The sequence below is a fragment of the Paenibacillus sp. p3-SID867 genome (assembly GCF_025142895.1).
In the GTDB taxonomy this organism is placed as follows: Bacteria; Bacillota; Bacilli; order Paenibacillales; family Paenibacillaceae; genus Paenibacillus_AQ.
Map to the genome: position 1 here is coordinate 1 of NZ_JAMBDM010000016.1, position 57,671 is coordinate 57,671.

Annotated in this window: 52 protein-coding genes, 1 pseudogene and 1 riboswitch (1 of these 54 running past the window's edge); of the genes and pseudogenes, 11 read left to right on the top strand and 42 right to left on the bottom strand. The window is 50.3% G+C overall.

What is annotated here, in order from left to right:
* The 28 genes from M4D81_RS26365 to fni form a co-directional block, all read right to left on the bottom strand.
* Window positions 1–463: hypothetical protein (locus M4D81_RS26365; RefSeq protein ID WP_260068590.1), on the bottom strand; the 463-nt coding region annotated here is incomplete at its 3' end.
* A gap of 276 nt (window positions 464–739) precedes the next feature.
* Window positions 740–2,086, bottom strand: coding sequence for a UDP-N-acetylglucosamine 1-carboxyvinyltransferase (gene murA, locus M4D81_RS26370; protein ID WP_181469847.1), 1,347 nt, complete (start codon window positions 2,084–2,086; stop codon window positions 740–742).
* 498 nt (window positions 2,087–2,584) lie between these two features.
* Window positions 2,585–2,839 carry a DUF1146 family protein gene (locus M4D81_RS26375; protein ID WP_071218875.1) on the bottom strand — a complete coding sequence of 85 codons (255 nt, stop codon included), beginning with the start codon at window positions 2,837–2,839 and terminating at the stop codon, window positions 2,585–2,587.
* 588 nt (window positions 2,840–3,427) lie between these two features.
* The gene (locus tag M4D81_RS26380) at window positions 3,428–3,832 is read right to left on the bottom strand and encodes a F0F1 ATP synthase subunit epsilon (protein WP_100540954.1); all 405 of its coding nucleotides are present in this window, start codon (window positions 3,830–3,832) and stop codon (window positions 3,428–3,430) included.
* 99 nt (window positions 3,833–3,931) lie between these two features.
* The gene (atpD, locus tag M4D81_RS26385) at window positions 3,932–5,332 is read right to left on the bottom strand and encodes a F0F1 ATP synthase subunit beta (RefSeq protein WP_071218873.1); all 1,401 of its coding nucleotides are present in this window, start codon (window positions 5,330–5,332) and stop codon (window positions 3,932–3,934) included.
* A 119-nt stretch (window positions 5,333–5,451) separates the two neighbouring features.
* Window positions 5,452–6,312, bottom strand: coding sequence for an ATP synthase F1 subunit gamma (gene atpG / locus M4D81_RS26390; RefSeq protein WP_071218872.1), 861 nt, complete (start codon window positions 6,310–6,312; stop codon window positions 5,452–5,454).
* 228 nt (window positions 6,313–6,540) lie between these two features.
* Window positions 6,541–8,055, bottom strand: a complete 1,515-nt coding sequence (gene atpA / locus M4D81_RS26395; RefSeq protein ID WP_071218871.1) for a F0F1 ATP synthase subunit alpha — start codon at window positions 8,053–8,055, stop codon at window positions 6,541–6,543.
* A gap of 18 nt (window positions 8,056–8,073) precedes the next feature.
* Window positions 8,074–8,619, bottom strand: coding sequence for a F0F1 ATP synthase subunit delta (locus M4D81_RS26400; RefSeq protein ID WP_071218870.1), 546 nt, complete (start codon window positions 8,617–8,619; stop codon window positions 8,074–8,076).
* Window positions 8,616–9,104, bottom strand: a complete 489-nt coding sequence (atpF, locus tag M4D81_RS26405) for a F0F1 ATP synthase subunit B (RefSeq protein WP_071218869.1) — start codon at window positions 9,102–9,104, stop codon at window positions 8,616–8,618. Before atpF ends, M4D81_RS26400 begins: the two co-directional genes overlap by 4 nt.
* Before the next feature lie 98 nt (window positions 9,105–9,202).
* Window positions 9,203–9,415: a F0F1 ATP synthase subunit C gene (gene atpE, locus M4D81_RS26410; RefSeq protein WP_006213098.1), complete on the bottom strand. Its 213-nt coding sequence runs from the start codon at window positions 9,413–9,415 to the stop codon at window positions 9,203–9,205.
* Window positions 9,416–9,510: 95 nt separating this feature from the next.
* Window positions 9,511–10,278, bottom strand: coding sequence for a F0F1 ATP synthase subunit A (atpB, locus tag M4D81_RS26415; RefSeq protein WP_071218868.1), 768 nt, complete (start codon window positions 10,276–10,278; stop codon window positions 9,511–9,513).
* Between the two features lie 34 nt (window positions 10,279–10,312).
* Window positions 10,313–10,693, bottom strand: coding sequence for an ATP synthase subunit I (locus M4D81_RS26420; RefSeq protein WP_260068591.1), 381 nt, complete (start codon window positions 10,691–10,693; stop codon window positions 10,313–10,315).
* On the bottom strand, window positions 10,686–10,919 hold the full coding sequence (locus tag M4D81_RS26425; RefSeq protein ID WP_071218866.1) for an AtpZ/AtpI family protein: 234 nt from the start codon (window positions 10,917–10,919) through the stop codon (window positions 10,686–10,688). Before M4D81_RS26425 ends, M4D81_RS26420 begins: the two co-directional genes overlap by 8 nt.
* Before the next feature lie 175 nt (window positions 10,920–11,094).
* On the bottom strand, window positions 11,095–12,252 hold the full coding sequence (gene wecB, locus M4D81_RS26430; protein WP_260068592.1) for a non-hydrolyzing UDP-N-acetylglucosamine 2-epimerase: 1,158 nt from the start codon (window positions 12,250–12,252) through the stop codon (window positions 11,095–11,097).
* A gap of 64 nt (window positions 12,253–12,316) precedes the next feature.
* The gene (gene upp / locus M4D81_RS26435; RefSeq protein ID WP_006213103.1) at window positions 12,317–12,946 is read right to left on the bottom strand and encodes a uracil phosphoribosyltransferase; all 630 of its coding nucleotides are present in this window, start codon (window positions 12,944–12,946) and stop codon (window positions 12,317–12,319) included.
* Between the two features lie 343 nt (window positions 12,947–13,289).
* Window positions 13,290–14,540: a serine hydroxymethyltransferase gene (locus M4D81_RS26440; protein WP_071218864.1), complete on the bottom strand. Its 1,251-nt coding sequence runs from the start codon at window positions 14,538–14,540 to the stop codon at window positions 13,290–13,292.
* Window positions 14,541–14,631: 91 nt separating this feature from the next.
* Window positions 14,632–15,216 (bottom strand): TIGR01440 family protein, encoded by a 585-nt coding sequence (locus M4D81_RS26445; protein ID WP_260068593.1) that lies wholly within the window; start codon window positions 15,214–15,216, stop codon window positions 14,632–14,634.
* An 81-nt stretch (window positions 15,217–15,297) separates the two neighbouring features.
* Window positions 15,298–15,762 carry a ribose 5-phosphate isomerase B gene (gene rpiB / locus M4D81_RS26450; protein ID WP_260068594.1) on the bottom strand — a complete coding sequence of 155 codons (465 nt, stop codon included), beginning with the start codon at window positions 15,760–15,762 and terminating at the stop codon, window positions 15,298–15,300.
* Window positions 15,763–15,876: 114 nt separating this feature from the next.
* Window positions 15,877–15,958, bottom strand: a riboswitch (ZMP/ZTP riboswitch).
* Between the two features lie 91 nt (window positions 15,959–16,049).
* Window positions 16,050–16,637: a low molecular weight protein arginine phosphatase gene (locus M4D81_RS26455; protein WP_071218861.1), complete on the bottom strand. Its 588-nt coding sequence runs from the start codon at window positions 16,635–16,637 to the stop codon at window positions 16,050–16,052.
* Between the two features lie 53 nt (window positions 16,638–16,690).
* Window positions 16,691–17,254: a manganese efflux pump MntP gene (locus M4D81_RS26460; RefSeq protein ID WP_260068663.1), complete on the bottom strand. Its 564-nt coding sequence runs from the start codon at window positions 17,252–17,254 to the stop codon at window positions 16,691–16,693.
* Between the two features lie 82 nt (window positions 17,255–17,336).
* Window positions 17,337–18,503: an L-threonylcarbamoyladenylate synthase gene (locus M4D81_RS26465; protein WP_260068595.1), complete on the bottom strand. Its 1,167-nt coding sequence runs from the start codon at window positions 18,501–18,503 to the stop codon at window positions 17,337–17,339.
* A gap of 602 nt (window positions 18,504–19,105) precedes the next feature.
* Window positions 19,106–19,804, bottom strand: coding sequence for a stage II sporulation protein R (gene spoIIR / locus M4D81_RS26470; RefSeq protein WP_071218858.1), 699 nt, complete (start codon window positions 19,802–19,804; stop codon window positions 19,106–19,108).
* Window positions 19,805–20,022: 218 nt separating this feature from the next.
* Complete coding sequence (locus tag M4D81_RS26475) at window positions 20,023–21,201, bottom strand: FtsW/RodA/SpoVE family cell cycle protein (RefSeq protein WP_100540968.1); 1,179 nt, start codon at window positions 21,199–21,201, stop codon at window positions 20,023–20,025.
* A 289-nt stretch (window positions 21,202–21,490) separates the two neighbouring features.
* Entirely contained in the window at window positions 21,491–22,678 is a 1,188-nt protein-coding gene (locus M4D81_RS26480) for an FtsW/RodA/SpoVE family cell cycle protein (protein ID WP_071218856.1), read from the bottom strand.
* A 134-nt stretch (window positions 22,679–22,812) separates the two neighbouring features.
* Complete coding sequence (gene prmC, locus M4D81_RS26485) at window positions 22,813–23,700, bottom strand: peptide chain release factor N(5)-glutamine methyltransferase (protein ID WP_260068596.1); 888 nt, start codon at window positions 23,698–23,700, stop codon at window positions 22,813–22,815.
* A gap of 4 nt (window positions 23,701–23,704) precedes the next feature.
* A complete protein-coding gene (gene prfA, locus M4D81_RS26490) occupies window positions 23,705–24,772 on the bottom strand; it encodes a peptide chain release factor 1 (RefSeq protein WP_071218854.1) in 1,068 nt (355 codons plus the stop codon).
* A gap of 213 nt (window positions 24,773–24,985) precedes the next feature.
* Window positions 24,986–26,086: a redox-regulated ATPase YchF gene (gene ychF, locus M4D81_RS26495; protein WP_260068597.1), complete on the bottom strand. Its 1,101-nt coding sequence runs from the start codon at window positions 26,084–26,086 to the stop codon at window positions 24,986–24,988.
* A gap of 185 nt (window positions 26,087–26,271) precedes the next feature.
* Entirely contained in the window at window positions 26,272–27,387 is a 1,116-nt protein-coding gene (gene fni, locus M4D81_RS26500; protein WP_260068598.1) for a type 2 isopentenyl-diphosphate Delta-isomerase, read from the bottom strand.
* Between the two features lie 305 nt (window positions 27,388–27,692).
* On the opposite strand from fni, the gene M4D81_RS26505 reads away from it, so the two are divergent.
* Complete coding sequence (locus M4D81_RS26505; protein ID WP_260068599.1) at window positions 27,693–29,237, top strand: phospholipase D family protein; 1,545 nt, start codon at window positions 27,693–27,695, stop codon at window positions 29,235–29,237.
* A 73-nt stretch (window positions 29,238–29,310) separates the two neighbouring features.
* Here the strand turns inward: M4D81_RS26505 and cls are convergent, their stop codons facing one another.
* A complete protein-coding gene (cls, locus tag M4D81_RS26510) occupies window positions 29,311–30,813 on the bottom strand; it encodes a cardiolipin synthase (RefSeq protein WP_260068600.1) in 1,503 nt (500 codons plus the stop codon).
* Between the two features lie 202 nt (window positions 30,814–31,015).
* Here cls and M4D81_RS26515 point away from each other — a divergent pair, with 202 nt between their 5' ends.
* The 5 genes from M4D81_RS26515 (at window position 31,016) to M4D81_RS26535 (ending at window position 36,721) form a co-directional block, all read left to right on the top strand.
* Entirely contained in the window at window positions 31,016–31,612 is a 597-nt protein-coding gene (locus tag M4D81_RS26515) for a TetR/AcrR family transcriptional regulator (RefSeq protein WP_260068601.1), read from the top strand.
* A gap of 104 nt (window positions 31,613–31,716) precedes the next feature.
* Entirely contained in the window at window positions 31,717–32,058 is a 342-nt protein-coding gene (locus tag M4D81_RS26520; RefSeq protein ID WP_260068602.1) for a DMT family transporter, read from the top strand.
* Window positions 32,058–32,372, top strand: a complete 315-nt coding sequence (locus tag M4D81_RS26525; protein WP_260068603.1) for a DMT family transporter — start codon at window positions 32,058–32,060, stop codon at window positions 32,370–32,372. Before M4D81_RS26520 ends, M4D81_RS26525 begins: the two co-directional genes overlap by 1 nt.
* A 151-nt stretch (window positions 32,373–32,523) precedes the next feature.
* Window positions 32,524–33,459 carry a TetR/AcrR family transcriptional regulator gene (locus M4D81_RS26530; protein ID WP_071218848.1) on the top strand — a complete coding sequence of 312 codons (936 nt, stop codon included), beginning with the start codon at window positions 32,524–32,526 and terminating at the stop codon, window positions 33,457–33,459.
* Between the two features lie 46 nt (window positions 33,460–33,505).
* Window positions 33,506–36,721 carry an efflux RND transporter permease subunit gene (locus M4D81_RS26535; RefSeq protein ID WP_260068604.1) on the top strand — a complete coding sequence of 1,072 codons (3,216 nt, stop codon included), beginning with the start codon at window positions 33,506–33,508 and terminating at the stop codon, window positions 36,719–36,721.
* A gap of 78 nt (window positions 36,722–36,799) precedes the next feature.
* Here M4D81_RS26535 and M4D81_RS26540 read toward each other — a convergent pair whose 3' ends face one another.
* Window positions 36,800–37,477, bottom strand: coding sequence for a TorD/DmsD family molecular chaperone (locus tag M4D81_RS26540; protein WP_260068605.1), 678 nt, complete (start codon window positions 37,475–37,477; stop codon window positions 36,800–36,802).
* Between the two features lie 341 nt (window positions 37,478–37,818).
* On the opposite strand from M4D81_RS26540, the gene moaA reads away from it, so the two are divergent.
* Window positions 37,819–38,823, top strand: a complete 1,005-nt coding sequence (gene moaA / locus M4D81_RS26545) for a GTP 3',8-cyclase MoaA (protein WP_260068606.1) — start codon at window positions 37,819–37,821, stop codon at window positions 38,821–38,823.
* 146 nt (window positions 38,824–38,969) lie between these two features.
* On the opposite strand, the gene mobA is transcribed toward moaA, so the two are convergent.
* A complete protein-coding gene (gene mobA, locus M4D81_RS26550) occupies window positions 38,970–39,626 on the bottom strand; it encodes a molybdenum cofactor guanylyltransferase (RefSeq protein WP_260068607.1) in 657 nt (218 codons plus the stop codon).
* A gap of 145 nt (window positions 39,627–39,771) precedes the next feature.
* On the opposite strand from mobA, the gene M4D81_RS26555 reads away from it, so the two are divergent.
* Entirely contained in the window at window positions 39,772–41,052 is a 1,281-nt protein-coding gene (locus tag M4D81_RS26555) for an MFS transporter (RefSeq protein ID WP_260068608.1), read from the top strand.
* 148 nt (window positions 41,053–41,200) lie between these two features.
* On the opposite strand, the gene M4D81_RS26560 is transcribed toward M4D81_RS26555, so the two are convergent.
* Window positions 41,201–42,919 (bottom strand): glutamine--tRNA ligase/YqeY domain fusion protein, encoded by a 1,719-nt coding sequence (locus M4D81_RS26560; protein WP_260068609.1) that lies wholly within the window; start codon window positions 42,917–42,919, stop codon window positions 41,201–41,203.
* Between the two features lie 276 nt (window positions 42,920–43,195).
* On the opposite strand from M4D81_RS26560, the gene M4D81_RS26565 reads away from it, so the two are divergent.
* Entirely contained in the window at window positions 43,196–43,450 is a 255-nt protein-coding gene (locus M4D81_RS26565; RefSeq protein WP_071218900.1) for a DUF2164 domain-containing protein, read from the top strand.
* Between the two features lie 39 nt (window positions 43,451–43,489).
* Entirely contained in the window at window positions 43,490–44,038 is a 549-nt protein-coding gene (locus M4D81_RS26570) for a GNAT family N-acetyltransferase (protein ID WP_113059576.1), read from the top strand.
* 123 nt (window positions 44,039–44,161) lie between these two features.
* On the opposite strand, the gene M4D81_RS26575 is transcribed toward M4D81_RS26570, so the two are convergent.
* From M4D81_RS26575 to M4D81_RS26615, 9 genes are all read right to left on the bottom strand, one after another.
* Window positions 44,162–44,821, bottom strand: coding sequence for an MOSC domain-containing protein (locus M4D81_RS26575; RefSeq protein WP_260068610.1), 660 nt, complete (start codon window positions 44,819–44,821; stop codon window positions 44,162–44,164).
* A 229-nt stretch (window positions 44,822–45,050) separates the two neighbouring features.
* On the bottom strand, window positions 45,051–45,548 hold the full coding sequence (locus M4D81_RS26580) for a GNAT family N-acetyltransferase (RefSeq protein ID WP_071218898.1): 498 nt from the start codon (window positions 45,546–45,548) through the stop codon (window positions 45,051–45,053).
* Window positions 45,549–45,821: 273 nt separating this feature from the next.
* Window positions 45,822–47,075 (bottom strand): MFS transporter, encoded by a 1,254-nt coding sequence (locus tag M4D81_RS26585; protein ID WP_260068611.1) that lies wholly within the window; start codon window positions 47,073–47,075, stop codon window positions 45,822–45,824.
* 388 nt (window positions 47,076–47,463) lie between these two features.
* Window positions 47,464–49,299, bottom strand: coding sequence for a cache domain-containing sensor histidine kinase (locus tag M4D81_RS26590; RefSeq protein WP_260068612.1), 1,836 nt, complete (start codon window positions 49,297–49,299; stop codon window positions 47,464–47,466).
* Window positions 49,296–50,876, bottom strand: coding sequence for a response regulator (locus M4D81_RS26595; RefSeq protein WP_260068613.1), 1,581 nt, complete (start codon window positions 50,874–50,876; stop codon window positions 49,296–49,298). The genes M4D81_RS26590 and M4D81_RS26595 overlap by 4 nt, the downstream gene beginning before the upstream one ends.
* 93 nt (window positions 50,877–50,969) lie before the next feature.
* Window positions 50,970–52,649, bottom strand: a complete 1,680-nt coding sequence (locus M4D81_RS26600) for an extracellular solute-binding protein (protein ID WP_260068614.1) — start codon at window positions 52,647–52,649, stop codon at window positions 50,970–50,972.
* A gap of 67 nt (window positions 52,650–52,716) precedes the next feature.
* Window positions 52,717–53,616 (bottom strand): carbohydrate ABC transporter permease, encoded by a 900-nt coding sequence (locus M4D81_RS26605; RefSeq protein ID WP_194539970.1) that lies wholly within the window; start codon window positions 53,614–53,616, stop codon window positions 52,717–52,719.
* A 27-nt stretch (window positions 53,617–53,643) separates the two neighbouring features.
* Window positions 53,644–54,621 (bottom strand): ABC transporter permease, encoded by a 978-nt coding sequence (locus M4D81_RS26610; protein WP_071218835.1) that lies wholly within the window; start codon window positions 54,619–54,621, stop codon window positions 53,644–53,646.
* A 344-nt stretch (window positions 54,622–54,965) separates the two neighbouring features.
* Window positions 54,966–57,053, bottom strand: a complete 2,088-nt coding sequence (locus tag M4D81_RS26615; RefSeq protein ID WP_260068615.1) for a molybdopterin-containing oxidoreductase family protein — start codon at window positions 57,051–57,053, stop codon at window positions 54,966–54,968.
* A gap of 257 nt (window positions 57,054–57,310) precedes the next feature.
* Here M4D81_RS26615 and M4D81_RS34880 point away from each other — a divergent pair.
* Window positions 57,311–57,495, top strand: a pseudogene (locus M4D81_RS34880) (amino acid permease); the annotation flags it as partial.
* A 149-nt stretch (window positions 57,496–57,644) separates the two neighbouring features.
* On the opposite strand, the gene M4D81_RS26620 reads toward M4D81_RS34880, so the two are convergent.
* Window positions 57,645–57,671, bottom strand: partial view of a formate/nitrite transporter family protein gene (locus M4D81_RS26620; RefSeq protein ID WP_071218833.1) — the 3' portion only. 834 nt of this gene lie beyond the right edge of the window; only the last 27 of its 861 coding nucleotides appear in the window; the start codon falls outside the window, past its right edge; the stop codon is at window positions 57,645–57,647.

The window sequence follows — 57,671 nt, forward strand, 5'->3', positions numbered from 1 at the left end:
GCTGCGGCTCGGCCGCGGAATGCGGGCCCTGCGGCATCGCCGCCGGCCCGCCGGGGGCTGGCGCGGCGCCGTGCGCAGGCGCGACAGCGGGGCGTTCGGGCGGCGGCGTATGGGCCGCCCGCGGGCTGTGGCCGGACTCGCCGAAGGCGTCCGGCGCTCTCCCCGGGCCGCGGTGCCCGCGCGGCCCTTCCTGCATATCCTTTTTATCCGGATTGGAATCATGGCTATGTTCTTCAGTCGATCCGGCTTTCTTCTCAAGTTCTCCGGGAAAGTCCCACTTCAATACGGGAGCAGCCGATCCCTCGGATGGTACCTGGTATGATTGAGAATTTCCTTCCTTCAAATCGTCTTTTGAATCAATCGCTCGTTTTTTTCCTGCAGAACTCACATTCACCCGAACCTTTGAATCTTTCATTGCACTTCCCCCCTGTGCCTTTTTCCCCTGGTATATACTCTTGTACATGCTCCTGCACGCTCTACTTATACTTATGAGACACGGGCATTTGATAGAACTATTCTAAGAGAAAGGACAAAGTCACATGGATGAAGAACGGGGTCACTGACTGCAAGCAAGCTAGCAAAGAGTCTCCCAGTCAACCGGAATCTCAACATAAGAAAATGAATGATAGCCTATGGTGATGCATTATACAAAAAAGAAGGAGCTTCGCCCTTATCGGCAAAGCTCCTTCTCCTATACTCTATTGTGGTCTATCCTGAGTCGCCAGATCCATCCTGTTGTTTACACCCAGGTAGGTTGAACTTTGAAAACTTTTGCGTCTTCTGTTTCGCCTGCCACTTTTTTTGAAACCTTCTCCGAGCTCTGGTCCTCCGTTGAAATACGCCAGATATCCGCGCCAAGTCCAGACAGCTTTTCCGCTAAATGAACATAACCGCGATCGATATGCTGTACGCCGCCAACTTCGGTAGTCCCTTCCGAGACGAGCCCGGCTAATATCAAGGCAGCCCCTGCACGCAGATCCGTTGCGGTTACTTTGGCTCCTTTAAGCTTAGCTCCGCCCGTAACGATCGCAGAACGTCCCTCAACCTTGATCTCCGCATTCATCAGCTGGAATTCATCCACATGCATAAAGCGGTTCTCAAATACCGTTTCCGTAACAACACTTGTACCTTCGGAAACCAGCAAAAGCGCCATCATCTGGGACTGCATATCCGTTGGGAAGCCAGGATAAGGCAAGGTTTTCACATCAACCGACTTTAATGGTTTGTCAGCGATAACGCGAATCCCATTCTCGTCCGGTTCAATGGTAATCCCCATCTCTTCCATTTTGGAAATAACCGGTCCAAGGTGGTCCGCAATGGCTCCTTCCACATATACATCCCCGCCCGTGATCGCAGCCGCAGCCATGAAGGTGCCTGCTTCAATCCGGTCAGGAATCACGTTATGCTTGACGCCATGCATCTGCTCAACGCCCTCGATCCGAATCACACCCGTGCCCGCACCGCGAACTTTGGCACCCATCGCATTCAGGTAATTCGCTAAATCGACAATTTCCGGCTCTTTCGCCGCATTTTCGATTACCGTGATTCCTTCAGCCAATGTAGCAGCCATCATAATATTTTCAGTAGCACCTACGCTGGCTACGTCCAAATAGACCTTCGCCCCACGCAATCTGCCATTGCTTTTAGCTTCAATATATCCTTGTCCGAGGCTGATCTCTGCCCCGAGAGCTTCAAATCCCTTTAGGTGTTGGTCAATGGGTCTTGTGCCGATAGCACATCCTCCGGGAAGCGAAATCCGGGTTCGTCCACAACGTGCCAATAAAGGCCCCATGACCAGAAAAGACGCCCGCATCTTCCGCACCCATTCATAAGGCGCTTCACATGTCGTTATGTGCTCTGCATTCACACGTATCACTTCATCCTGATATGTAATGCCCGCACCAAGCGACTCCAATACTTTACTGATTGTAATTACATCGTCAAGAGGAGGCGCGTCAATAATAACACTTTCCCCAACTTCCCCTAGTAGAGAGGCAGCGATGATCGGAAGAACTGAATTTTTTGCTCCGCTGACTTTGACGCTTCCGGTCAGTCTTTTGCCACCGCGGACGATAAATTTGCTCATCATGGTTTCCCTCCGCGTCCATAATTTTCCTGATTGCGTGTGTTAGTAATTAGTTGTTGCTAATTCCCTAACTTTCATCTTAACATTAGAGATTTCCGCTAAACAAGCGATTTTCGAACTATTTATGACATCTGTTTCGGTGTCCACATCAGGTTTCAGAAATCCATGATGCCACCTTATGAAGCATCTGTTATCCGCAGTATGGACCTACGAAAGGTACCATGACCGACCAGCACTTGTCAATGCATAACAATTACCGGGTGAACATTATAGTCCGGAAGTCATACCGTCCGCCCGATCAATTTCTTATTTTAAGTGTTAACATAATAAAATGCGTTTATTCGACATCTTCTCTCCAAGCAACCTAACAGAGATATAACCATTCATGCCGCAATTAAAACAGACGAGTAAAATATCGCCAAACACATAACCAACATGCAACAAATGTTGATTACTAGCTGCAGCACCTCGTGTTATGTATGACGCTCATTCTCTGCGTTAAAATATATATCGGATCATTTGACTCCATGTAATATAGTCAATTAGGAATTCAGCCACGAATCGTCCAAGCACCACCGCCAGCAGCAAATGCAGCAGCTTTCCCTGCGGCCCTTTTGGATGACGGACAATCAAATCCAGCTTCAGTTGTTGTAATGCCCACCAAGCCAGTGCGATACAGATCAGCGAAATGACAATAGACAACAACCCGTTAACACCTACAGCACTGATTGAATTAGATAAATCCTGGTTCATACTCCCTCCTCCTTCATAAATTATCCTGCCCTGTTCAGGACCGACTCTTCTATAATACTTGGCTGGAGGCTAAGAATCCAGCACTTTCTATACGACATTTCCTCGGAAATAATTAAGTTTATCGACAACTTCCCAAAACGATCATGTATGCGCTATTAGAGGAAGCCTAATTTTCCATTTATTACACTTGAAAAATACATCCAGTAGCCAAAATCATAGTATAGTTTTATAATTCGAACTTCTATTTATACCGATGATATAACAAAAATATACCCAGTCTTTGAAAATAATAATGTTCACAGACCAGGTATAGCTGAAATAGGGTTACAAAAGGTGAATATTTATGCATTAAATAAATCTATGCCTCAGGTCCTTTCTATAAGTAATCGATGGCTGTGGACCCAGTCACGCCACCAATCAAAGGTGTATACCATCGGCCCCATTGTCCCAATAGAAATATCCACCCTATATGTGATTTGGGAGAATCGAGTACTTTCATAACAAATATGGGATTTCAACTCCCAGTAATAGAGCACAAAAAAGACAGCTTGGCTGTATCATTACAGCAAGCTGTCCTCGTTCACCTTATTAGTTCCGCGTCACTTTAATCCGGTTCATCGCTCTTTGCAGAGCCATTTCCGCGCGACGATGGTCAACTTCATCTTGTCTTCCCTTCGCATTCAGGCGGGTCTCCGCTCTTTCCTTCGCGGCTTCCGCACGCTCCAGATCGATTTCTTCCGCTTTCTCTGCGCTTTCCGCCAGGATGACAATCTTATCTTTGCGGACTTCGACGAAACCGCCTTGTACCGCAAACGGGGTTCTCTGGTTACCGATCTTCACATAAACTGGCGCTATCTGAAGCGGCGTAACAAAGGAAATATGACCAGGTAAAATGCCCAGTTCTCCCTCGACCCCACGCACCGTAACACTATTCACCTGCTCTGAGTAGACCAGGCGGTCCGGCGTTACGATTTCCAACAAAATGGTGCTCACTTCCATCCCTCCTCACCGTTTTCCGCAGAAAACTCGCGCAGCAGACCTCACAGACTCGCAAGAAGTACTGTTCCGGTCTGCCGATCACGGAGCGTCAGCTTACAATGTTTTAGCTTTTTCAACTGCCTCTTCAATCGTACCTACGAACAGGAAAGCCGCTTCCGGAAGGTGGTCATACTTGCCTTCCAGGATCTCTTTAAAGCTGCGTACAGTTTCTTTAACCGGTACATATTTACCCGGGATGCCGTTGAACTGCTCGGCAACGTGGAAAGCTTGGGAAAGGAAGCGTTGAACACGACGAGCACGTCCAACAATCGCTTTATCTTCCTCGCTCAGCTCATCCATACCGAGGATCGCAATGATATCTTGAAGCTCATTATAACGAGCCAAAATTTTCTTAACGCCTTGAGCGACGTTATAGTGCTCTTCACCAACAATTTCCGGAGCCAAGATACGGGAACTGGATGCAAGCGGATCTACCGCAGGATAGATACCCATCTCGGAAATTTTACGCTCCAGGTTCGTCGTTGCATCCAAGTGAGCAAACGTTGTAGCTGGAGCCGGATCCGTATAGTCATCCGCCGGTACATAGATAGCCTGGATGGATGTAACGGAACCTTTTTTGGTAGAGGTAATCCGCTCTTGCAAGCGTCCCATTTCGGATGCCAGCGTTGGCTGGTAACCTACCGCGGAAGGCATACGACCGAGAAGGGCGGATACTTCGGAGCCCGCTTGAGTAAAGCGGAAGATGTTGTCGATAAAGAGAAGTACGTCTTTACCTTCTTGATCACGGAAATATTCCGCCATTGTCAAACCGGTCAACGCTACGCGAAGACGGGCACCCGGAGGCTCGTTCATTTGACCGAATACCATCGCGGTTTTGCTGATAACGCCGGAATCGCTCATCTCGTGGTAAAGGTCGTTCCCTTCACGAGTACGCTCCCCTACGCCGGCGAATACGGAAATACCGCCGTGTTCTTGAGCGATGTTATTGATCAATTCCTGGATCGCAACGGTTTTACCTACGCCGGCACCACCAAACAGACCGATCTTACCGCCTTTTTGGTATGGAGCAAGCAAGTCGATTACCTTAATACCCGTTTCAAGCATTTCCGCTTGCGTGGAGAGCTCATCATAAGCAGGAGCTTCACGGTGGATCGGGTTATTAATTTCGGATACGACGGCACCTGCATTATCGATCGGCTCACCCAATACGTTAAATACACGGCCAAGTGTAGCCGAACCTACAGGAACCGTAATCGGTCTGCCCAAATCCACGGCTTCGATACCGCGAACGAGACCATCCGTGGATGACATCGCGATACAACGAACCAGATTATCACCCAAATGATTGGATACTTCCAAAGTCAAATCAACCGAGCGGCCGCCTTCCAGCGTTGCTTCAATCTTGACAGCATTAAAAATCTCGGGAAGATGACCGCGCTCAAATTCAATGTCAACTACAGCACCTGTAATGCTGACAACGCGTCCTTTTTTCATTGATTCGTTTTCCCTCCTACCCGCTCACCTCTAGCGGTGAACGATGATCGTAAAAGCGGCTTATTCATGACATGGCCGCATATCCGTAAAGTACTAAATTAAGAATTCAGAGCCGTGCATTATTGCTGAGCGTTTGCTCCGCCCACAATCTCGGAAATTTCCTGCGTAATGGCAGCCTGACGAGCACGGTTGTAAGTGAGGTTCAACTCGTTGATGATCTTGCTTGCATTCTTCGTTGCAGCTCCCATAGCAGTCATCTTCGCACCCAGCTCACTTGCCTTCGCATTCAGCATCGCACTGAAAATCAGTGTTTCCGCATATTTCGGAAGCAGCACCTCAAGCACGCCTTCAGGAGACGGTTCATACTCATAACCCGTCAGGTTCTCAGCGCTGCCAATGTTCTCCATCGGCAGAAGCTTGGAGATCTCCTGGAGCTGAGTCAAAGCATTCACGAATTGGTTATAGCACACGTATAACTCATCGATCTGACCCAGCTCATATTGATGAACCGCCGCATTAGCGATGGTCTTAATATCTGCATAGGTCGGACTATCGGATAAATCGGTGAGTTCCTCAACAACCGGAAGTTCACGACGGCGGAAATAATCCCGTCCTTTACGTCCGATTACAAACAGGCAATACTCATCCTTGGACTGATGGCGTTCTGCGATGAAGTTCGATACTTTTCGCAAAATGTTGGAGTTTGATGCACCAGCAAGACCGCGGTCGGAAGTGATCACCAGATAACCGGTTTTCTTCACTTCACGCTTTTCCAGCATCGGATGGCTGATTCCCTTGGTTCCAGCAGCAATGCTGCCAACCACTTCTTTCAGCTTCTCGGAGTATGGAAGTGCGGAGGTTGCCTTCTCTTGAGCTCTTCTCAGCTTGGCGGCAGCAACCATTTCCATCGCCTTGGTGATCTGCCTTGTGTTCTGAACACTCTTGATCTGCCGCTTAATATCACGTAATCCTCTTGCCATGTTTTCACCACCTTAAAGCTTTGGCGAAGCCAAAGCTAAACTTCGTAAGCAATCACCTAGCTTTGGCGAAGCCAAAGCTAACTTCGTACGCGTAGACTAAGCTTTGGCTAGGACCAAAGCCGTACCTTTTGTAAAAATCACTTTGGTCACAGCCAAAGCTACATTCCATATGATGAAAGAGGATGCCGGGCTTACCCCGGCTCCCCTCCTATTACTTACCTGAGGAGCTTAGACCGAAGCGGCAAAGCCCTTCTTAAATTGATCGATTGCCGCTTTCAATGCGTTTTCGTTATCGGACGTCAGATCCTTCGTATCCGTAATGGATTGAAGAATTTCCGGTTTATTGCTTCCAATAAAAGCAAGGAATTCGCTCTCGAAACGACGAACATCAGCAACCTCGATATCATCGATATATCCTTTAACGGCTGCGTATAAGCTAACCACCTGTTGTTCTACGGATAACGGCTGGTTTACACCCTGTTTCAGGATTTCCATCAATCTTGCACCACGGTTCAAACGAGCCAAGGTTGATTTATCCAGATCGGATCCGAACTGGGAGAACGCCTGGAGCTCACGATATTGCGCAAGATCCAGCTTCATGCCGCCTGCAACCTTTTTCATCGCTTTGATCTGCGCGGAACCACCGACACGGGATACCGAAATACCGACGTTAATCGCTGGACGCTGACCGGAGTAGAACAACTCAGACTCCAGGAAGATCTGTCCATCCGTAATCGAAATTACGTTGGTTGGAATGTATGCAGATACGTCAGAAGCCTGTGTTTCAATAAATGGCAGCGCGGTTAATGAACCACCACCAAGCTCATCGTTGAGCTTCGCTGCACGTTCCAGCAAACGGGAGTGTAGGTAGAAAACGTCACCCGGATAAGCTTCCCGACCCGGAGGACGACGGAGGAGCAAGGACAACTCACGGTATGCTGCTGCTTGTTTCGACAAGTCATCATAGATGATAAGTGCATGCTCGCCCTTGTACATGAAGTACTCACCCATTGCGCAGCCTGCGTATGGAGCGATGTACTGCAGTGGAGCCGGCTCAGAAGCCGAAGCCGTAACAACAATCGTGTACTCCAGTGCGCCATGACGGCGAAGCGTTTCAACCACCTGTGCTACAGTGGATTGTTTTTGCCCAATGGCTACATAGATACATTTAACACCGCTACCTTTTTGGTTCAGGATCGTATCGATTGCAACGGTGGTTTTACCCGTTTGGCGGTCACCGATGATCAGCTCGCGCTGTCCGCGGCCGATAGGTACCATCGCGTCGATCGCTTTAATACCTGTCTGCATAGGCTCATGTACGGATTTACGGTCGATAACGCCTGGTGCGCTGCTCTCAACTGGACGGTAGGCAGCCGCTTCGATCGGGCCTTTGCCGTCAAGCGGTTGACCCAGCGGATTGACAACGCGTCCTAGCAGAGCTTCACCTACAGGAACCTCCATAATACGTCCTGTGCGCTTAACCTGATCGCCTTCCTTGATTTCAGAGTAAGGTCCCAGGATAACGACACCGACATTGCTCTCTTCAAGGTTCAGCGCCAGACCGAACACGCCGTTCTGGAACTCCAAAAGTTCCCCGGACATCGCGTTCTCCAGGCCGTACACGCGAGCAATACCGTCACTTACTTGAATTACCGTACCTACTTCAGAGACAGTGATATCGGATTTATATTCTTCAATTTGACTTTTGATTAAAGTACTGATTTCTTCAGGTCTGATACTCAACGTTTTCACCCCTATCTACTATGCTCGTCTATTAAAAGACTTTTCAAGACGTTCCAGCTTCCCGGCAAGGCTTCCGTCATAAAGCTTATCACCAATGACAACTTTCAGGCCGCCGAGCAAACTCTCGTCCACAACATTGGTCACCCGGATATTCTGATGTGCTAACTGCCCGAATTCCGAAGCTACCTGTTCTTTTTCCTGATCGCTAAGCGGGTAGGTGGAGTACACAGTGGCGTCCGCCAATCCTAAGCTCGCACCTTGTATCTTCACATAACTGTTCAGCAGTTCAGCGAACATTTCTGTACGCCCTCTGTCGAGAAGCAATTCGATCGTGTTCAATACAGGCTGCGATACCTTCCCTGCCAACGCCTGGCTGATTACGTTCATCTTCACGGACTGGGGAATATTCGGCGTGGAGATGAATTTCTGAATGTCGGCATCGCCTTCAATGGCATGCACAACAGCGCGCAATTCCTCTTCCACTTCCAGACCCTTCTGCTGCTGAGCCGCCACTTCGAACAGCGCCCGCGCATACCGCTTGGCTGCTACTGTATTTTGGCTCATGGTCTGCCTCCTACCTCTTTAAGGTATTGATCCACCAGTTCTTCTTGAGCTTTGTCATTCTTCACTTCCCGTTCAATCAGCTTGGTAGCGATTTTCACGGAAACACTGCCGATTTCACTGCGAAGCTCGTCGACGGCTTTCGTCTTCTCACTCTCGATTTCACGTATGGCATCCACTTTGATGCGATCCGCTTCCTCTTTTGCCAGTTCCAGAATCTGTTCAGCCTGCTTGCTGCTCGTTTGCTTGGAACGTTCGATGATCTCGTGAGCTTCTTGACGCGCTTGGTTCAGTGCTTGCTTTTGCTCTTCAACATAGACATGTGCCTGCTCGCGAGTCTTGGAAGCTTCGTCGATCTGGCTCACGACCAATTCCCGACGCTGCTCCATGATTGCAAACAATTTACCGAAAGCATATTTATGAAGCAGAACATACAGAATAGCAAATGCAAGAATTGAGATTACAATATTCTCCCAAAGTACTTCCATGGATGAAGTCACTCCTTTCCGTTAATGCGAATTGCAGTTCTTAACAAAACGAAGGCGCGGATGGCATCGGCCCTCCCCGCCAAACCGTTGTATTCTTATTAAGAAAACATAATCAAGAAAGCAATAACGGTAGCAGCGAGTGGAACTACCTCGACGATACCAACACCGATAAACATTGTCGTTTGCAACGGACCACGAGCTTCCGGTTGACGAGCGATAGATTCTACTGTTCTACTTACGATCATACCGTTACCCAGACCTGCGCCCAATGCGCCCAAACCTACTGCAATAGCTGCTGCTAAAAATTCCATTGATAAATATCCTCCTTAAATTTGGTTCAAATTTGGTTAATATAATATATCTCTTTCGAAAGTGCCGATATGCCGGCATATTTCGGCCGAGCTTATTAATGCGCTTCTTCTTCGTGAACCGTGGTTTGTGCAATATAAACCATGGTCAAGATTGTAAAGATGAAAGCCTGCAATGCTCCGATAAATATACTGAACCCTTGCCATACAGCCAGGAACGGTATTCCGAGGAATCCCATCTTCAGGATTACCGTGATGAGCACCTCACCTGCGAAGATGTTGGCAAACAAACGGATTGCCAGTGCGACCGGCTTGGCCAAGTTCTCAATGATATTCAGCGGTAAAAACACCGGGAACGGTTCAATATAGTGTTTCAGGTAATGCTTGCGGTTCAGCTTCAGACCCAAATAGTTCATAAGGAAGAATACGACGATCGCCAGACCCGCAGTAATGGATATGTCTGCTGTCGGCGATTTCCACCAGAGAACGTGAGCCATATGACCATCATGAAGATCTTTCGTCGCTTCGATCGTCTGCCCAAACACTTGAAAGTTAGCAGGCAAGTCTGTGATGATAGCAAACGGCAATCCAAGCACGTTGGCTACGAAGATGAATATAATCAAGGTCAGGCCCAACGAAATGTAAGGCTTCCCTTTTTTCAAATCCATAGCGCTAGCTACGATGCCTTGCACAAATTCTACGACCCACTCCATGAAGTTTTGCATTTTGGAAGGGTTTTCGACAGACAGATTACGAACGGCCAGCCGTGCCATTACAAAGACAATAATACAAGTTACTAGCAACATAATGACGGCTGATAGATCAAGTCGAAATCCACCTAAATCAATAATCGGTGAATCATGCATAAGATTGTTTTCACCCCTTTCCAATTAGCGCTTATCAATTCTTCATTCTCAAACCAACAATAATGCTGACAGGAATCATCAACAGTTGGGGAATAAACAGGCCAATGATCGTCGCGCCGAGCGATACTTGTTCGAGCTTGGCTGCCATCATCACGATTAGAAACGCGATGCAAAGTCTTGTGACGAATCCAAAGCTGAACCGTCTGCGCTCCTGGCTCACGGCCAAGTCCACAAGCTGCCTCACTTTAATGGAAAGAAAGCGAACGTTGAACAAGCCGCCAACAATACCCAGTATCAGGCCTGATACCTCAGGTCGATAATCCGGATATAATGCCCATCCCAGAAATAAAGCAGATAATAAGAGTATCGATACTCTAGTCACACCGTTCACAATGGATGTTGTCAAATCATTCACTTTGCGCCCCCAAATACTTCTTAATGAGAAGAGCGATATTCAAAATCCCTACAAAGAGCCCCGAAAGCGTACCAATGGCAAGCCACACTCTGGGCCCGTCCAAATGATTCATGAGCCATCGCCCGGTAAAAAAACCGATGAGAATGTAAGCGGCAAGCAAACCGCCTGCCCCGCTAATGTATAGCGCTATCAACCAAGGGTTATCTTGACTTTTCGGATTTTTCATATGAACCTCTAATCCCAACTCATTTTACTGAATATAACAAGAGTTTGTCAATGAATCGATTTGATGGATTTACCGTGTAAAATCGGCGTTTTGAGCAGTCTAAATTGCGCAAAACGCCGCGGTAACCGTACAGTTCAACTGTATGCTGTCCCCTTGCTCATCAGAATACGGTAAACTATACCTTTGTGAACATTCTGTGAAATTCTTCTGGACGCTCTTTTCGGATGCCGAAATGGTGCAAAATCGCATTGACAATCCGCTGTGAAGCTTGTCCATCGCCATACGGATTAGCAGCTTTGCTCATCTTTTCGTAGAGCTCTTGATCCGTCAGGAGAACCTTGATCCGGTCATACACATTCTCTTCTTGTGTACCCACCAGCTCCAAGGTACCTGCTTCGATGCCTTCTGGACGTTCAGTCGTATCCCGAAGCACCAGCGTCGGCACGCCGAATGACGGAGCTTCCTCCTGCATGCCGCCGGAATCCGTAATGATGAAATGCGTATGGGTGTAAATATTGTTCATATCCACGACATCCAGCGGATCAATCAGCTTGATGCGCGGGTGATCTCCCAGAATGCGATGAGCTGGCTCTTTAACAGCTGGACTCGGATGTACAGGATATACGATGGCAATATCCTCAAATTCATCGGCAATGCGCTTTACCGCTTCAAATATTTGACGATGCGGCTCCCCTTGGGATTCGCGGCGGTGTGCCGTCATCAGGATCAAGCGTTTGCCCTTCGCCCAGTCCAGAACCGGATGGGTATAACCTTCGCGCACCGTGTACTGGAATATATCCGTAGCCGTGTTACCCGTTACATAAATGCGGGAATCCGGTTTGTTCTCCTTGCGGAGATTCTCAGCGGACCAGTCCGTCGGCGCAAAGTGAAGATCAGCAAGCACGCCGGTCAGCTGACGGTTCATCTCTTCCGGATAAGGATTCAGCTTGTTCCATGTGCGCAGACCCGCCTCCACATGGCCGACCTGAATCTGCTGCAGAAAGGCTGCATAGCTGGCCAGGAACGTTGTCAGCGTATCGCCGTGCACCAATACAATATCCGGCTTGGCTTCACGCAGAACAGGCTCAAGACCCTCCAGGACGCGCACGGTGATCTCGTTGAGCGTCTGACGGTCCTTCATGACATCCAAATCATAATCCGGAACAATCTTGAACACATCCAGCACCTGATCCAGCATTTGCCGATGCTGCGCAGTAACACAAACGACCGATTCGATATGCTCAGGGTGACGTTGAAGCTCTAGAATTAGCGGCGCCATCTTGATGGCTTCGGGGCGGACCCCAAATATCGTCATCACTTTCACTTTTGACATGTTTGAAAATACCCCTCTTTGCTTGTTTTCAAATATCAAGACGTACGAGTGACTGGCTTGACTCTTATTTCGTGCCGTACAGCCGATCCCCTGCATCACCAAGGCCCGGTACGATGTAACCATGGTCGTTAAGACCCTCATCGAGAGCAGCAACATAAATGTCCACGTCCGGGTGAGCATCATGGACAGCCTTCACACCTTCCGGTGCAGCCACGAGGTTCATCATCTTGATCTGGGTGCAGCCGCGTTTCTTCAGCACGTCGATAGCAGCGATAGCGGATCCGCCCGTCGCGAGCATCGGATCAATGACGATCAATTCCCGTTCCGTCACATCGGTTGGAAGCTTCGTATAATATTCAACAGGCTGAAGCGTTTCGGGGTCACGGAACAATCCGACATGCCCTACCTTTGCCGCTGGAAGCAGCTTGACAACGCCGTCCAGCATGCCCAGACCGGCGCGCAGGATCGGAACCAAGCCGAGCATGCGGCCGGAAATGACTTTCCCTTGGGTTTCAGCTACCGGCGTCTGCACGGATATCGATTCAAGAGGAACCTCCCGCGTAATTTCATAAGCCATCAAAGTCGCGACTTCGTCTACCAATTCGCGAAAGTCTTTTGTGTTAGTCCGCATATCGCGGATGAATGTAAGTTTGTGTTGAATCAACGGGTGATCACAAATCACCAATTTTCCCATGTCTGGTCCCTCCGGTTTGAGTACAAATGTTATTTCAATATGGGCGTAAATATTTGTGAGCTCCATAAATCCTGTCTATTATATCATTCCCTATAGTCAATTGACACCTGCACGGGTCATGTTTTATTCCATGAGTTTTTGACCTTATAACGGAATCGGATCTTCTTCTGCCCTAGACCTAGGTTTTCCATTCTCGCCTATATTGATGCTAACCGCGAAAGGGCCTGACTGGGAAAATGAGAGCATAGCAATCTGGCCAGAATGTTCATAGCTCCTAAGAGGACCCCACCTGCATCAGGCGGGGTCCTCTTATCATAGGCTTCTTATGCGAAGGAAACTGTGATTAATATTTCATTTCAGCATAGAGAGGGTATTGATCTGTAAGCTCAGCCACCAAACGGCCTGCTTTTTCAAGCGTTGCCTCGTCTTTCGGCTGCTTCAAAGTCATGGCAATAATTTTCGCGATGGTAACCATCGCTTGCTCATCCATACCGCGGGAAGTAACCGCAGGGGTACCAATACGGATACCGCTCGTTACGAACGGGCTGGTCGGATCAAACGGGATGGCATTCTTGTTCACGGTAATCCCGATGGAGTCCAGAACTTTCTCCGCGTCTTTGCCGGTGATGTCCAGATTACGGGTATCCACCAGCATCAGGTGGTTATCGGTTCCGCCGGAAACAATGTTCAGGCCTTCCTCGATCAGGGTATCGGCCAGCACTTTCGCATTCTTCACGACATTCTCTGCATACGTCTTGAAAGACGGATCCAAGGCTTCGCCAAGCGCAACGGCTTTGGAAGCAATCACATGCATGAGCGGGCCGCCTTGGGAGCCGGGGAATACCGCTTTATCAATCGCTTGCGCCCAAGCTTTTTTGCACAGAATCATACCGCCGCGAGGCCCGCGAAGCGTCTTATGCGTCGTTGTCGTTACAAAATGGGCATGCGGAACCGGATTCGGATGAAGACCTGCTGCAACGAGTCCTGCAATATGAGCCATGTCGACCATGAACAACGCGCCTACGTCATTGGCGATGGCAGCAAGCTTTTCAAAATCAATAATGCGAGGATAGGCACTTGCACCCGCCACGATCAGACGAGGGCGATGCTTGAATGCCGCTTTGCGGACTTCGTCGTAATCGATAAGGAACGTGTCTTCTTGCACGCCGTAGGCAACGAAATTGTACAGAAGACCAGAAGCGTTAACCGGGCTTCCGTGAGTCAAATGGCCGCCATGGGCCAGGTTCATGCCGAGCACGGTATCTCCGGGCTTCAGGGCTGCCAAATATACCGCCATGTTCGCTTGGGCACCGGAGTGCGGCTGAACGTTGGCATGCTCGGCTCCGAACAATTCTTTGGCGCGGTCACGGGCGATATCTTCCACGATATCCACACGCTCACAGCCACCGTAATAGCGTTTGCCAGGGTAGCCTTCCGCATATTTATTCGTCAGCACCGTCCCCATTGCTTCCATAACCGCTTCGCTGACAATATTCTCAGAGGCAATCAGCTCAATGTTGCTACGTTGACGCTTCAGCTCCAAATCCATCGCTTCCAATACAGCCGGGTCACTCTTCCGCAAATGTTCCATCATGTTCATATCCTCCCATAATCCATCGTTATTTTTTCTTGCAAATTTAAAAACTACAAGTAGTCATCATTGAAAAAGCGAGTTCTCATTCGAATCAATCGCACAGCGTGGAATCATCACTCTGCTCGAGTCGGTACACCGCACGTTCTCCGCCGATCAGCTTGGGCCGGGTATAAGCCGCAGTTACGCGCGCCTCCCCGATATAACGCTCGGTTGGCCGGAACGGAACCGCCACTCTCCGCAAATGCATGCCGATCAGCGTCTCGCCGATATCGACACCCGCATGGGCTTCAATCGATTCCGCAAGGCAGGGCTCCTTCATGCTGCGGTAAGCTGCGGAAGCCATCGACCCGCCCGCACCCGGAATGGGAACTGCCGCCACTTCCGTCAAGCCCAGTCGCTCGAGCAGCTCGCGTTCCATGACAAGCGCACGGTTCAGATGCTCACAGCATTGATAGGCCACCGCAAAACCGAATTCCGTTTGAGCCTCGGCAATGCCCTGAAGGAGTTGCTGCGCCGTTTCAAGAGCGCCGCCCGTACCGATTCGGCGCCCAACTACTTCACTGGTGCTGGCTCCGATGACCAGCACTTTACCCGGGCCTAAAACGGCCACTTTGGCCAGTTCGCGGACAATACGCGCTGTCTGTTCGTTCAAGGAAACCTTGGAGATATCCGTCATGTCACAGTCCTCCCGATGATTTTTTCACAGAAGATGCTTCAATCCCATATCACGATAGCCGCAGCTGCATTACGCGTTCACTTATCGCGATTCATTCTTCAGGTAACGCTCCTCGATGGCCTTGATCTTGTTCACGCGGCCGACATGGCGCTCGCCATGACTGAAATCCGTCGTCAGCCATGCGCTGACGATTTCGGCAGCAAGTCCGGGACCGACGACACGCTCACCCAGCGCAATCACGTTGCTGTCGTTATGCTCGCGCGTCGCTTTAGCTGAGAACACATCATGTGTCAGCGCGCAGCGAATGCCAGGCACCTTGTTGGCCGCTATGCTCATGCCGATCCCCGTACCGCAGATCAGAATGCCGCGGTCCGCTTCACCCGAGACGACCTTCTCGCACACCGGAAGGGCATAATCGGGATAATCCACGGAATCGGAACAGCCGCAGCCCAGATCCTCCACCTCGTGGCCAAGACCCCGAATGACTTCCATGATCTCCTCTTTCAGACGAATGCCGGCATGATCCGTACCCAATGCAATTTTCATCTATGAAAAACCCCCTCGTATGTTCGCTTTTGCGTTTTAGCTTGTTTCATTATAACCCAAATCGGGCGCAAAAGACGAAAAAAGAGCAGTCGGCGCACGTATTGTGCTCCAAATGCTCTTTGCCCAGGCGACCGGCCGTATATTCCGATGCTCCATCGTGGTTTCATCCACTTCGTCGCCAGTTACACCGGATCATTTGTTTTTCAACTTCATCTTAAAGCAATACCATGCGAAAGGCAAGTGGCTTTTCAGCCCAATGCAAGGCTTCATATCTCTAAAAGCTAGGCTTAGTTATGCCGATCCGCTTCCAGCTTGTCCAAAAGACGGAACAACGCCGTCCGTATCTCTGCGGCCGTCGCTTCATATTCCTCCCGCGAGCCTCCGAAAGGGTCGGAGATATCGAAGCTCGGGATGCGCTGACGCAGCTCGATCAGACGCTCCCGGTCACGGTCGCTGACATCGTGGCCCAGAGATCTGGCCAGCTCAAGCGCTGCATACAGACTATCCTGCTCCCGCAGATCGTCCAGCACCCGGCGGTCATCCTCAACGAACTCTTTCAGCGTGTGCATCTTGTCTGCGGCGTGCGGAAACTGCCTTATAGCATACTGCTTATGCGACTGGGTCAGCGTCAGAATCAGGTCCGCCCATTCTACAAGGTTCGCGGTCAACGGCTTGGACACCAAGCGTTCCTGGATATCCTGGTCTCGCAGGATGGATTCCGCATGATGGGACACCGGCATTCCATCCACGGCCGAGACACCGGCGGACTTCGTTTCCAGCGGAATGCCCCGTTGTTTGGCAAGCTTGCGCAGCATGCCTTCCGCCATTGGACTGCGGCAGGTATTTCCCGTGCAGACAAACAATATATTTTTCACGGTCCGTTCCTCCCGTTCGTAGGTTCTTTGGGGTTATTGTAACAAATATTGCGTCAAAAAATAAACATGGTGCCAAAGATAACCAAAATCAGTCCGCCCAGCATTTCACCGTACTCCCCCAGCTTATTGCTTACCTGACGGCCAAGCAGCAAACCGAGAATGGACAGCAAACCGCCCACGACCCCGAAGGAAATTACGATTAACAGCACATCATCCACAAACATTCCGAGGGAAACGCCTACCGAGAAGGAGTCGATGCTGACGCTAAGCGAAAACAGCAGCATGCCTAAAAATGCGGTAGGATGTATTCGCTGTCCCTCTCCGCCCCGCAGGGCGTTATACATCATATGCCCGCCCAGTAAAAGCAGCAGCCCGCCGGCAGCAAGCCCTGTGACGTGGCCCAGTAACATGCCAACATAGCGGCCGGCAAATAAGCCCAGCAGCGGCATCAGCATGTGAAACAACGCGATCATGAAGCTGATGCCCAGCATATGGCCTAAGCGCATACCGCCTCTCATTCCAACTCCGATTCCAAGCGAAAATGCGTCTAGCCCGAGTGCAACCGCCATCAGCAGAATCGCCGCAAGCTGTCCCGATTGGACAGACGCCTCCAGCATGCCCATTCCCCCAAGTCCCATGGTCTTGTACACCATATGCGGACAAGGGGTAAATGATGCCAACAGCGTTCATGCGGCTGCTTTAATTCACGTCGATGATGTGGTGTCCCGCGGCCTTGAGCAGCCGGTTCATGACGGCTGCTCCGAGGCCCTGCTCCGGGCACGCTTCGGCCAGGATGAAGGTTGCGCCTTCATCATCGAACCGGCGCAGGCCGGCGTACAGCCGGCGGGCCGCTTCCTCCGGCGCGGCCAGGCTGCCGAGCGAGACGGCAACGTCCGCGCGGTAGTGACCGATGTGCTCGTCAAACGACAGCACGCCGGTCACCTCCCCGCGTCGGGCAGCCGCCTCAAGCTCGGCCGCGATGCGTGCCGACACCGCGTCGGCACGCGGGCCCTGCACCACGCACATCGCACCCTTCGGTGCGTAGTGCGTGTACTTCATGCCCGGCGAGCGCGGCGCCGGGCTCTCCGCCTCCCCGGCGGCGCGATGCAGCGCCGGGTCCATGCGCACGCTTGCCGCAACCGCGGCAAGCTGCTCGGCCGTGACGCCGCCCGGGCGGAGCACCGTGACGGCGCCGTCTTCGCCGACTTGCACCACCGTCGACTCGACGCCCACCCCGGCAGGGCCGCCGTCGAGGACGCCGTCGATCGCCCCGGCCAAATCCTCCAGGACATGGCTGGCCAGCGTCGGGCTTGGCCGACCGGAACGGTTCGCGCTCGGCGCAGCCAGCGGACGCCCGGCGGCGCTGATCAAGGCCAGCGCCACGTTGTGATTCGGCATCCGCACGGCAACGGTATCGAGCCCTGCCGTCACACGAGGGGATACGGCACCCGGTTTAACGGGCAGCACCAGCGATAGCGGCCCAGGCCAGAACCTTGCCATCAGCGCCCTTTCTGTCTCATTCACATGACGGACCAAACCGTCAAGCTGAGTTAGCTCTGAAATATGCACGATCAATGGATTGTCCGACGGCCGGCCCTTCGCGGCAAAGACACGCTCGACCGCTTCCGTATTACCGGCGTCTGCGCCAAGCCCGTAGACTGTTTCCGTCGGAAAGGCCACGGTTCCGCCCCGCTCGAGCATCTGCCCCGCTTCCTGCAGCGCCTGCTTCGCCTCCTTCTCCAAACTCAAGCTCTCCCTGGAAAGCGAGTTCGATACATGCCACACCTGGGTTGAATTTGCAGCAGCCTCGCGGAAGCCGTTATCCCGCAGCTGGCTAGGTTCCATGCCATTCCCGTTCTGTTCCATTCCTATCCCAAACTTTCTGTATATGAATTATATAAACTCCAACGCATGTGTTGCCTATGCCCCAAAATAAAAAGCGCTTTTCGTTCTTCAGTCCCGTGCCGGTTCCCATTCAAACCAGTCGCGCCAAAGAGAAAGCACTCTTCTAGAGGTTGTTCAAAAAGTCCGCTTTTGATAAGAAAACCAATCGAGGTCAATTCAGAGCTGAGCGACCGCGATTCGGAAGTAGGTTTTCTTGCGATATAGAATTCCATCAACTCCGTTGATAACTTATAAATCCTATATCTAACACGAAGCGAATCAGGAAGCAGCTCGGTATCGAATCTTGAATTCAGCCGGGCCTAAGTGGATGCTTACGAAGTCATGTTTCCTGCGGAAACATCTTAGGTGCTCACGTACCCAAAACAGCAGATGCTTTCGAAGGCGTTTTCTGAAAACGTGTAGCTCCGCTCCTCACTCCCTAGCTTCATCCAACTGAAGCGTTTTGGAAAAACGCACATCGGAAGCATAAGCTTCGGTGCTGAAAATCCGACTTTTTGAACTCGCACTTCTACTTCAAAGTTTATCATACCCGATCAGGATTGAAAATCAACTCGTTTATAATCCTAGAACAAGCTTACCACCCAGTTCCAAATGCCAAGGAACATATCCCACAAGAAGAAGCGGACCTCCGGTTCACTGTCGCCTGCATTCTTCGGTGTTTCCTCTTGGGAAGCCTCGTCGCCGGCCTCTGCTGAAACCGTTTGGATACCTGTGTCAACAGGCTGCGCCGCCGCATCCCCGCTGCCACCATCGATGAAACAAAGCGGCGGGAACAAGACGCACCACCAGTTCTGCCCTTGACCTTCACCTAACGTAATCCGCAGCGCATCGTAATCGCCGGCCGGATACACCGTCCCCCCGTATAACTTCGTCGGAAACGGCACAACGCCAAGCTCTACGGTGTAACTGTACGTAATCCCTCTTTTCTTCAACTCTTCACCCACCAATTGGCGGATTTCCGGAAGATGCTGCCGGGTTAATTCTTTGGCGTCTTCCAGGCTTTGCGGGTTCTCCAGCTGCAGGACCCAGAGCTGCATTTGCTCAACGACCGAATCACGAATCTCTCTTTTGACCAGTTGATCGGACGGGCTATCGGAATTCGCCAATATGCGAAGTCGTATCGATTCCTGAGGGATCGGACCGCCAACAACGGAAGCATCAATCTGCTGTCCTTCCCAAGCCATGATGACCATAAACATACAGGATAAGAGCACAACCATTTTTTTTACGATAATTCGGAGGGTTTCACTATAATTTTTCATCTCGGACAACCGCCTCTCTATGAACGAAACTCTATGATGCTATCAGTATGTCCGCAGGCAAAAGATATAAACGTTGAATCTAGCAATTTCGATAAAAATTCATAGATTGGTGCAGCATGAACCAAAAAAAGATGCGATCCCCAGTCGGAATCGCATCTTCGTTAAGATCGGTTATTCAGTTCGTCTCCGTGATTATGGAGCTTCCCGCATAGAATAGCTTACGCCTGCTTAGAAGCCGCCGGGCGATAGGCATGCGGATCCGGCATATCTTCCTCCACTTCCTGGCCATGCAGCTTGACGCTCATGGCGACCCCGAGGCTCGCCATACTGATCACAAGGGATGTCCCCCCGTAACTGATGAAGGGCAGCGTAATCCCCGTCAGCGGCATCAAACCGATAAACATGCCGATATTCTCGAAGATCTGATATAGGAACATGGCCACGATCCCTATAATGAGAAACGGCCCCGCACGCTCCCGGGATTCCAGGGAGATCAGGATCAGCCGATGGATCAGGATGAAATATAACAGAAGCAGAACGGATGATCCGATAAACCCGAATTCCTCGGCAATCTGCACAAATATGGAATCGGAGTACGCATAAGGCACTCTGCCCGACTGGATCGACGATCCCTGCATGTAGCCCTCGCCGCTCATGCCGCCCGAGGCGATGGCAAGCTTCGCATTCGTCGTATGATAGCTGGCCTTGGCGGTCGCCTTCTCCGGATAGAGCCACGGATCAATCCGTTCCACCCAGTGCGGCTTCAGTATTTTCGATTCCAGCAGCTCATCATGATAATGAATATAGGCCTGAGCGCCGCCGAAGGCCACGCCTGCCACAAGCGCAAGCCCAATGAGCGCATGGGAGAACTTGACGTTCCCGATCCAGAGCAGCCCCAGCAAAATGACGACATAACTGAGCGCGTTACCCAGATCATTCTGGGCCATGACGAGCACAAAAGGCACGAATGCCAAAAGTCCAATCGGAACAACGTCCTTCCAGAAGGACAGCAGCGGTTTGTTTTTGCGCACCAATACAAAAGAAAGGAAAATAATCAGGATCAGCTTGAACAATTCCGCCGGCTGTATACTTAAACTGCCAATGTAAATCCAGCCTTGGGCACCGTTGATATCCTTACCGATAAACATAACGAGGACCAGCACGGCCAAGCCGCCCAAGTAAATATATTTAGCATATTTAATCAACAACCGGTAATCCAGCAGACTTATTCCGAAAAAGGCAATGAAGCCGACAATATAAAAGGCAATCATGCGAAGATGAGAGCCTTCGAATTTGGTGTCAACGGTTGTGCTGTATATCGACGTAATGCTGATACCCATCATCAAAACCAGTACGAAAACAATAACGTAATCCATCTTCTTAAATTTTTGAAGCATGCTTTATGGTCCCCCTGTGCCCGAAGCTGTTAGCCCCGGTTTGCCTATACAGGCATATAACGATTATTCGAAAAAAAAGTTTGACACTGCTTATCGTTGATAGAGACGAAAGCCTAAAGGCAGCACTGCGATGGAGCGTTTCAAGGAGTATGCCAGCCCCTATGAAATATTCTAAAAGATTTCCTCCTCTAATACAATTCACGGGCCCTCCTGTAGTTACCAGCAAAAAATACAAAAGAGATGCTGCTCTCGATAGCATCTCTCTGAATCTAAATCCCAATAAACCGAATCAAGCCTGTTTGGGCGGAGCGGAACGGTACGTTTGAGGATTGGGCATATCCTCCTCCACTTCCTGTCCATGCAGCTTCACACTCATGACGACCCCGAGACACGCCATATTAATGATGAGTGAGGTTCCGCCATAACTGATGAAGGGCAGCGTAATCCCGGTCAAAGGCATCAATCCAATAAACATGCCGATATTCTCAAAGATTTGATACAGCAGCATGGCAACAATACCGATGATTAGAAACGGACCTGCTTTGTCCCGACTTTCCAATGATATCAAAATTATCCTGTGAATGAGTATGAAATATAACAACAACAGAACGGAAGAGCCGATGAAGCCATATTCCTCTGCAATTTGCACAAAAATCGAATCCGAATACGTATAAGGCACACGTGAGGATTGTACGGAGCTCCCCTGCAAGTACCCTTCCCCGCTCATACCGCCGGAAGCAATGGCCAGCTTGGCGTTGTTCGTATGATAACTCGCCTTCGCGGTAGCTTTTTCGGGTACCAGCCATGGATCGATCCGTTCCATCCAATGACCGCGGCTCTCCATGATTTTCGATTCTTTAATTTCATCATGATAGTGGATATAGGCCTGGGCTCCACCAAATGCAATCCCTGCTACAAGCAGCAATCCGATAAGAGCGTGCGAGAACTTCACATTACCGATCCATAACAGCCCAAGCAAGATGACAATATAACTTAGTCCATTACCCAAGTCATTCTGCACCATGACAACGGCAAACGGAATAAACGTCAATAGCCCAACCGGTACGATGTCCCGCCAAAAAGACAACTTCGCTCTGTTCTTACGGATAAGAATATAGGTGATAAATATGATCAGCACCAGCTTAAACAACTCTGCAGGTTGAAAATCAACGATACCGAGATTAATCCAGCCCGTGGCATTATTTTTGGTCTGGCCGATGAAGGAAGGCAGCAAAAGGGTTAATAACCCTCCGATGTATATGTGCAGTGCGTATTTATTCCATAAACGATAATCAATCAAGCTGAGTCCGAAAAAGGCTGCGAATCCGAGGATATAAAATATCGCCATCTTGATATGGTGTTTTTCGAATCCGATGGTGTCGAGCGTGGCACTATATATCGATGTAATACTGACAACCATTAGCATCAACAGTACAAAAACGATAACAAAATCAATCTTCTTGAATTTCTGAAGCATGCTTTGGTCCCCCTGTGCCCGGAGCTGTAAACACTGATTTGCCGATTGAGGCCATGTAACGATCTGAACGACAACACCCCATTTAATCGGCTCAGCCCATCATCTATTTTAAAAGATATTCTTCCAGAACACAATTAACGGGATATTCCCAAGACATGCCTGTCAATGCCCGCCAAATCCGGCACCGTGACGATTTCCTTCCAGTGCCCTGCACTCCGTAAAAGCTCTGCCACATCCCCGGCTTGGCCCATGCCCAGCTCAAAGGCAATCATCCGCGGCGGCGTTGACAGCAAGGGCAGCTGCTCCATCATGATCCGGTACGGATTCAATCCGTCCGGCCCCCCATCCAGTGCCGTTCGCGGTTCATAGTCTCGGACTTCCGGCTGCAGTCCCTCGATATCTTCCGCCGGAATGTAAGGCGGGTTGGAGACGAGGATGTCCGGCGCCATGCCGGCGAACGGTTCCAGCAAGTTCCCCTGCCTAAACTCTACATCGGCATTCAGATGCTTCGCATTACGCGCAGCAACCTCAAGCGCCTCAGGCGAAATATCGCTCGCCAGCAAATCCCACGCCGCCTCCTGCAATGCCAACGTAATGGCAATGGCACCGCTACCGGTGCCTATGTCTATGGCCTTTAGTTTTTTTGATCGCGGAGTGAGCTCCCGGCCATACTTCAGCACCGCTTCCACGAGCAGTTCCGTTTCCGGACGCGGAATGAGAACCGCCGACGTGACTTCAAACGGCCGGCCGTAAAATTCCTGCTCGCCGATAATATACTGCGCAGGGACGCCCTGCGCCTTGCGATTGATGACGTCCTCCAAGGCATAGCGCCGGTTCGCCGGAAACGGCTCCGCAAGCGCCATATAATATGAGGTTCCCGACAATCCCAGCACATGCTCCAGCAGCAGCTGCGCATTCCGCTGCGGCTCCATCACCCGCATGCCATCTAAAAAAGAAGAAGCCTCCACAAAGGCTTCTCTTATGCTGCGCTGCGGCGTTAATTCAAATCTCGTCCGCTTCAAAGCGTTATACTCCTTTTTCCATCGCTTCAGCCTGCTCCGCAAGGGTCAGCGCCGAAACGATCTCTTCAATCTCCCCGTTCATCACTTGATCCAGCTTGTGAACGGTAAGTCCGATTCGGTGGTCGGTTACACGGCTTTGCGGGAAGTTGTACGTACGAATCCGTTCACTGCGGTCACCTGTACCTACTTTGCTCTTCCGCTCACCGGCATATTTCGCTTCTTCCTCTTGGCGCATCATATCAAAGATACGGGCCCGGAGCACCTGCAGCGCCTTCTCCTTATTGGAGTTCTGCGATTTGCCGTCTTGGCACGTAGCCACGATCCCCGTCGGGATATGCGTTACGCGTACCGCCGATTTGGTGGTGTTAACGGATTGACCGCCTGCACCACTAGAGCAGAAGGTATCCACGCGGATGTCCTTGTCATGGATCTCGATGTCCACTTCTTCCGCCTCCGGCATGACCGCCACGGTGGAGGTGGAGGTATGGATACGACCGCCGGATTCCGTTGCCGGAATACGCTGAACACGGTGCGCGCCGCTCTCGAATTTCATTTTGCTGTATGCGCCGCGGCCATTGATCATGAAGATGACTTCCTTGAAGCCGCCCAGATCGTTCGTGTTCACGTCCATGAGCTCAACCTTCCAGCCTTGAGTATCCGCATAACGGGTATACATCCGGTACAGGTCGGAAGCAAACAGCGCCGCCTCGTCACCGCCGGCAGCGCCGCGAATCTCGATGATCACGTTCTTGTCATCGTTCGGGTCCTTCGGCAGCAGCAAAATCCGAATCTTCTCCGCCAGCTCTTGCTCGCGCTGGGTAAGCTCCTCGATCTCCATTTTCACCATTTCGCGCATTTCGTCATCCAACTTTTCGCCCTGCATGGTTTTGGCAGCTTCGAGCTCTTCAATTACATTTTTATATTCAACATAAGCCTCATAAGCAGGCTGTAAATCGGATTGTTCTTTGGAATAATCCCTGAGCTTCTTGGAGTCATTAGCGACATCGGGATCGCACAACAGCTCACTTAACTTCTCGTAACGGTCCGCAAGGGATTGTAATCGGTCCAACAAAGGAATTCACCTCTCTAAGATATATTCCTGAAGATATGCCTTTTTGCACTCCATTTCGCATCACAATGAAGTGTAAACGACTTTTTATTTTACCATGAAACGACGCATTTGACTAGCAGGCAGTTGACCGCACGGAATGGTTCTCCCCTTCAAAAAAACCACGGTCCCATGCACAAAGTGACATGGAGCCATGGCCTTTGAATCGTTCAATTCCTACACATTGAAACGGAAGTGCATCACATCGCCGTCATTCACAACGTACTCTTTGCCTTCCAGGCGAAGCTGTCCGCGTTCCTTCGCGCCGTTCATCGATCCGGCTGCAACGAGGTCATCGTAAGCTACAACCTCTGCACGAATGAAGCCGCGTTCGAAGTCGGTATGAATCACGCCTGCCGCTTGCGGAGCCTTCGTTCCTTTACGGATCGTCCAGGCACGTACTTCCTGCACGCCCGCCGTAAAGTAAGTGTACAATCCCAGCAGACTGTAAGCAGCCTTGATGAGACGGTTCAAACCGGATTCTTCCAGACCCAGCTCCTCAAGGAACATCGCTTTGTCCTCGCCCTCAAGCTCGGCAATCTCGGCTTCAACCTTCGCGCTGATCGGAACCACGAGTGCGTTCTCCGCAGCCGCGAAATCACGAACCTGCTGCACGAAAGGATTGCTGTCGGCTTCCGTAACACCGTCTTCGCTCAGGTTAGCCGCGTATAGCACCGGCTTCAATGTCAGCAGGTGCAAATCGCGAACAATCAGCTTCTCATCATCGCTCAGCTCCACGCTGCGTGCCGGTTGATCGTTGTAAAGAGCTTCCTTCAGACGCTCCAGCAGTTCTACTTCCTGAACATACTGCTTGTTGCCGCCCTTCATGTTCTTCTTCGCACGGTCAATCCGCTTCTCCACGCTGTCGAGGTCCGCAAGGATCAGCTCCAAATTAATCGTCTGGATATCGCTGACCGGGTTCACTTTACCGTCAACGTGGGTAATGTTCTCGTCTTCAAAGCAGCGAACAACATGAACGATGGCATCCACTTCACGGATATGGGCAAGAAACTTGTTCCCAAGACCTTCCCCTTTGCTCGCCCCGCGGACCAAGCCCGCGATGTCCACGAATTCAAAAGCGGTTGGTACCGTTTTGTTCGGTTGAACCAGCTCGGTCAGCTTGTCGAGGCGCTCATCCGGCACTTCCACAACACCGACGTTTGGATCAATCGTACAGAACGGATAGTTGGCCGATTCGGCGCCCGCTTGCGTGATCGCATTAAACAATGTTGATTTGCCGACGTTTGGCAAACCGACGATTCCTGCTTTTAAAGCCATTTATGTGACAACTCCTTATCAGGTTTACTTCTATATTTGTAAGTATTACACAGCTTCGGTTCTTACCGCCGAAGCTACTAATCGTAAGCTAAACAATCTTATTAATTATAGCAGATACCCGATAGACTTCAACACGAATATACTGCCATCGCTTTAAAGTAGATCCCGCCAATCACCCCGGCCATTCAAACGCGAATCAGCCGTTGGGTTGACTTCAGCGCATCGATATTCCCCGCGCCGATTCCGAACATCGCCGTCCGCAGCTCCAACTCCACCTGGGCAAGCCGCTGATCCAGCGCTTCCACCGATTCGACGGCCGATCCCAGGAGTCCACGCCCGAAGCCTGCCAGATCGGCGCCAAGCGCGAGCGCTTTAGCGGCATCGACACCGCTTTGCAGCCCGCCGCTGCCGATAAGCGCACAGGTTGGCGCAGCTTCACGCACCTCCACGATGCATTCCGCGGTAGGATTGCCCCACCCGGCGAAAGCTTCAGCCGCAGCGCGGCGAACCGGATCCGGGCTGCGGAATTTTTCAACCTGGCTCCATGAGGTACCGCCCGCACCAGCCACGTCGATGAAGGCCGCCCCGATATTGAGCAGGTTCCGCGCCGTTTCACCATCGATGCCCCATCCGACTTCTTTAATGCCGACCGGTACCGAAAGCGTACGGCACAGATCCTCAATTCGCTTAAGCAAACGACCAAACCGTGTATTCCCTTCCGGCTGAAACACCTCTTGAAGTCCGTTTAAATGAAGGACCAGCATGTCCGCCCCCGCAATATCCACCGCCCGCTGACAATCGTCAAGGCCAAAGCCATAGCTCAGCTGCACCGCTCCAAGGTTGGCGATAACCGGCACGCTCGGCGCACTCTCCCGGACACGGAAAGTGGGAGCAAGCTCCTCCTTCTCCACCGCTGCCCGCACGGAGCCTACCCCAAGTGCCCAGCCGCGCCGCTGCGCGGCTTCAGCCAGACGTCTATTGATCTCTCCCGTGGCCTTGCTTCCCCCAGTCATGGAGCTGATCAGAAATGGGGTTCGTACGGAAAAACCAAGAAATGCAGTGTCCAGCTTAATATCTTCAAAGTCGATTTCCGGCAGTGCGGAGTGACGGAAACGGTAACGTTCAAAACCGGTGGTTACCCCTACGGAGCCAACTTCTTCATTCAGGCATAAGCGTACATGCTCTATTTTTCGTTCGCCCGTAGGCACTTCCGGCACCAGCCTGCCCTCGGATCTTTCCAAACCTCTGCCTGAAATGGTTTCAGCTGGTTGACCCGCGGTCTCTTTATGTTCTGAATTCATCCCGTGCCTCCTTATCCACTTCGCTCATCCTTTAGATAAGCCATATATAAGCATATCATTGGCATCAGGTTATCCCGCCTGCATGATATGCACATCATCCATTAGCAAAAATATAAACGACTCGGTCTTGACCCATTCTACCGCATGTTTTGAAAAAACAAACCCGAATATCATTCTACCCCGGCTTCCTAGGATCAACTCCGTCTGTATCTCACACTTTCTGAATTGCAGAAACGAAGAGTGCGTCAGAACGGGACTTTCAAGTTAATTAACGGTATACAACAGCGATAGGAGGATGGGCTATCTTGGGTTTCCGCCATTTCATTCATAACCGCAATTCAGAAAATCTACCTACAACCGATCCAGGCAACCTGCTCGTGTCAAGGAAACCGAATACCAAAAGCTCCCGAACGCGAACAACGATTTTCATCTGCCTTGTCCTTCTTATACTATGGCTCATCGGCGTGATGATCTATCAGACTCATAAGCCACTGCCGAAAGGGATCTCCTATGAAAGCCCGCTGTACCAGAGCGACGTTAAAATGTGGACCGACCTGACCTACCCCGGACCGGATGGTCAACCGGTACATGATCACGAAATCGGACCCCGCATCGGTCAAATTATCGACGAATCCCGAAAATTCCTGGTGATCGATATGTTTCTGTTCAACGGCTACACCCATAAAGGTCAGGAATTCCCCGAAGTCAGCGAAGAGCTTGCCCATCGCCTTGTTGCCCATAAGAAGAAATATCCCGACATGGATATCTTCTTTATTTCCGATGAAGTGAATACCGGGTATGGCTCCTATTCGCTGCCGGAATTCGAGGTCATGAAGGCTGCCGGCATTCATGTAATCATGACCGATGTCGACCGGCTGCGAGACTCCACGCCCGCCTATTCTGCCGTATGGCGCACATTCTTCCAGTGGTTTGGCCAGTCGGGCACGGGGACACTTCCCAATCTGATGGCAAGCGAAGCACCCGATATTACGGTGCGCTCCTATCTGAAGCTGCTGAACGTGAAGGCCAATCACCGTAAAGTCGTCATCAGCGAGAACACCGCGCTGGTCACATCAGCCAACATCCATGACGCCAGCGCGTTCCACTCGAACATCGCCTTCGAAACGAGCGGGGACATCATCAGGGATATGCTTGCAGCCGAGCAAGCCGCCGTTAACCTTACAAGCCCGATCAAACTGCCGGAGTATGAGCCGGGCTCAAAGCCACCTCCGCTGCCTTCTGGTCAAGCTAACGATGTCGATGTTCGTTATTTGACGGAAGGGAAAATTTATAAATATGTTCTGGAGGCCATCGAGCAATCACAGCCCGGGGACACGCTCTGGATGGGGATGTTCTATCTGGCTGACAGCAAAGTCATGGACCAGCTTCTAAAAGCTTCGGACCGCGGCGTTGATATACGCCTCATCCTGGATCCGAACCAGAACGCCTTCGGCCGGGATAAGATCGGCATCCCCAACCGTCCTGCTGCGGCCGAGCTCATCAAGAAATCCAAAGGGAACATCTCCATTCGCTGGTACAACACCGGTACGGAGCAGTATCATACCAAGCTCATGTACATTGCCAAACCGACGGGGAAATCCGTCATTACCGGCGGTTCAACCAATTTTACCCAGCGGAATCTGGCCGATCTCAATCTGGAGAACAACTTGTGGATAGCCGCGCCTAAAGATCATCCGCTTACCCGGGATCTGGACCGTTACTTTCATCGAATATGGTTCAACGAAGGCGCGGCCTTTAGTCTCGAAGCCGAGGCTTACCAAGGTGAAACGACATGGATGAAGGACATCCTGTTTAAACTGCAAAAATGGCTGGGATTCACAACCTTTTAACAATTCCTTCAATAGTATGTATGTACGCGCATGAAGGGCCGGTCTAGGCCTGAATGGCCAACCTCCGCTTGGCCTACAGCAGAGGTGACATCAGTCGGGCGGCCGACTCCAGCAGGCGGGTCATGATTCTCTTTTTACGGGTATGATTGCGATCGTACAGGAGGGCGGACTCCAGGTCCTGCTCGAAATCGGACACCAGCCGGCCTACACTTTCCGTATGAACGAGTAAAGCGTTAACCTCAAAATTAAGGTGGAAGCTCCGCATGTCCATGTTAGCCGTGCCAATGGTTGCAACCTCCCCGTCAACGATCAGCAGCTTCGAATGCATGAACCCTTTTTCATATTCATATACCCTTACCCCGGCGTCCAGCAGATCCGGAAAATAGGAATGGGAAGCCAGAAAGGGCAGCCATTTGTCCGGCTTCGACGGAAACAAAATCCGTACATCAAGACCGGACAGGGCAGCAACCCTGAGCGCGGTGAATATGTCTTTATCCGGTATAAAATACGGCGTAGCCAGCCATACCGACTTGCGAGCCGACACAATCATGGAGAAGAAAATGTTCTTCAGGGCTCTTCGCTCATTGTCCGGTCCGCTTGCGATTATCTGAACGGCGCCGGCACGACTCTCCAGTAAATCCGGTGAATAATAGATCGGCTCACTCGGCTGCTCTCCCGTCATGTACTGCCAATCCTGCAGAAAGACAACCTGGAGCGTTCTGACAGCCTCTCCGCGAACAAGCATATGGGTATCACGCCAGAAACCGAATGCCTTGCTGCGGCTTAAATACTCATCCCCTACATTCAATCCGCCAACGAATCCGACACTCCCGTCAATCACAACGATTTTGCGATGATTGCGGTAATTTACACGGCTCGTGAAGAAAATCGTCTTTGGACTGCCGAATACGGCGACCTGTACACCAGCATCCCTCATCTCCTGCAAAAAGGAAGGCGGCAGCTGCAAGCTGCCAACGGCGTCTACCATAAACCGCACGGCAACCCCCTCTCTCGCCTTCCGAATTAATATTTCCTGGATCTGCGTCCCGATCGCATCCGGACGGTAAATGTAATATTCCATATGAATGTGATGCGCCGCTTGTTCCAGCTCCGCAATCAAGGCTGCAAATGTCTCTTCCCCGTCGGTCAGCACCTTGGTATCGCTCGAGAAGGAAATCGGCGTGCGTGCCAGGCGGGTAGACAGCTGAAGGAGCTGCTGCACTTCAGGCTTAAAGCAGGAGATGTCCGGGGTGTTCTTGCGGAGCACTTCGCTGGTGTATACCAGAACGTCCTTACGTGCCTTTTTGTCGTATTTTCTCCGCTTAAAATAGTTCTGTCCAAACAAAAAATAAAACACAAGCCCCACGATAGGGACTAACGCCAAGAGCAGAATCCAGGCCATCGTGCTGGTGGGATGACGGTTCTCCATAAAAATCATGAAACCGATGGATACTACGGTTAGCGTGGAGAATATCCCGATAATGGTCCCGGTCGTCTTCCCGAAATAATCCAGGCCAAAATAATAAAACGCGAACAAAAGCGCGGTAATCAATACAGCCTGTATTCCCTTTCTCATATCGTATACCCCTTGTTCTTCATCGTTAATGTCTCTCTGTATGTACGATGCTGGTCACACCATATTCTACATGATCTCCCTCAGGAACTAAAGACTGTTCTCCGCGAGCTGACAAGGGACCGATGCCCCAAAATAAAATATTGACAATGGTAACGCCATTTGTTAAAAATATAACTAACGACCGTTAGTTAGGAGGAATGTTATGAGTGCCGCCAATATTAAGCAATCCGCCCTTGCCCACTTTGCCAAAAACGGTTACGAAGGGGCATCGCTGAAACATATTGCAGACGACTGCGGGATCAAAAAACCGTCGATTTACGCCCATTTTTCGAGCAAGAAGGATTTGTTTCTGCAAGTGCTTCAGGACGTATTCCATCGTCAGGAGGAAATGATGGTAGCCTATTTCCTTAACCATGCCGATTGGCCGCTGGAGCAGCAGCTGCACGGATTCCTTGAAAGCCGTCTCCAAGCTTATCGTCTGGATGATGAAGTGCGGTTCTTCATGCGAATGGCCTTCTTTCCGCCAAGTACGCTGTATGACGAAGTGATGGCGATGGTGTATCCGCTCTTGGATCAACAGGAGTTGAACTTGTCGAGGATGCTTGCCGCGGGCTGTCCGGAGCATGGACGTATCATCCGTCATCCGCGCAATGCGGCGATTTCCTTTATGACCTTGGTGGATGGAATCCATCTGGAAACCGTGTACGGCGGGGAGGAACGGGCCATGAGACGTCTTGCCGCGGCTTGGCCTGTGTATTGGTTAGGGGTAACAAAGCAAAGATATAACCACAAGAGTTAATGTCTCCTAATTTACGCATAATAAAGAGGCTTAAGGAGAATAGGAACAGGAATCGGTAACCGTGAGGGGTTACTGTTGTTTTCATAAAAGGAGTGACAATCATAATGAATCGCAACTGGATTTTTGTGCTGCTTGGCGGATTGGTTGAAATCATATGGGTTATGGGATTGAAGCATTCCTCCAACATCTGGGAATGGATTGGAACCATAGCCGCCATTGCAGTCAGCTTCTATCTTATTATCGAGGCAGCCAAACGGCTGCCGGTCGGAACGGTGTATGCCGTATTCACGGGAATCGGCACAGCCGGAACGGTCGCGTCGGAGATGCTGTTCTTCGGGGAACCGTTTAAACTGATCAAGGTGCTTCTGATCTGCGTGCTGCTGGCAGGCGTGATCGGCCTTAAGCTGGTTACGGCGGATCATGCAGAACCGGAGGTGAGTAAGTAATGGCCTGGGTCGCTCTTGTATTTGCCGGATTATTCGAAATCGGCGGCGTCATCGGCATCAAAGGCGTGTCGGAGCGCAAGGGATGGCAATATGTACTGATTTTGGCCTTATCTTTTGCCGCCAGCTTCTCCCTCCTCTCCTACGCCATGACCGTACTGCCTATGGGTACCGCTTATGCCATCTGGACGGGAATCGGGACGGTGGGCGGCGCCATCACAGGGATGCTCCTGTTCGGTGAACCGAAGGAATGGCGGCGCGTGCTCTTTATCGCCATGATTCTGTGCTCGGCCGTCGGCCTGAAATTGATCAGTTAGTTACTTTTGTAAAATTTCATAAGTTTTCAGAACCTAACGTAAAGGACGACCGTAGTAAAGTTGAAACGGTCGTTCTTTTTCATATATAATAATTCTTGACCTTATGGTCAATCCAAGAACCGCAAAGTTCTAAAGTGAGGTGAGCTATTGATTGGCTGATAAAACGGCAGAAAAACGACAGCAAATTCTCATCACTGCGATGCAGCTGTTTTCCGCGAAGGGCTCTTCGGTTACCTCCATGCAGGAAATCGCCGAAGTATGCGGGATGTCGAAAGGCAGCCTCTATCTTCATTTCAAGTCCAAAGAGGAACTGGAAAAGAGCATTTACGAGCATATCGCAAGCCGGATTAAAGATGAGATTCTCCGGGTCGACCACGATCCGCTTCTCGCGCCCAAGGAGCAGCTGCGCAAGCAGACGGAAGTGCTTCTGATCCATTTTCTGGAGATCCGGGAATTTCTCCTGAAGCAGTTCCATGATCAGATGCCGGGGAAACCGCCTTTTGACAAAGAAGACATGCAACAAGAAATGCTGGCTGCATTGCAGTGGTTTAACAATAAGCTGAAATCCATTTATGGGCCCGAAGTAGAGCCATACACATTGGAAATCGGCATGTTTATGGGCAGTATGCTGGGTTCGTATATCCGCTTCCTGTTCATGCCCGGGTTCCATTTGAATGTGGGAATCACCGCTGATCACCAAATTCAGCTGCTCGATGATATTGTGGACAGTATTCTGCGCAGACGGCCCGAGCCCCTGATCCCGATGGAGGCGGTAGGGCAATTGGGCCAATTATGCCAAACCGACATTCGTACAACTCGTCACCCGCTCATCGTCATTAAGGCGATGAAGAATGAACTAAAGAAGATTCAGGTAGAGACGGATGTCCGGGAAGATGCGATGGAGTCGCTCAATATTATGGAGAAAGAACTGCTTGCCCTCCAGCCCAGCCGGGCCGTTCTGAAAGGAATGCTTGCTAACTTGGAGGGAATCGAGGAAATTGAAGCATTGTTTGCGGAGCTGAAGGGAACCATTGTTACCGTGCTCGAAAGCTATCTGACACCCGGTGGAATGATGCAGGGAAATTAGTCTAAGTTAGAGACATAGAGTTTTGGAGAGGAGAGAGAATCGCCTAATGAAAGGAATTATCAATTTCTCGCTTCGCAACAAGTTTGCGATCTGGCTGCTGACCATCATCGTCAGCTTCGGTGGGTTATACAGCGGACTGACGATGAAGCAGGAAACCATTCCGGATATTAACGTCCCGTTCTTAAGTGTCACCGCGATCTATCCGGGCGCAGCCCCTGAAGGTGTTGTGGAGGATGTCACCAAACCGCTCGAAACGAGACTCCGCAATATTGACGGCGTCAAAACCGTAACCTCCACATCCATGGAGAATGCAGCCAACGTCATGGTTGAGTTTGATTATGGTAGTGATCTGGACAACGCTACAGCTGCTGTTCGTGAAGCCATAAACGAGGTAAAGCTGCCCGATGACGCTCAGAAACCTACCATATCCAAATTCAGCATGAGCTCCATGCCGGTTGTCTCCCTAAGTATTGCGAACAAAGACAACATGGCATTGGATGAATTAACACGCATCACAGAGAACGATATCGTTCCGGAGCTGGAGGATTTGGACGGCGTTGCTTCCATCCAGGTAGCTGGCCAATTCGTGAACGAGGTACAGCTTAAGTTTAATCAGGACAAACTGAACGAGCTTGGCTTGACGGAGGATACCGTCAAAGGTATCGTGCAGGGTTCCGCGCTGTACGTTCCGCTCGGCATGTTCGAAATGGACAAATCCCAGAAGGCCGTTGCTATTGATGGCGGCATTATCGGCATTGACGATCTGAAAAATATCGCTATTCCGGTTATTCCGGGCGGCGGCGGTGCAGATGCAGCTGCCGGAGCCGGCGCTCCGAATGCCGGGGCAGGCCAACAACCATCGCAGCAGCCTTCCGGTGACGCAGCTGAGGCAGGCCAACAAGGTGCTCCTGGAACCGGTGCTGCTGCAGGCGGACCAAGCGGTGCTCCTGCCGTTCCAACCGGCATTCCAACCGTAAAACTCAGCGAGATAGCCAAAATTGAAGTTATTGGAACCTCGGAATCCATCTCCCGCACCAACGGGAAGGAATCAATCGGTATCCAAATCGTGAAAGCAAACGATGCCAATACGGTTGACGTTGTCAATCAGGTGAAAGACAAGGCAGAAGAATTGAGAGGCCTCTATCCTGGCATGGATCTGACGATCATGCTGGACCAAGGCAAGCCAATTGAAGACTCTGTTCATACGATGCTTTCCAAGGCATTATTCGGCGCATTGTTCGCCGTTCTGATCATAATGGTATTCCTGCGCAACATCCGTTCGACGATTATATCGATTATTTCGATCCCATTGTCCTTGCTGATTGCTGTGCTCTGTCTGAGACAAATGGATATCACCCTGAATATGATGTCGCTCGGTGCCATGACCGTTGCCATCGGCCGGGTTGTCGATGACTCGATCGTCGTTATCGAGAATATCTACCGGCGCATGTCCCTCTCGACCGAGAAATTAACGGGCCGGGAGCTCATCAGCGCCGCTACACGTGAAATGTTTGTGCCGATCATGTCCTCCACTATCGTAACCATCGCGGTATTCCTGCCGCTTACCCTGGTCAGCGGTATGGTCGGAGAGCTGTTCATGCCATTTGCATTGACGATGGTCTTCGCACTGCTCGCTTCCCTGGTCGTAGCGATCACGCTCGTGCCCGCTATGGCGCACAGCCTGTTCCGCAAAGGCTTGAAGAACAAACATGATCATGCGGAGAAACCGGGCGCAATGGCCCGCGGGTATCGTTCCATTCTGAAATGGACGCTGAATCACAAAGCCATTACATTCCTGGCAGCCATCGCGTTATTAGTAGGAAGCTTGTTCCTGACGAAGTACCTTGGCGTTAGCTTCATTCCGGAACAGGAAGACAAATATGCCATGGTGACTTATTCTCCTGAACCTGGCGTCATGCTGGAGGATGTGGAGGAACGCGCATTAAAAGCGGAGAAATTGATCCTGGATCAACCTGGAGTCGAAACGATGCAGTACTCCATCGGCGGAAGCAATCCGCTTGGTATGGGATCAGCGAATTCCGGATTGTTCTATATTATGTATGACCCGGACACGAAAAACTTCGAAGATGTCAAAAAAGCCCTTGTCGAAGATCTTGCCAAGGAAGTACCGGACGGTACTTGGTCCAATATGGACATGGCAGCCGGCGGCTTTGGCGGCAGCCAGTTAACGGTTAACGTCTTTGGCGATTCTCTGGAGCAGATCAAGCCGGTGGCTGATCAAATTGCTGAGCTTGCCAACAAGGATACAGCCACCTTCGAGAATGCAGAGACCAGCTTGTCCGAAGCGTTCGAGCAGTATACGCTGGTTGCTGACCAAGAGAAGCTGAGCTCCCTTGGCCTGACCGCAGGACAATTGGCAATGAAGCTGTCTCCCGTACGGGAACGTCCGGTCTTGACCGAAGTCAAAATTGAGGACAAGACTTACAATGTTTACATTGAGACGGACAGCAAAACCTATAAGAGCATCAAAGAAATCGAGAACGAAACCGTCACCTCTCCACTCGGTATCGAAGTGCCGATCAAGGATGTGGCCAAGGTGGAAAAAGGAACGACTCCTGACTCCATTATGCGCATCGACGGGAAAATGGTTGTAACCGTCACAGCCGATATCCTGTCCAGCGATGTTGGGTCGGCCTCCACCAACCTGGAGACTGAAGTGAACAAGCTTGAACTTCCAGACGGCGTATCCGTCCAGTTCGGAGGCGTTACCGAGCAAATCAACGAAACCTTCGGACAGCTTGGACTCGCCATGCTGGCAGCCATTGCGATTGTATACTTTGTGCTTGTGGTTACATTCGGTGGCGGTCTCGCGCCGTTCGCCATCCTGTTCTCGCTGCCGTTCATTGTCATCGGAGCCATTATCGGCTTGCTTGTTACAGGCGAGACACTGAACGTGTCTGCACTCATGGGCGTACTCATGCTGATCGGTATCGTCGTGACCAATGCGATTGTATTGATCGACCGCGTGATCCATATGGAACGCGAAGGCATGAGCACCCGCGAAGCCCTGCTTGAAGCCGGCGCTACCCGTCTTCGTCCAATTCTGATGACGGCACTCGCAACGATCGGCGCTCTCCTGCCACTCGTATTCGGTTGGGAGAACAGCGCAGGCATCATTTCGAAAGGACTCGGCATCACGGTTATCGGCGGTCTGATCAGTTCGACGCTGCTCACGCTCGTGGTGGTACCTATCGTGTACGAGTTCCTGATGAAGTTCAGCAAGAAAAGAATCGAAGATTAATTAGAACATCAAAGCCCCGGCTTCCTACATTAGGATGCTGGGGCTTTTTTTGGATGACTATGATATGGTCCTGGCTCGCTAATGTACCAGCACAGCTTCCCTGGAATGCTTCCACGTCTTCAGCATATTCAGATCCTGTGCGAGGAACTCCTCAAGCAAACTGAATACCGACTGATAAAGCGGGCTTTCCGTGGAGCCTTTTAGATCCTTGCAGAGGGATGGCACCCATGACAACAGATGCTCCTCCAGAAACTTCTCTTGAACCTCCATCAATTGCAGCATGCTATGTTCACAATACGTATTGTTCAGCATACGGTCATGAAGCAGTGTCATAAATTCCAGTTCAATGGCTATATGATCGTCCGCTTCCCCGTGCAGTTTATTAAAGGCAACACCGGCGGATGCATAACAATCGGCTAAATCCTGAGCGCATCCATCCTTCGTGTAATGAGACTTTGCCGCTTGACGCTGTTTGGACTGCTGAAGCAATCGGCGGTATTCCGCCCCCTCGTATTCGCAAATCCGAACCAATTCCTCAGGTGAGCGTCCACATAAATAGGTCATCAGGTCCGTACCGGCCTTCGAACACTCCGCAGCCTTGCTAATTCCGCTTCCGCGGCTCCATTCCGCAATCATAGACAAGCTGGGCCAATTGCCCAAAAAATCGATGAGCAGCTCGTAGACCGTACCCCGGTTTTCAAGCCATCTGTGACAGACGTCAGGCACCTCCAAAGTTTGAACAGGTGATATCGCCATATCGAACCTCCTATTGGTAACCTTTCTTGTTGGATGTGATATCCTTGACAGTATATCTTAGATGAACGTCTAATGAAAGCAGTTTGAAATGATTTCCGAAAATTTCGGAAAAATCAGGAAACTTTCGGAAATCTAGAATGTCACTACTCGCTTTCAAGGGGAGAAAGCTTTTGTCCACAGCTTCAATATACTGGATCCCGAAAGCGTTTTCTGTGATACTTCTCACAAATCCTTGAACTTATCCACGCAGCTTGTCCGGTTGACATGACCCTTACAATGCATTGACTCCCGTTCGGGGAATGGCTACAATGTGACCATGCATGCTATAAAGGGGGATTTCCATGATCGAACCGCTTAAAGATTCTTTCGGTCGGGTCCATGATTATATTCGTATCTCGGTGACAGATCGATGCAATCTTCGATGTGTCTATTGTATGCCGGAAGAAGGGATGGAATTCCAACCTCCCGATCAGATTATGAGTTATGAAGAGATCGCAGCGATCATGCGCGTACTTGCCCCGATGGGCGTCTCCAAAGTACGCCTTACCGGCGGCGAGCCGCTGGTACGCAAGGACCTGGAATCCTTGGTCCATATGATTGCTTCCATTGAAGGAATTCAAGATATATCCCTGACTACCAACGGGATCATGCTCCCCTCCAAAGCTCGCCTGCTTAAGGAAGCCGGACTTACCCGAATCAACATCAGTCTGGATTCGCTTCATGAGGATCGCTACGCGCGCATTACGCGCGGCGGTCAAGTGCGTAAAGTGCTGGAAGGCATTGAAGCCGCTTATGAAGCCGGCCTGGATCCCATCAAACTAAACATGGTGTTAATGAAGGGCTTCAACGAAGACGAAATTCGCGACTTTATCGCGCTGACGTTCGATCGTCCCCTACATGTCCGCTTTATTGAATACATGCCGATCGGGCAAGCGTCCGATGCCTGGCGAGATTCGTATCTGCCGCTCAGCCGGGTATCTGAAGTGTGCCAGGAGGCGGGTTGGACCATTCTGGAAGAGCAGGGGCCATCCGGCAACGGACCTTCACGAAATATGAAGGTGGTTGGAGCTACAGGAACCTTCGGTCTGATCCATCCGGTCAGCGATCATTTCTGCGATTCCTGCAACCGCCTCAGGCTGACGGCTGACGGCCACATCAAGGCTTGCCTGTACTGGTCCGACGAATTTAACGTGCGCCGCGTCGTCGATGATCCTTCCGCGGTGGCAAACCTGTTCCGCAAAGCGCTGGGTTCCAAACCGTTGAATCATGAAATGGCGCTCGCGCTCGAGAAAAAAATGCAAAGCCATACCCCAACCGTCCGGCGTATGTCACAGATCGGCGGGTAAACCGTCGGCTGTGCGTATAATAGCCGAAGGCAGTCATATGGTTGTAATTAAAATCCCCGCCAAGCATTTAGCTGGCGGGGTTATTTTTTAAAATAAATACCGTTTCGTCGTGCTTTTGCACACCTTTATTCAGCTATAGAAATCTACTATCTATCCTCAGGCAAGTCGGCATTCATCAGGCCGGCTGCTGCCTCGTATTCCCCAGGCGTGTTCATATTAAATAAAATTTTGCGCGGATCAAGGCCCGTAATTGCCTCTAATTGCTCCTCGTGCACGAAGACGGCATTCAGCTCCTGCACCCACTCCACCATGCGAAGTTGTCCCTTGATCAGCCTGCGTTCAAGGCCTTCTACGATTTCTTTGCGATATACCGCCAGCAGCGGATGCACCCTGCCTTCTACAACAGGAATTACAGCATCGGCTGTGAGCTGCTGATTCGCCAGATTCAGCAATCCCCGAAGGAAACGCTCATGGATATGGGGCATGTCGCACGCAGCGACCATATTCCATGTGCTTTGGGATGACTTGAGCGCGGCATGAAGTCCCGCCATCGGGCCTTGCCCGACATAAAGGTCGGGAACGCATTCCAACCCGAGAAATTGATAAGATTCGGGGGTATTGGTGGATAGGATGACGCGGCCGCTAACCTCGTCAAGCGCCTGGACCGTTCGCTCGATCAAACTCATTCCCTGCATGGGCAGGAGCGCCTTGTTTCTTCCCATTCTCCGGGAGGCTCCACCTGCAAGTACGATACCCGTCACCTGATCTGGCGAAAGGCCGACATCTACGGGTTGACAGCTCATATGTTCTACCAGCCTTTCTTACACGTTGTAAAAAACTCGATTCAGTTTATAGGTTAATAACCAGAATAATGGAAAATCATTTAAAAGATGGTTTGTATCCCTTTTCAATGCGTGATACATTGAAAGGGAAAGCGGCTTTTTTTCGATGCCGCGATTGTGGATTGTATTCGGTTTGAAAGGAATGACCTACTTGCGGAATATGGACAACGCCCAACCTTCGCTGATATCGCTCAAGCTGTTCAACTTCTTCATTTACGGAACCATGGTCATCTTCACCGGTTTCTTCCAGTTATATTTGCAAGACATCGGCATGAGCAAAATTGAAATCGGCAGCCTGATGGCGATCGCGCCATTTGTGTCCATCTTCGCCAATCCGTTCTGGGGATTCTGGGGTGATCGGGCGGCAAACATCAAGCGGGTGCTGCTGATCATGATGACCGGTACGCTGCTGCTGGTTCAGCTTGTATTTCAGGCGAATACCTATGCAATGATATACATGACAATGATTTTCTTTTATTTCTTCCAGACTCCGATGTTCTCGCAGACAAATTCGCTGATTCTAACCTATATTGAGGGGACGCAGCAAAAATTCGGCTCGTTCCGGCTATGGGGCTCGCTTGGATGGGCACTGACGGCCATCGCTGCAGGGCCTGTCATCGACCGGCTCGGGTCGGGGCGCATCGCCATCGTGTTCTCGATTATGCTGCTGGTGGCGGCCGTGTTCATGTTTACGCTGCCCTCCATCCAGAAGACGACAGCATCGGCATCGGTAAGCCTTAGAGGACTCAGCAGACTGTTCCTGAACTCCTATTTTGTCTGTTTTATCCTGTTAGGCATTATGGTATCCATCCCGAACACAGCCAATAACACTTTTATGTCCCTTTACATCCTGGAGCTTGGCGGTACCAAGCAGATGGTGGGCCTTGCGATCTTCTTCTCGTCGATATTTGAAGTGGTGATCTTCATTCTGTTTGATCGCTTCCTGAAACGGAAAATCAATGTCCTGGTCGGCTGCCTGACGATTGTCAGCCTGCTCTTCGCCCTCCGCTGGCTGCTGATGGCTGAAGCCAACAGCGCGCTGGAGGTGGCCATCATCCAGCTCCTGCACTGCGTAACCTTCGGCGGCTATTTCTATGTCGGCGTACAGCTGACGATGCTGTTTGTGCCGACGCCGTATCGCGCTTCCGGACAAGCGATCTATACCTTAAGCTGGAGCGGCATATCCGGCGTCATCGGCGGTCTTGCCGGCGGCTGGATGTTCCAGAACTTCGGAGCGCAGATCATGTACCGGACCGGCACGATGCTTGCCATTGTGGGTGCCATCGGCTTTGGCTGGATGTGGTACAACCTTCGCAAGCACGGGTATCAGCCGCTGCATCCGGACGATCTCGATAGCGACGAGATGGAGGAGTACGCTGCGAGTTAGATCGTGGTCCTGTACGCAAGCCATCAACAAGATGGTACCATCGTAAATATAACAAGACTCGAATGAATCCTGTAACGGAATCTTCGAGTCTTGTTTGCGTTATAGAGCACAGGAGACTTCTTGAACGCGCCTATGCCGTTATTTTGATTTAGTTCTTCGGAAGCTGGAATGAGCTCTTCAGGGAGACCACGCGGTTAAATACCGGACGGCCTGGCTGCGAATACTTCGAGTCGACGTTGAAATATCCATGCCGGAAGAACTGGAACTTGTCCTGCGGCGCAGCATCCTTCATATTCGGTTCCACGAATCCCTGCACGATTTGCAGCGAGTTCGGGTTGATGTCGTCCAGGAAGGACTTCTCGGCAGTTGCTTCTTCCGCTTCGCCTGCAACCTCCTGCACCAATTCGGCTTCTTCCTCTTCGTCCTTGAACAGCGGTTCAAACAGGCGGAATTCAGCAGGTACGGCCTGCGTGGCTTCCACCCAGTGAATCGTTCCCTTCACCTTGCGTCCGGTAAAGCCGCTGCCGCTCTTCGTCTCCGGATCATACGTGCAGTGGATCTCGATGACTTTGCCGTTCTCGTCTTTAATGACGTCATTGCACTTGATAAAATACGCATGCTTCAAACGGACCTCGTTGCCGGGGAACAAGCGGAAATATTTGCTCGGAGGATCCTCCATGAAATCTTCCTGCTCAATATAAATCTCGCGCGAGAACGGAATCTGGCGAATCCCCATCTCCGGATTCTCCGTGTTGTTCTCGGCGTCCAGCCATTCGATCTGACCTTCAGGGTAATTCGTAATGACCACCTTCAGCGGGTCCAGCACAGCCATCGTACGCGGCGCCTTCAGCTTCAGATCCTCACGGATAAAGTGTTCCATCACTTGGCGGTCCACCGTGCCGTACGCCTTCGAAATTCCCGTCTCAAACACGAAGTTGCGAATGGCTTCAGGCGTATACCCCAAGCGGCGAAGTCCGGAGATCGTCGGCATGCGCGGATCATCCCAGCCGTCCACCACATTCTCGTCGACGAGCTGCTTCAGTTTACGCTTGCTCGTAACCGTCTGCGCCACGTTCAGACGTCCGAATTCGTACTGATGCGGCGTGCTGTCCATCTCGCATTCGGCCACAACCCAATCATAGAACGGTCGTTGATCCTCAAACTCCAGGGAGCACAGGGAATGCGTAACCCCTTCAATGGCATCCTCCAGCGGATGGGCAAAAGCGTACATCGGATAAATGCACCACTTGTCGCCTGTATTATGATGATGCGCGTGAGAGATCCGGTAGATGACCGGATCCCGCAGATTAATATTCGGCGAAGCCATGTCGATCTTGGCGCGCAGCACGCGTTCGCCGTTGGCGAATTCCCCTTTGCGCATCCGCTCGAACAGATCCAGATTCTCTTCCACGCTGCGATCCCGGTATGGACTATTATGCCCTGGCTCGGTCAGGGTTCCGCGCGTTTCGCGGATTTGGTCAGCGGATTGGTCATCCACATAAGCTTTCCCTTTCTTAATCAGCAGCACGGCACGATTGTACATCTCTTCAAAATAATCGGACGCGTACCGCAGCTCTTCCCAATCGAATCCGAGCCACTTCACGTCCTCCTTAATGGAGTTAACATACTCAATGTCTTCCTTCACCGGGTTCGTATCATCGAACCGCAAGTGCGTCCGTCCGCCGAATTCATCGGCCAGTGTGAAATTGATCCATATGGCCTTGGCATGTCCAATATGCAAGTAGCCGTTCGGCTCCGGCGGAAAGCGGGTAACGATTTCCTTGACTTTACCGGACTTCAGGTCTTCGGTAATAACATTTTTTATGAAATTGGAGGGGGTTCCCCGATGGTTCTCCACGTTGATCAACCTTTCGTCCTGTAATTTCTGTCTATCTCCTGTATAAACGTGTTTCCCTTAAATATACCTGTAATGCCGCGATTGTTCAAGGAATTCGGCACCTCCGTGCCGCAAGGCGCCAGGTTGCGATGAGGATTCCGGCAAGCAGACTGCTCCCAGTATCTAACCCGCGCACAGAAGATTCTCCCGCAGCCGAAAATGCCGGCGAAAATCGTTTTGACGGGGGCTGGTCAATAGGGTAGCATGAAGAGAAAAACAGCTATGAAGGAGGCCTGCAATCATCTTATGAAACCTACCAAATTCCCTAAAGAACAACGCGAACAGCTGATTGGACTGGTTCAGGAATACTTTGAAACCGAGCGCGGCGAAACCCTCGGCCATCTAGCCGCAGAGGGTGTTCTTGATTTTTTCACGGAGACCTTAGGGCCTCATCTATACAATCAAGCGCTCAGCGACTGCAGAACGGTTGTCAGTCAGCGTATGATTTCCCTTGAAGAAGATATTTACGCATTGGAGCAAAAAGTGAAGCGGACTCGTTAAAGCTACATACACTTCACGAGTGAACAAAGGAGATACCTTATGTTTGGATACACATTAGATGACCATGTTGAATTGCGCCCGCTTGCCATAGAGCATGCACGGGCGATGTTCGAGATTACCGATCGTTCCCGGGACCGCCTGCGCAAGTGGCTTCCGTGGGTGGATGCCGTCACCGAAGTCAACGATACCGTCAATTATATCAAAGGCGCCATGAAGCAAGCGGCCGAGAACGGCGGCTTCTCGGCCGGCATCTGGGTCCGGGAGGAGTTGGCAGGCACCATCTCGTTTCATGAGATCGATTGGAACAACCGCTCGGTCAGTATCGGATACTGGCTGGATCAGCATTTCACGGGGCAAGGCCTGATGACAAGCGCATGCCGCGCGTTCACGGATCACGCGCTGATGCGCATGGGCCTGAACCGGGTGGAGATCCGCTGTGCAACGGCTAACCATCGCAGCCGGGCCATTCCGGAACGGCTGGGGTTTGTGCTGGAGGGAGTCATAAGGGAAGCCGAGAAGCTGCCCCAAGGCTATGTTAACCACGCGGTCTACGGCATGATTCAGAGCGAATGGAAGCGGATGAGGTAATCTCTATATCCGGAACAAAACCGGCTTGAATCCTACGATAAGGACGCAAGCCGGTTTTGTTGTCTGTATGTGTTCTAGAATATAGGCTGACCTTGGCTTAGAAGCCTGGCAAGAACCATCGTCTCACTCCTGATTCTCCCGCAGGGTCTCCAGCCATTTGCCGAATTGCGACTTCAGGCTGGCTGACAGCACATCGATCTCCAGCATGCGGGACAATCCGCGTTCATCCTTCCGTCCATCCTTCATCATGCGAAGCACGTCCTGCACCGTTATGCCGGAAGCATGGGACTCAAGCTGAGTGACCGCTGAATCGGCACGGACATCCCCTTCCTCCAGGACTCGAAAGTAAAACCCGCTGTAGCCCGTATTCAATACTCTTGCCGGCATATCTTTTACGCCATGCTTTTGCGACAGCTTAAAGCAAGGATATCGGGGCTGGCTGACCTGTACCACCGCGCCGCCTATCTGGTATACATCCCCGATGCAGACCCGATCCTCCAGCATCCCCCGCAGCGTCAGGTTTTCGCCAAAGGCAGCATACGCCATCTGTTTGCCCAAGGAGTGTTCCCAATAAGGATAATGCTCGAAGGGGTACGCGCACACCGCCTTATCCACGCCGCCGTGATTGACGAGATCGGCCTGACCATCCCCCTCGAAATTCAATGAACTTAGGAACAAGGGACCCTCCACAGGCTGCTTATAGATTCCCGTGGACAGGTCCTTTCCCTGGTAATCAACCGTTACAGGCTTTCCCACATTCAGCGATACAATGCCCATAGTCATGGAAAATAACCTCCGCCTTCTTTTCTTTTCATCTACTATATGCAATAGCGTATGCCCTTGTCCAGAAGCCGTTTTAAGTGGCGGGCCAAATAACATAAGGCCAACCAGAAAACCCTGGTTGGCCTTAACATACGAAACAGCCCGGCAAGCTGCCGGACTGTTCAACCCTATGACCTTCATCTCTCTGCCGCTCGGTAACCGGCCTAGAGGGATACCATAATGTGATCAATCATGATAAGAAGCAGCACATTAAGATATCATCGACGTAACGTCCATCCACATAAAACTCCTGAATCAGCCTGCCCTCTTCCTGAAACCCGCAGTTCCTGTAAAAAGCAAATGCGCCAGGATTGCTGGACAACACCCGCAGCCTCAGCTTCAAAATGCCCTCTGCGCGCGCCATATCCTTCACAGCATCGATCAGCCGCTGCCCGATGCCCTGCCGTTGATAAGCAGGGTGAACCGCGATGTTCAGCTCCAGCACATGACGATTACTGTGAAGGCTTGTGGGCGACCGGAATCCGATGTAACCGCACAGTTCCCCCTCATGCAAGGCCACGAGCTGTGTGCCTGGCGGACAATGCAGAAGATAATGATCTCTTGAGTTCCACTCCAATGGGGCAGGGGCCGTATTGCGATCCCATACCAGTTCATCGAGTTCCATGAGTGCAGCTGCATCCTTCATCTCGGAGAACCGGATGGTCAATGTCTCTTGACCGGTCTTCATCGCCATCCCTCGCTTTGATAACCATTCCCTCTATTATACCAGACCGGTTTGCTTCTTGCAGACGAGTTTCACGGGTCAAGAATTATTGTTCATGAATAGAGGCATAAATATCCACGACAATCGGTGCCGCCCTCTCCGGCCAATCGCTTGAAATCCGCGCCTAACATATCGGCTCCCTTCACGCTAAACCTTAGACAAAAAAAGCAGCAAGCCCCGAAGAAGGCCTGCTGCTTAATCTCTATCCTGAAATTATATCAACTATTAGAACTTGGGCTATGCGTTAAGGTGACCTGCATTCTTGTCATGAGCGTCTTGATGCAGCGGGATGTCCTTACTAATCCGGGCATGCACGGCAAATGACAGGAATGACAACACGGCAACACCTACAGCCAACCATGCCACCGGCGTCAACCCGCCGCCGTCATACATCGTTCCCATCGCATAAGGCCCAATCACCCGGCCTGCGGCACCCATGCCGCCTGTCACGCCGATATAGAACGGAGCCGCTTGTCCTGCACGTTCCGAGATAAAAGCCGGGATCGCAGGCGAAATCAGCATTTCCCCCAATGTGGCCAACACCATCGCCAGGATCATGCCCGGATAACTGTGCACCGTCACAATGACGACATAAGCTGCCAGATAGAACAAAGCGCTTGCCGTCATCTGACTGCTCTCCGTACGGGCCGCCCAACGCTTGATGGCATTCGTGAGCGGCTGCGCGGCAAAAATGAGGATCCCGTTCAGCGTCCATAAATAACCGTAGGCCGTCTTGGACATCCCCTCCGAGATGATGAACGGAGACACCCCTGTATTCCAGATGGAATTACCGAACCACAGAAACAGAGAACCCAATCCCATAAAGAGATAGATTCGGGTGTTCCCGAGCAATGCCCAAGCGCCGGGGCCCGCCGGCAGCGGACTCTTGGGCTGGGGATGATGGGACCCTTGCGATACGCCTGTTCCGCCCAGCTTCGTCAGATAGGACAGGAAGAAAATCGCAAATCCGAAGGACGTGACGCCATTTAAGACAAAGCTTAAATGATACGATATCTCCGCCAGGAAACCGCTCATGGCCGTTCCCAAGGCTACGCCGATATTATTCGCAACATAAATGACATTAAACAATTCGCCCCGCCGATCGGCAAACCGGAAGCCGATAAATGCCTGTATGGCTGGCATCGATATCGCGTTACAGAATCCGATGAAACCCATCATCGCGATGAACAAGCCCCATAGTCCATTAATGAACGGAAGGGTGAACAGTCCGAGGGCATTCAGCAGCAGCGAGCCCACAATGAGCTTTTTCACCCCAACCCGGTGGTACAGCGCACCGCCAAGGAGTTGACCGGCAATTCCCCCCATGGACTGAATCAGTATGACAAAACCCGCATCCTTCATGCTGCGTCCCAGTTCATCGAATACATACATCGTTGTCAGCGGCCACATCAGGGACCCGCCTGCAGAGGCAACGAGACTTGCAACAAGAAAACCTTTTACTTCCTTAGGGTACTGCTCCAACCATTTCATGTTTATTATCTCCCAGCAGCCTCGCAGCAGTAAATTTACGCATATAACCTAAAATAGCCCCACAAAGTGGAGCCTATGCTCCGATGCTTATTCCAAATACTTTGCGGGGACCCCAAAAAACTTTATAAATTCTAATATGTTAAAAAAAAAGCCCATGCGGGCTTTTTCTAATTATTCTTCAAAAAAGAGGCGAACGCCGTCTTTTTGCTGTCCTATAATCCTGTAAGAATGAACATTGCTTGTCACTTCTTATCGCCCAAATCCTAGTATCGCTTGAGAGATCCATTTTTAGCAAGCACATTCATTGACGCTTTACCATAACAGCGAACAGGACGCTAAACAGCGGATCCTCAATTGTTGAAGAATCCCTTGGTTCAGAGCTCCCCGTCTACCCCGCCGCCTTCTTATCGGGGTTTGAATTTCTGGATCTTGCAGGTATGCGTATTTGAACCGAAGTCCCGATTCCGACTTTGCTGAAGATGGACACGCCGTATTCGCTCCCATAATGCAGCTTCACCCGCTGGTCAATGTTTCGAATCCCGCAGCCCGTGTGACTATGATCCTGGGGATCCAATATCTCTTGGATTCGTTCCTGCTTCATACCCAGGCCATCATCTATGATTCTGTACAGGATATCATCGCCTTCCTTTTGGACTGAAACCCGAATATGAATACGATCTCCACTCCAAGCATGCTTCAGCACATTTTCAATGAAGGGCTGTAAAATCAGTTTTATAGTCTCGTAAGGCCATATATTCGTGTCGATATCAAAAGTGACTTCCATGCGCTGACCATATTTTACTTTTTGAATATCCAGATACGCATTGGCCTGCTCAATCTCTAAAGCGATGGGTATCAATATTCTGCCTGAATTTAAGGTAAGCCGATAAAATTGTGCCAGCTGCACCACCATATCCTGAAGTTTCTCCGTCTCCCCGAATTTCGCAAGCTGATTAATGGAGGATAGCGTATTGTATAAGAAATGAGGATTAATCTGCGTTTGCAGCATTTCAAGCTCTGCTTCCTTCTTTTGTAGCTGGGTTAAATACACTTTTTTTATTAACGCTTCGATATCCTCGCCCATCGCATTCAAGGCATTCGCAATTTGAGGGAACTCCCCCTTGCCCCGATAAGCGATCCGTTTATGCAGATCCCCTTCCCGAAATGCATTGAGTACCCCTACAATCTTCAGAATTCGCTTAGAGAAAGATCGGGAAATAACATACCCCGTATATGTAAATAACACTACGCAGATGATACAAATGACTATCAAAACGGTTCGTACTCTCTTCGCTTCCTGTTCAATAATATTAAGCGGAACTTGCGCAACGATCTTCCAGTTCTTCTGTGGCAAATCTTCTTCGATGATCAAATAATGCTTCTGATCGTGTGCTGTTAACCCCGTAGGTTCATTTACTTTGACGAGGGTTTCGTTATTATCTTCAACAGATGGGCCAGAGGTAAACACCACATTCCCGAAGGGATCCAGTACCGATAACATACTTCCGTCCCCAAGTTTCGCGTAATCTACACTATCGAACAGCTGCGACAAGCGAACACTGAACCGCATGATTCCCACTTCTTTAATTTGCAGCGGATTGTTCATATCCACCATTCGTCGAATCATCGAGATCCGTCCATCCCGCTCATCCTCTTCCACCTGCCTCCAGATCATGGTTGCATTGTATTTCTCCCCCGGCAGTGTGAAATACCAAAACTCATTGGAAACCCGAGTCATATGGTAAATATCATAGGTTTGTTCGTTGAAATCTTGGTTGATTTCGAGATTCCAATTTTTATACTTCTCGTACACCGTTTGATTATGAAAATAGACGGATAGCCTTAAATTAAGGCCAACCGCCTTTGCAGCGCTCTCTAGCTTTGGGAGAATCACATTGTTCATGCGGACATGATTATCAGCACCCGATAAATCCCGGCGGATGCTCTGAATGAATGCAGGATCATCATACAATGTCGCCGATGTCTGGACGATATCATCCACCTTATAGGCAACGTTATCCCGAATCTGCTGAAGCGTCCCCTGGATGTTGACGCGGGTCTGTTCGCGCATAGTCTCATCATACATCGAATGCGAAATATAAAAGTTTACAGAAACCAATAGCAAAGTAAAGACCGTAAAGGTCAGCATGAGCTTATAACCGACGGGTATATACCCCAGCTTCTTGCCGTCTGTTCCGGATGATGGAATCCAGTGATTGTTCATCCCAATTCTCTCTTTCGGTATTCCATGGGTGTCATGGCGAATTTTTCTTTGAATTGTCGGCTGAAATAAGGAAGATAGCGGTATCCTACCTGATCGGCGATTTCATAAACTTTAAGGCCAGGCTGTTTTAGCAATTCACACGCTTTTTCCATGCGCAGTTGTACAAGTAGTTCATTAAACGTATTTCCTGACCTCTCTTTAATCAAAAATCCGATATGACTCGGCGAAAAAGAAAAATGCTGGGCAATATCCTTTATCGTTATATTCTCACTCATTCGTTCTTTCATCGTTTGGATGACACTGCGGATGAATTTACTATCCTTGGAATTGGATTTCTCATATAATCTTTCGGAAATTTCGAATATACGCTGGATGAACCATGAACGAATATCGCTGACGGTTTCGAACTGCATCAAGATATCCAGATGATGAATATCCATGCCTAACAGGTCAAACAAGTCTTCATTGCGACTGCTTAAATATTGTTCGAGCTTCCATATAATATAATTCGACATATTATGCACGGTAAAACGGGAGCGCAGACTCCTTATAGAGCCGAATAATTTTTCCAGTTCATCACAGATTTGAACCAGCTCGTATTCCTCCATTGCCTTTAAGAGGACGTTCATGCGTTCATCAAGCATCCTTGCATCCAGCATTCCCGGCTCGGCACTGACGTCTTCGTACTTGATAATACTTCCCTTGCCCAGAAACATCTTGCCTTCCACCGCTTCAACAGCCTGCCTATACGACAGGTGAAGTTGATCCAAGGTGCGTACGGGTTCACCAATGCCCGTTGTCATGGATGTCATCAAATGCTGCTGAACGCTATCCATCAGTGTGCTTATCGTTGGAGTAGCGTTACTGTCCTCCAGCAGTATCGCTACTCGTTGCGAAGACAGCTTACAGTAAGGAAGCATGCTGCTCCCACTATCCGTAATCGCCTCTTGAATACGTTGCAGGAATATTCTCGCCAATTCCCTCTGTGAGGAAAGGCTCCCCGCCTGACGCCATGAAACATTATCGAGCTCCATGACTGCGACGCGAACCGGCCATTTCAACTGGTCGAATTCATAAGAGATACTCATCTTTGTCAGTAATTCTTCTGATTCTTCCCGCTCAAGCAGACGTATAAGAAAATCGCTTTTGACAATGGGGATCATCTCCTGATAAGCCATCTCCACCTCGCGCTGCTTGTTTTCTTCATCTAGATCCCGCTTTACCTTGATTAAGGAAGCAACAAGCTCCCTATCGTTCATCGGCTTGAGAACATAACTGTAAGCCTTCAATAAGAGTGCTTGCTGTACATAGCTGAATTCCTGATATCCGCTGACGAATATGATTCGCATGTTAGGTTTATGTTCAAGCGCAATCCGTGCCAGCTCGAGTCCAGACATATAAGGCATATTGACATCACTGACTAAAATATCAACATCTTCGCTCTTGATAATTTCACATGCCGACAATGCATTATTGACACTCCCCACTAACTCCATATGCAGATCGGACCAAGGAATGAATCTTCTCATGCCTTCGAGATCTAGTTCTTCATCATCCACAAGCAGCACCTTGTACATAGAACCCCCTCCAGACAATTATGTTCGCAAAACAGAGATATCCCAAAGAACCTTATGGATTCTTTGGGAAGTCCCCCTGACATTACTGTGTTATTATTTTCCGTTCAATTTAGCTAAATTCTCCTGCCATTTGATCGTCCGCCATTCCAGAAGCTGACCATAGCCCAAATCCATCAAATCCTTGTTTCCTTGATCGAGAATTTTATCAACCTCTTCGTCGCTCTTCGCCATGACGGACTTAGCATAGATTTCGAGGAAAAGTTCATCGACAGATGCTTTGATAATGCCTTCATCCGAATCTGGAGCCGGATTGAGGTTAACAAATTCTGTAACGTTTAATTGAGTTGGCCAAGTAATCGTTTGTTGGTAACGTGTTCTCCAGTCCTGCTCTTCGAAGGGGAGATTCTCCATGTATTTATATTTGGCAGGGTCAATATAACTCGTATTACCTACGAACATAACAGGCTCATTCTTAGATTGAATTTCTGCTACTTCTGCCGGATCATAATTCTCGGTGAAATTCGGCTTACCATCTTCATCGAATCCGTCCCAGTTCTTTCCTTCTGGACCGAAGAATTGGACGTTCATCCCTTCCGGACCTGTGTACCAGTCGAGGAATGCGAAAATCCCTTCAGGGTCCTCAGCAGCCGTTGTAATATAGGCAGCATTCCATCCAAAGCTTGTGTAGGTGCCTGGATAAATCTTATTCTTATCCAGACCTGGCTTATGAATAGGCCAAATCATGAAATACCCGCCATCCGGATCTTGTTTGATCAATTCAGGGTGCGCTTCGCCTGCCATCGTTGTGGGACTTGCTCCTGCAAATACTGCCACTCTGCCTGTCATGACTTTCTCCAAAATCTGATCTTCCGTTTGGTTAAAGGCATCTTGAGAGATGAGCTTCTCTCTGTACAGTTTAGCAATATATTTCTGAGCCTCTCGGAATACCGGATCTGTAAGTACTGACGTCAGTTTTCCGTCTTTTGGAACCGCAAGCAAGCTAGCATTCAGATTCGTGTAACTTGCTCCCTCTCCGAAGGCCGTGTATAACACGCCAAGTCCCTGTCTTTCCTGTGCACGGTGCGGCTCGAACGGAATGATGCTGCTGCCGTACTTATCTTTAACTTTCACCAGATAATCATATAGATCGTCCGTTGTTTCGAGCGGAGGCTCGCCCAGCTCTTTATAGATTTTCTTGTTAACTACGTAACCGGCGTTACCGTAAGGATTGGATGAATACCAGTTAGGGAACATATACAGTTTGCCATCATCTGAACGTAACATGTTCAGATCGCCCATCCATGTCTTCAGGTTGGGATACTTATCCAAATAATCATCATAGGCTACCAGTTTTCCTTCTTTGCGGAGTCTCTCCAAGTCTGGATGGTTCTTGTCTGTCCAGATCATATCCGGCAGGTCGTCTGAAGCCATCATCGCACTCAGCTTTTGCGTATGTGCTCCAGCAGCCGCAATCATGTTGATTTTCACTTGTTTTTCTTCACTTAAATATTTACCGACAGGCGTGCTTTCCCATTTAGGGAAGTCCGAGTTCTCATAGTGAGAATATGCTGAAAACTCCAGCGGCTTCTCACCAAGTACCCATTTGCCGTCACGATTCCCCTCTGCTGGCGGATCGGTTTTCTTCTCGCCATCATTGTTTGCTGCCGGTGGTGCTGGAGCTGGAGCTGCCGATTTTCCGCATCCCGCTAGAGCCGTAACCATTATCAATAGCAACGAGACCAATACGAGCAACGGCTTTTTCGTCTTTCTCATTTACTTAACCCCTCTCATTAACAAAAATATATATGTTCAAAGCTATTCGCCTTAAACCGTTCGTCAACTACTCCTTCAGCGAGCCTACCAGTACACCTTTGACAAAATACTTTTGCACAAAAGGATAGACAAGAATGATCGGTAAGGTCACCACGATCATCATCGCCATTGTGAGCGATTTTGAAGTGATTTGCCTTGCTTGATCCAGTAGGGCAACCGAAGCGCTATCGAGCACGGAGCTTGAACCCGATACAATATTGGCATTCAAGGTCTGCCGCAGAATCGTCTGAATGGGGAGCAAATGATCACTGGTGATGTAGATACTCGGCAGAAACCAGTCATTCCAATGGCCCACGGCGGTCAACAAAGCCAGCGTGGCGATAACCGGTCCGGACAATGGGAGAATAATCCGAAAGAATGTGCCCCAATTGCTGCAGCCGTCAATATGGGCTGACTCTTCCAGCCCTACGGGAAGACCTCGAAAGAAGGTCCGAAAAATGATCATGTTCCACACACTGATTAAGGATGGAATAATAAATACCAGAAAGCTGTCCATCAGACCGAGTGAACGGATAAGGAGATACGTTGGAATCAACCCTCCACCAAAGTAGAGGGTGAATATAAAGAACAATGTGTAATATTTTCGTCCGATCAGATAAGTTCGGGTCATCCCGAATGCGAGAAGCGCTGTCATGAATATGGAGGTTGCGGTGCCGATTACGGTACGGCTTATGGATATGAAGAACCCGTTAAGCAGTCGGTCGTCCTGGAGTATGATTTTATAATTTTCGGTTGTGAATTCTCTTGGCCAGAAGGTGACTCCACCCTTTGCGGTATCGACACCTACGTTGAAGGAAACAGCCACCGCATTCCAGAAAGGATAGAGTGCCGAGAAGGCTAATAAACTGAGGAACACGTAAATCACGATAAGCATGACCTTATCACCAAAGCTAATTCTTTTTAACATGCCGTACCTCCTGAGGGCTGCTGATTGTTACCATAAGCTATTACCAGATCTTCGAGCCAGATAGTTCGCGATCGTAAGCAGTCCAACACTGATAATCGCCTTGAACAATCCGATAGCAACCGCATAAGAATAACGGTGTGACCCTAGGCCTACTCGATAGACATACGTATCAATAACATCGGATACCGGCCGCAGCACCGGATTGGATGCCAGGAGCAAGATGTCCTCAAAGCCTGCATTGAGCAAGTTGCCGATCGCAAGAATCATAAAGATAATGATGACCGGCATAATCGAAGGAATCGTAATCAGGTAGATTTGCTTGGACTTGCTTGCACCGTCGATGTCGGCAGCCTCATAGAGAGCAGGATCAATACTCGCAATCGCAGCCAGGAATACAATCGAGTTAAATCCGATCTCCTTCCATACGTTGGCCGAAATCAGGATCGACCAAAAATACTCCTTTAACGAAAGGAAATTGATCGGTTCATCAATGGCCCCTATGCTCTCCAGCAGAATGTTGATGCTTCCGTTCTCCGTTGATAGCAAGGCGGTGGTGAACCCTGCCACAATAACCCATGATAGGAAATGAGGCAGATATGTAATCGTCTGGATGACTCTTTTGAATAACATATGGCGAACTTCATTCAATAAAAGTGCCAGTACAATCGGTGCTGGAAATCCGATAAAGAATTTCAATAAACTGATCACAATCGTGTTGCGCAAAATCCTTTCAAACTCGGGGGCGGCAAAAAAAGCTTCAAAATGTTTAAAACCAACCCACGGGTTATCCCAAATTCTCGAGCCGGTGAACAGGTTATAATCCATAAATCCGGTTATTACGCCGTACATAGGCAGATAGGCAAAAATGAAAACTAGAATGACGCCGGGTATCACCATGAGCTGAACATCCCATTGCTTCATGAATCGCCTAAGAAAATTTTTACTATGGACTTTTGGCTGCCGGGCAATGGGCGATGGTTGCTGTTCTGCAGTAGCTTGCGGCATAAGTTATCCTCCCGTTACGAAATGATGTAAAAGCATGCCGGGTCTCTGAATATTTACCGTTTTCGAAACCGCTTGCAATTGACTTAGTATCATTCTACCTATGGAAATATTTTGAATCTATATAATAAAACCCCGATTTTTTATACTTCTACCGGAATGTTTCACCCTTTCCAGCCAACAAAAAAACGTCTATCGACGCTTCCTCAATAGACAGACGCATTTAGCGGAAGTTTCTCTTCCGAGATAAGGGGTTACTAAGCCTCGGATGTTTATACTTTCTTATCTCTAAAAAAAAGACTGCCTTGAGGTCATATAGACCCGCAAGACAGTCAATGTATTCATCTTTATGCACCGGTTATTTTAGTACTGACCTCGACCACCGTTGAGAAGAAGGTAGCCCCTTCGCCCATATCCGACAGCCTGTCGGGTGTAAGGGCATTGGCACGCTGTTTGCGGCCCTCGCCTTCCCACCACAGGCCTTGGCTGACAACGGTGCCCGGCAGCATTTTATCCGTTACCTTGGCCCGAACTTCATAGGTTCCGCGGTCGTTGTATACCGTAACCATGTCTCCGTCCTCTATACCGCGTTCCTCTGCATCCTCCGGATGGATCTGCAGGGTTGGCTCCTTCTCCAGCTTCTGATGCTTCTCCACATTCGCAAAGGTCGAATTCAGGAAGTTGTGGTTCGGCGGCGAAATGAACATAAGCGGGTATTTGTGCCCGCGGCCGCGCCTTACACCGTCATAACCTTCCTTGAGCGGAACGTAGGTCGGAAGAGGCGGAAGACCTGCTTCCTCCAACTGCGCGGAGTAAAGCTCGATCCGGCCCGAAGGCGTCGGCAAACGATCCAGATATGTTTCAAGCGGCGTCATATCAAGCTTCACATAGCGGTGTTCCTTTAGCTTGTCCAGCGTGACGCCGTTCAGATAAGGGTTATCCGGGAAGTCGAGCGCTCTTGCCATCATCTCCTCTTCCGTCTCATGGAAGGCCGGGTCAGTGAACCCCATAGCCCGCCCCAGTAGGGAGAACAGCTCTACATTGCTCTTGCTCTCCCCAAGCGCCGGGATGACCGGCTCCTGCAGCTGAATGTACTGATGCCAGTAGGAAGCGAACAGATCCGTATTCTCAAACGAGGAGGTTGCCGGGAGCACGATATCCGCATACTTGGCTGTATCCGTCATAAACAGGTCGTGCACGACGGTAAACAGATCCTCCCGTGCAAATCCTTCCCGCACCCGCTCGGTGTCAGGAGCAACAACCAGCGGATTACTGCAATAGACAAACACGGACTTAATCGGCTGCTCGGTCATCGCAAGCGCTTGGCCGATCCGGTTCATGTTAATCGTCCGTGCATCCGGATTCGGCCGGAGATCGGGACGTTCCAGCGCATCGCTGTCCATGCTGTTGTACCCGCCGTTCGACTTGGCAGCCCCTCCGCCCCGCTTCAGCCATTGTCCGGTCAAGGCCGGAAGCGCGGCGATGCTGCGCACCGTCAAGCCGCCATTGTCGTGATGCTGAAGACCGTTACCGATATGAATATAGGAAGTATCTGCCCGGCCGTAAAGCTCGGCCAGCTTCTCAATATCCTCTGTCGGGATGCCGGTAATGGAGGATACATACTCCGGCGTGTATTCTTTGACATGCTCGCGCAATTCTTCATGTCCAAGCGTATAGTTCCGGAGAAACTCCTCATTCACCATGCCGTCACGGAACATAATGTGCATGAGGCCGACGGCCAGTGCCGCATCCGTGCCCGGAAACAACGGAATGAACCAATCCGACCACTGCCCTGTCTGGTTCTTGTGAACATCAATGACAATGACCTTGGCACCGGACTTGCGCGCTTTCTCTGCGAGCACCACCTGGTGCATATTGGTGCTGACGATGTTGCCGCCCCAGACGATAATAACATCGGCCAGAACGGTATCCTCCGGGATGGTGCCTCCATTAAACCCCATAACGGATTTCCAACCCTCATTGCCTGCCGAATTACAGATCGACTGCTTCAGGCGGCTGGCACCCAGCCTGTTGAAGAATCTCCGGTCCATGCCGTCCACGCTCAATATGCCCATGTTGCCGTAGAAGCTGTAAGGCAGTATGCTCTCAGAGCCGTGCTCCTCGATCAGCTTCTTGTAGCGTTCAGCAATCTCCTGAACCGCTTCATCCCAACTGATTCGCTCGAAAGCTCCCTGACCTTTGGGCCCTACCCTCCGCAGCGGATATAACACGCGCTCCGGATGATACACGCGATGCGCCATATTACGGACTTTATTACAGATGGCTCCCTGCGTAATCGGATGATCCGGATTACCGGTAACCTTCACGATTTTTCCGTTCTCTTTATGCAGCAGCAGGCCGCAAGTATCGGGACAGTCCAACGGACAGACCGCCGGAAACACGCCGTTTTCCTGATGAATCATCGCTTGAGTCATTTCGTCTATTCCCCCTTGTACACGCTGAATCATATCCCTTTATCTTAAAAGAAAATCAGGGCTCCAGTAAAGTCTTACATTTTTTTCTGCATCGGTGATTCACTCTACTTCCTTCCGGGTATATTCCTATCAAGAGCAACGAAGAGGAACCCAGACCCTTTCTCTTCCTTGCCAAATCATGGACCACTCCCAAAAATTCGCCATGCCCATGTCTCCTCCCCCGAGACCGGCATGGCGAATTTGTTTTATATGGCATTATCCATACCGTACAGCGGAAGGCAGGCGAATCCGACTACCAGGTTCCGTGATCATCCCGCAGTTCATCCCCAAGAAGGGCTGGCATAACTTCCTGCACAATCAATCCAGCTTGCTCATCCGTGCACATTTGCTATATCGGAGAGACGTGATTATTACGACTGTGCCTTACCATTTAAAAAAATAGCGGGCTTTTCCTTTTGCGTCTTATACAAAGAGTCCGCTCCGCCAACAAGAAAAAAGCTGCGATCATCCGACCCTATCCCTAAGGGAGCGGTCGATCGCAGCTTTTTTCTCTGTCTTTGATTACCATGCTTCGGGATAATAAGAAACACTCTACGCAGAATGAACCTGTTGAGCAGT

Coding starts and splice junctions, on each gene's coding strand:
- murA (WP_181469847.1), bottom strand. CDS start 2,086: ATGAGCAAATTTATCGTCCGCGGTGGCAAAAGACTGACCGGAAGCGTC.
- M4D81_RS26375 (WP_071218875.1), bottom strand. CDS start 2,839: ATGAACCAGGATTTATCTAATTCAATCAGTGCTGTAGGTGTTAACGGG.
- atpD (WP_071218873.1), bottom strand. CDS start 5,332: ATGAAAAAAGGACGCGTTGTCAGCATTACAGGTGCTGTAGTTGACATT.
- atpG (WP_071218872.1), bottom strand. CDS start 6,312: ATGGCAAGAGGATTACGTGATATTAAGCGGCAGATCAAGAGTGTTCAG.
- M4D81_RS26400 (WP_071218870.1), bottom strand. CDS start 8,619: ATGAGCCAAAATACAGTAGCAGCCAAGCGGTATGCGCGGGCGCTGTTC.
- atpF (WP_071218869.1), bottom strand. CDS start 9,104: ATGGAAGTACTTTGGGAGAATATTGTAATCTCAATTCTTGCATTTGCT.
- atpE (WP_006213098.1), bottom strand. CDS start 9,415: ATGGAATTTTTAGCAGCAGCTATTGCAGTAGGTTTGGGCGCATTGGGC.
- atpB (WP_071218868.1), bottom strand. CDS start 10,278: ATGCATGATTCACCGATTATTGATTTAGGTGGATTTCGACTTGATCTA.
- M4D81_RS26425 (WP_071218866.1), bottom strand. CDS start 10,919: ATGAAAAATCCGAAAAGTCAAGATAACCCTTGGTTGATAGCGCTATAC.
- wecB (WP_260068592.1), bottom strand. CDS start 12,252: ATGTCAAAAGTGAAAGTGATGACGATATTTGGGGTCCGCCCCGAAGCC.
- upp (WP_006213103.1), bottom strand. CDS start 12,946: ATGGGAAAATTGGTGATTTGTGATCACCCGTTGATTCAACACAAACTT.
- M4D81_RS26440 (WP_071218864.1), bottom strand. CDS start 14,540: ATGATGGAACATTTGCGGAAGAGTGACCCGGCTGTATTGGAAGCGATG.
- M4D81_RS26445 (WP_260068593.1), bottom strand. CDS start 15,216: ATGACGGATATCTCCAAGGTTTCCTTGAACGAACAGACAGCGCGTATT.
- rpiB (WP_260068594.1), bottom strand. CDS start 15,762: ATGAAAATTGCATTGGGTACGGATCATGCCGGCATTCGTCTGAAAGAG.
- M4D81_RS26460 (WP_260068663.1), bottom strand. CDS start 17,254: ATGCTGGAGGCGTCTGTCCAATCGGGACAGCTTGCGGCGATTCTGCTG.
- M4D81_RS26465 (WP_260068595.1), bottom strand. CDS start 18,503: ATGGAACAGAACGGGAATGGCATGGAACCTAGCCAGCTGCGGGATAAC.
- spoIIR (WP_071218858.1), bottom strand. CDS start 19,804: ATGAAAAATTATAGTGAAACCCTCCGAATTATCGTAAAAAAAATGGTT.
- M4D81_RS26475 (WP_100540968.1), bottom strand. CDS start 21,201: ATGCTTCAAAAATTTAAGAAGATGGATTACGTTATTGTTTTCGTACTG.
- M4D81_RS26480 (WP_071218856.1), bottom strand. CDS start 22,678: ATGCTTCAGAAATTCAAGAAGATTGATTTTGTTATCGTTTTTGTACTG.
- ychF (WP_260068597.1), bottom strand. CDS start 26,086: ATGGCTTTAAAAGCAGGAATCGTCGGTTTGCCAAACGTCGGCAAATCA.
- fni (WP_260068598.1), bottom strand. CDS start 27,387: ATGAATTCAGAACATAAAGAGACCGCGGGTCAACCAGCTGAAACCATT.
- cls (WP_260068600.1), bottom strand. CDS start 30,813: ATGAGAAAGGGAATACAGGCTGTATTGATTACCGCGCTTTTGTTCGCG.
- M4D81_RS26515 (WP_260068601.1), top strand. CDS start 31,016: ATGAGTGCCGCCAATATTAAGCAATCCGCCCTTGCCCACTTTGCCAAA.
- M4D81_RS26520 (WP_260068602.1), top strand. CDS start 31,717: ATGAATCGCAACTGGATTTTTGTGCTGCTTGGCGGATTGGTTGAAATC.
- M4D81_RS26525 (WP_260068603.1), top strand. CDS start 32,058: ATGGCCTGGGTCGCTCTTGTATTTGCCGGATTATTCGAAATCGGCGGC.
- M4D81_RS26535 (WP_260068604.1), top strand. CDS start 33,506: ATGAAAGGAATTATCAATTTCTCGCTTCGCAACAAGTTTGCGATCTGG.
- M4D81_RS26540 (WP_260068605.1), bottom strand. CDS start 37,477: ATGGCGATATCACCTGTTCAAACTTTGGAGGTGCCTGACGTCTGTCAC.
- moaA (WP_260068606.1), top strand. CDS start 37,819: ATGATCGAACCGCTTAAAGATTCTTTCGGTCGGGTCCATGATTATATT.
- mobA (WP_260068607.1), bottom strand. CDS start 39,626: ATGAGCTGTCAACCCGTAGATGTCGGCCTTTCGCCAGATCAGGTGACG.
- M4D81_RS26555 (WP_260068608.1), top strand. CDS start 39,772: ATGCCGCGATTGTGGATTGTATTCGGTTTGAAAGGAATGACCTACTTG.
- M4D81_RS26565 (WP_071218900.1), top strand. CDS start 43,196: ATGAAACCTACCAAATTCCCTAAAGAACAACGCGAACAGCTGATTGGA.
- M4D81_RS26570 (WP_113059576.1), top strand. CDS start 43,490: ATGTTTGGATACACATTAGATGACCATGTTGAATTGCGCCCGCTTGCC.
- M4D81_RS26575 (WP_260068610.1), bottom strand. CDS start 44,821: ATGACTATGGGCATTGTATCGCTGAATGTGGGAAAGCCTGTAACGGTT.
- M4D81_RS26580 (WP_071218898.1), bottom strand. CDS start 45,548: ATGAAGACCGGTCAAGAGACATTGACCATCCGGTTCTCCGAGATGAAG.
- M4D81_RS26585 (WP_260068611.1), bottom strand. CDS start 47,075: ATGAAATGGTTGGAGCAGTACCCTAAGGAAGTAAAAGGTTTTCTTGTT.
- M4D81_RS26590 (WP_260068612.1), bottom strand. CDS start 49,299: ATGAACAATCACTGGATTCCATCATCCGGAACAGACGGCAAGAAGCTG.
- M4D81_RS26595 (WP_260068613.1), bottom strand. CDS start 50,876: ATGTACAAGGTGCTGCTTGTGGATGATGAAGAACTAGATCTCGAAGGC.
- M4D81_RS26600 (WP_260068614.1), bottom strand. CDS start 52,649: ATGAGAAAGACGAAAAAGCCGTTGCTCGTATTGGTCTCGTTGCTATTG.
- M4D81_RS26605 (WP_194539970.1), bottom strand. CDS start 53,616: ATGTTAAAAAGAATTAGCTTTGGTGATAAGGTCATGCTTATCGTGATT.
- M4D81_RS26610 (WP_071218835.1), bottom strand. CDS start 54,621: ATGCCGCAAGCTACTGCAGAACAGCAACCATCGCCCATTGCCCGGCAG.
- M4D81_RS26615 (WP_260068615.1), bottom strand. CDS start 57,053: ATGACTCAAGCGATGATTCATCAGGAAAACGGCGTGTTTCCGGCGGTC.